Raw genomic sequence first — 57066 nt, 5'->3', positions numbered from 1 at the left:
TTCGGCCAGTCGGGCGGTTTTTTGAGAGCTTCCAAACATGTTGCGCCCCTTAATATCTGATCTTGGGATCGAACCAGGCATAAGCCAGGTCGGTCAAAAGGTTCACAACTACGGTAAGGGTGCCGTACAGGATCGTTACTCCCAATAGCACCGCGTAATCACGCGACAGGGCTGAGCCGACGTAAGCCTGCCCCAATCCGCCGGTGGAAAAATAGATGTCTACAAAGACCGATCCGGTCAGAACGTAAACAAAAACCGGCCCAAGGTATGACACCACAGGCAACAAGGTTGGCTTCAAAGCATGCCGCCAGATTACACTGCGAGTTGGCAGTCCTTTGGCCCGTGCGGTGCGAATGAAGTTCGAATTCAGCACCTCAAGCATTGAACTGCGGGTGATACGGGCAATCGATCCCATGTAGGATGTTGAAAGCGCAATCACCGGCATGATCAGGTATTGCCACTGCCCCCCATTCCAACCTCCGCCCGGTAACAAACCAAGCCACAGGGTAAACGTCAGGATGAGGATTGGCCCCATAATGAAATTTGGCAACGCCTGCGCGGCGATACCCAGCCCCACAGCAACGTAGTCGATCCATGTATTGTGGCGAATGGCTGCGGCAATCCCTAAGGAAATCCCAACAACGGAAGCTGCGAGAAACGATAGAGCACCATAAGTGAGCGAGATCGGAAAGCCCTGCGCAATGATGTCATTTACATCGCGATCTTTGAACTTGAAGGACGGGCCAAAATCAAAGTGAAAGATAATGTTGAAGAGATAATCATACAGCTGCTTCCACAACGGTTGATCTAAACCATATCGTGCTTCGATATTGGCAAGCACCTGTGGTGGCAGCGGACGCTCTGAGGTGAACGGACCACCCGGCGCAAAGTGCATCAAAAAGAAAGATGCTATGATTAAAACAAGTATAGTCGGGATGGCGACAAGGAGACGCCGGATAATATAGGCGATCATTCGAGACCTCAGTCAGAACGGAAGCCCCGCCCCCAAGATCAGGGGCAGGGCGGCGTTAGAAGATCACGCGATCATTCTGCAATTTTGTAGAGGTTCTTTGAGTACCAGTTCTGCTCGACGTTATCGACTGGCCAGTTTCCGACATCGCTGTCCATCATATAAACGCCTGCATAGTGATAGATCGGAATAATCGGCGATTCTTGCGCAAGAATCTGTTCGACTTCAGTATAGATCTTGGTGGTATCACTTGCGATCTTGGCCGATGCCAACAGTTCATCAACGCGGGTGTTTTGGAATTTACCATCATTGTATCCGGAGTCGGATTGCAGCAGATCAAGGAAGGTCGATGCCTCATTATAGTCGCCACACCAAGCCCCACGCGCCAGATCAAAATCTTGATTACCACGTGTTTCTAGGAAGACCTTCCACTCCAAGTTACCAAGGTCGGTTTGTACCCCTAACTTCTGTTTCCACATCTGCCCCAACGCAACAGCGATCTTCTTGTGCGATTCAGATGTGTTGTAGATCATGTTGAAAGTCAGTGGGTTATCCGGGCCATACCCAGCCTCGGCCAAGAGTTCCTTAGCCAGAGAGTCCCGCTCCGCCTGCGTCATGGCGGACATTTCGACCTCCGGCACGGTAAAACCAGCTGTGGCCTCTGGGGCAAAGGTATAGGCCTCAGGCTGTCCACCAGCGAGGATTTTTTCGGTTATGATCTTGCGATCAACAGCCAGGGAAAGCGCTTGGCGAACGCGTGGGTCCTTGAATGCCTCTGGACCGTCTTCGGACAGGTTGAACGTGTAATAGTAGTTGCACAGGCGTGGAAAGCTGATGGCTTCAGCCGGGTGTTCCTTTTGCAATCTCGGGAATTGTCCAGCAGGCACTTCAGTCCGGTCAAGCTCGCCCGCTAAATAGCGTGTCAGAGCAACATTTTCGTCGTTGATGACCAGCGCTACAACCTTGTCCACAATGGTATTTTCATTGTCCCAATACATCGTGTTCCGTTCACGTACTGACCGTTCCTGAGGCAGATGCTCGGTCAAAACGTAAGCACCGTTCGAGACAATGTTTTCAGGCTTCGTCCAGGCATCGCCATGAGCCTCGATCACCTTTTGAGGGGCCGGGAACGTTGTGGCGTGTGTGGTCATCTGGGCAAAATATGGGAGAGGTGCGGACAGGCGTACTTCAAGTGTATGATCATCAATTGCTTTGACGCCCAGCTCATCCACTGCCGTTTCCCCAGCTATGATCGCACCCGCATTCTCGATCGACATTAACTGGACGAACCAAGCATAAGGCGACGACAATTCAGGATCGACGGCGCGTTTCCAAGCGAAAACAAAATCACTGGCAATTACCGGGTCACCATTGGACCACTTGGCCGTATCTCTCAGTGTAAAGGTATAGACATCTTTGGTGTCATTTGTGGTGAACCCTGTGGCCACACCCGGCACCAGATTTCCGTCTCGATCCTGGTTCATCAGGCCCTCAAACAGGTCCCGTACAATTTCTGCACCAGAAACATCTTCGACCACTTGCGGATCAACCGAGCTGTGTTCGTCCAGAATGCGATAAGTAAAAGTTTGATCATCAGCCAATGCCTCACCCGTCGTTGGGTGAACACCTGCTGCAAATGCAGCCCCGGTGATGAAGGTACTTGATAGAAAGCCGGCAATTAAAAGGCGTGTTTGCTTATTCATAATTGTACTCCCTGATGTAAGAAGTGTCGTGCAACCTCTGAAAATGGGTCGCATTACGCACCACTATCCGAGCTTAGACTCATATTGCAGCCAATATCCACAACTATCAAACAACCACAGTTTGAATGGTTTATTCAGGAACCATAGGCGGCACTGTTTGGCAGCGCATGTAGAGCATCTACAAAAAGGGAGAACAGAATTTTTGATGGTCAAATGAGAAAGGCTCAGGCGTTTCCGCCTAAGCCATTGAAAAGTGGTGAACCGTGTTGAGTTCAAGCCAACTACCAATTGATTAAAAACTGCACCCGCTCGAAACGCTAACTCCTACAACAGCGTGGTTCTTTCTCTTCGTCATTCGGGATCAACTCTTTCACAAGTCGATCCACTTCAGCCACTAAACTAAAGCCTCGCGACCATCTCCACTTGAGCGAGTGGCCGTTGCGGGATCAATAATAACAGCCATCGCGACACAAATAGGACCGGTATCTTGCTATTCTCAGCGACGGCCAGAGCAGTAATTTATGCAACCCTCAAGACGCTTTCGATTACATGATGCGTCTGTTCATCGGTTTGGGCAGGGCACATAGGAAGACTGATTACTTCACCTGCAAACTGTTCTGCCAAGGGAAAACTACCGCGTAAGAGACCCAAATCTGCGTATGCTTTCTGGAGGTGGGGCGGTATCGGATAGTGAATAACTGTACCAACCCCGCTATCTGCCAGACGCTTCTGGAACGAAGCCCGGTCATGATGACGAAGCACATAAAGGTGCCAGACGGGGTCCGCCCAACTTGGTACAAAAGGAATACACAGGCCAGCCGCGGAAAAAGCGTCTGAATATCGCTTTGCAATGTGCTGACGCCGAGAGATCATTGTATCCAGTGCCGTCAACTTGACCTGAAGAACGGCGGCCTGGATCGGGTCGAGACGGCTGTTCAATCCCTGCACGTCATTCTCGTATTTGACGATCGAACCATAGTTGCGCAGGAGAAGCGTTCGATCGGCTATTTCGGAATCATCTGTGGTTAGCGCCCCACCATCCCCCAAAGCGCCAAGGTTCTTTGATGGGTAAAAACTCCAAGCCGCTGTCCCCGAGCTCCCAATCCTACGAGATTTGTAACGCGCACCGTGGGCCTGAGCTGCATCTTCCAGCACAAACAAGTCATGTTCTTGTGCGATAGCATTCAACGTATCCATATCTGCCGGTTGGCCATAAAGATGCACTGGTATTATAGCTTTGGTCCGATTTGTTATCGCAGTGCGTACCGCTTCGGGGTCTATGTTATATGTCGATACCAACGGCTCCACAGGTACAGGGGTAGCACCGCATTGGCTGACCGCCAGCCATGTTGCTATATAGGTATTGCTCGGCACTATGACTTCGTCACCAGGGCCAATGCCCTTGGACATCAGTCCCAATCGAAGTGCGTCCAAACCATTCGCGACACCAGCACAATGCGGGCTGCCGACATAGGCTGCAAAAGCCTCCTCGAACGCTTCCAGCTCAGGGCCCAACACGTAGGACCCCGCCCGAGCCACTCGCAACAGCGCCTTTTCGATCTGATCTTGCTGTTCGGCATGGGCAGCAAGCAGGTTTAGAAATGGAACCTTCAAGATGCACCCACCGCCTTGAGGAAATCGCTCTTTTCCCGGATGTAATCCTGCTCATCGTATTTTGCAGATGCCATAACCATACACACCGACCCTGAGGAAAAATTATCGAGATACCGCCACATCATCGGGCAGACATAAACTCCGAAATAAGACCTGTTCAGATGAAAACGGCGTGAATTAAATCCATCGTCGAGTACGAGATCAAAACTGCCAGACATGCATATTACAAACTGGTGCAGCGCCTTGTGGCCATGCTCGCCACGATCAGCTCCTCCGGGCACATCATAGAGATAGTAAACGCGTTTTATATCAAACGGAATATGATTGCCGCCTTCTACGAAAGTCAAATTTCCTCGCGCATCAGCGATCTTGGGCAATTCAATAATCCGACAGTCGTTCAGGGGCATTATGTGGTTCTCGCTTTTATCTTTTCCCTGAGTACAGCGCGAGAACCTTAGCGGCAAACAGTTTCATATTTAGGGCCGCATCACCGGCAAAAATGTGAAACAACATGAGCGTCATTGCCCAAGGACTGTTGATACTGGGATACCGACAAGGGATACTCAGTTCAATTGCCCTATAGCGCGGTGCAGGTGGTAGGAAAACGTGACTAAAGAATTAAAAATGCGGCGATTTCAGGCAGAAGACACCGAAGCTTGGAATGCCTTTGTTGACGGGTCAGGCAATGGAACCTTTCTGCATGACCGAAGATTCATGGAGTATCATTCGGATCGTTTCGACGATTACTCCATGATCATTGAAGCAGGTGACAAGATTTGTGCCGTGTTACCAGCAAACCGCGTTGAAGACACGCTCTACTCACATGGCGGCCTGACCTATGGCGGGCTACTTTTTGGAGAAGCCATGTCCGCCGAATTGATGGTCGAAACTGTTTCAGCTTTGATAAACACTCTACGCGCAGACGGCTTCAAACATCTCCATTACAAATCGATCCCTCATATTTTCCACCAATACCCGGCAGAGCAGGACATCTACGCTCTTGTGCAACACGGCGCACGGATGGTCAGGTGCGATCTGTCGTCAGCCATTGCAATTGGCCGATCTCCAAAATTCTCAAAATCCAAACGCCAAGGGGTCACACGGGCCCGCAAAACTGGTCTGCAAGTTGAGGAAAGCACCGACTTCGGCGCGTTTTGGCGTATTCTCTCGGAACGGCTAATTGAGGCACATGGCGCAGCTCCTACGCATAGTTTAGAGGAAATTGAACAGCTTCACGGCCATTTTCCCGACCAAATCCGTCTATTTGTTGCCCTGGACGGTGAACATATTAAGGGTGGAGTTGTCGTTTTTGACTGCGGCCCAGTGGTGCATGTCCAATACATGGCCACCACCGAAGATGGACGGCGTGTTGCTGCACTCGACTTGATTATCTCGCACCTTCTGGAGACCGTTTGTGCTGATAAATCGTGGTTCAACTTTGGCATATCCACGACAGATGGCGGTCGGGTTTTAAACTCAGGACTAGCGAGACAAAAGGAAATGTTCGGTGCCCGCAGTGTACTTTTCTACCAGTACGAATTGGACCTGTCGTAATGCATTCGCAATCCTTCACGTCCTTGAAAACCTTCTCAAACATATTGCGCTCCGCAGCCTTACAAAGCAACAACCTGAATGATGGCTTAGCACTGTTAAGGCTCTATGCTCGTTTGCATTGGGACAATATTTCCGGGCATTTTGGGGACGATCCCCTTGAAGTTGCTTTCTTTGAAAGATGGCGAGATCGACCTCTGAAATCATCACAGCCAAGTTTACCAAAAACCAACTTCCTGCACATTGCCACACAGACTTATGAGCAGGGTGGACACTCTCGCTTGTTGTGGAGATTGATCGAGGGCCTTTCAAAACATGGGACTCAGGCTCTCTTGGTTACCGACCCTCGCAGAAGCAACCATATTGTCGATTTCGGAGGGACTGTTACTAGGCTGAAAGGAAAACCTGCTGTCCGTGCAGCCGCAATTGTCGCTGCAGGGCAAAAGGCAGATACTATTCTGCTGCATATTCACCCTGACGACAGTGCAGCAGCATTTGCCGCCCGTATCCTTAGATCTCAGGGTAAGAAAATTCTGTTCGTCAATCATGCGGATCACGTCTTTAGCTTGGGGTCGGGCGCCGCTGACGTTGTGCTTGAAATCTGCATGACTGGCTGGAAGACCACTCTTGGACGCCGTACTGCGCAGGCGCAAAGCTTCATGGGCATTCCGATAATCGACGAGAACTATCAGGTACCAGACCATTCCGCATCTCGCCATGGCCCAATAGTATCCATGGGAGGTGGTGGAAAGTTTTCTCCAACCCCAGGTCTTAGCTTTCCCGATTTCCTTAAGACGCTTTTGCCACAGATCAAAAATGATGTAGTTCTGATCGGACCATCCCCAAAAGATGCCTGGTGGAGCGAAGTCACTGGCGCATTTCCGGGCCGAATCCAACTATGCGGCCCCCTCCCACCAAAGCAAGTAGAAGACATATTGAAAACGGCTTCTTGTTATGTAGATAGCTTTCCGCTTGATGGAGGTACGGCCTATCCGCAAGCTGCGGCATTGGGTGTTCCCTGCTTTGCGCCAAATGCAGGAAACGCCGCTGGGGTCAGCCCAACTGACGCGTTGAGATTCGAGACCATCAATGAGATGCAAAATGCTCTTGTGTCCTATATTAATGGTGGTGCCTATCCGTTCGATCTCAAAACGATCCAGAAAAGGCTCCTCATGGACTTTTCTGGCACTGCAGTGACCGACCGAGTCATGAGTGCCGCGCGCGGATGTCCTATTCCTGCTATCGAGTATTTACCGCCACTTGGCCAAAGAGATTCTGATTACAACGCGCGCAGATGGGCCGAGCAAAACAGGGTCCAGGTACCCAAGCGCATCTGGCGAGATATCTCGGCCCCCATTCGGTTGAGTCTATACTTTGCAATTCGGGAGGCTGACCTGCCGACGTCGATAAAAAGCGAGATCAACAAAATGCTGGCGACCCAATGGATTTAGGTCAACGAAAGTGAATTGGTCAACGATATCCCCAAAAGTGGCATAGATGGCTGCTACAGAAGGGTTTGATTTCTGCAAAACAGGTCATGGACCATGCCACTTCGCAACACCCACGCCAGTGCGCCCCATGTCGTTTCCATTGTAAAAAAGGTAGCGCGCTCCAGTTTGCGTTTCGATGTGCGCTGGATAGCAAGTCATGTCACTATCCCAGCTTCCGTCATCCCCACGCGGTAACTCTACGGCATCGGTCCGGGCAAAAGTGACCCCATCAGCAGACGTGAACCGAAAGCTTTCATACTGTTTGGCTAATGTGTCCGACGTCACTCGCAGTTCCCAAGTTCCGTCTGCCAATTGGTTGGCGCGCGGACGACCTATGCGGTATTCTGCCTGATTAGGAGTGACAATTTGCTTGGCAGAGGCATCGTCAAACTTAAGCCCATCAGTGCTGGTCAGTGTCCAGCAATCATACTTCGGATATTGTCTTCCCTCAAGCTCTTGCCACCCGCTACCGCGAGCAATCCACGCGCGATACCCATCGCCCGGCATCCGTGAAATGGAGTGAAGCGCGCCAATTATTGTACCTTCGGGGCAACGATCCAATATTGGGGTTTGCTGGTAACGTCTAAAAGTGTCGCCCCGGTCATGACTAATTGCGACCCCCGTAAAAGCAAGAAACTTGGCCTTCTCAACCAATTGAAAGCCTACATAATATAGCCGGAGTTCGTCTTTCGATACCTCCAGAACATCGCCCATGATCACGCCATTGTCGTCAAACATGCCAGGCGCGCCGACATCCAGAACTGGTTCGGAAGATATTGCCTTGATGTGCTTGGGGTCTGCCGCGTCCACATCCACCCAGCCAATCCGGCTGACGCCCTGTTCATCTCGCGAGCCGCCAAACAATCGAATCGTGTTACCGTCCCGGAGCCAGGGAGTAGGCGTCATGAAGGAATGCCGCGCCCAGGAAGAAGTCCCGTCAGGACAGTAAACCAGTCCTTGCTTGCGCCACGTCATGCCGACGGCTTCAGTTTAAAATAACGATAGGAAGAGACCCGCGATGGCGTAGCGGGATTGCCATTCAATATCAATCCAGGTTCTTCGAAGGATTTGTTGACGGCAGCAGCCATGCCAACAAAGCTGTCAGCTCCGATCGTCACATTATCCGCAAACGTGCAGTTCACGCCCAAAAAGCTGCGTTCACCGATCCTGCAATAGCCAGAAATCACCGCATGGGATGAAACGAAACAGTTATCGCCGATCTCCGTCTGATGTCCGATATGATTTCCTGACCAGAGAACACACCCATCTCCAATTTTAACACCGTGCTGCACTACATTATTTTCGAAAATGAAAACATTTGAACCCAACTTCGCTGTGCGCCACACCATTGCGCGCGGGCTTATGAAGTTCGCCAACGTGTAACCCTTGTCCCGGGTCGATTTAATTAGGCGTTCTCTTACTCTGTTAAGTTGCGTCGAGGTAATTGCTACATGCGCTTCAGTCGTAGCTGGATCAAAGTGTCTTTCGGCATCCTCGAAGACAACGACTGGGAGCCCGAACTTCTCAGTTTCATCGAAATATTCTTTTTCTACAGCAAATCCCACGACGGTGTACGAGCTATCTACAGTAAAATACTCATAAGCAATATCAGCAAACTCACCTGCTCCGACTATCAGTAATTTCTGCGACATTTAGTGGGCTACCCGTCTTTGATGAACGTTCGAATCTTTCGGAAAACAGTCAATTTGACTATGCTAACGCCATATCAAAGAATTGCCCCCTAGTCTCGTGCCATTCTACGTTAGAAGTCGATGGTAACTAAAGAAACGTTCTTCGTAGTCGACCAATATAGTGCCACCAATCGCCCCAACTCATATGCGCCGCATACTTTTGGCGGACATAGCGCAACTCCCGACGAACAAGCGCTCGACTGACGCTTGCGCTGACTTGGCCAGAGTGCTGTCTGTTCACGACCAAAGGCTCAAGCAACACCTTTGGTAGCCCAAAACAGAGCGAACACTGCTTGTAATAATCTACATCCATCAGCCAAATCAGCACCTCATCGAATTTGGGCGCATGCGCGCGACGCAAGGCGAGCACCGAGGGGCTGCTTATTGTATTCTTTCCAAATTGGATACGGCTGTGAAAATGCGGAACAAATGGACGGATCAAAGTTTGACCATCGCGGGTGTGCTCCGATCCCGTCACGATCCAATGAACCTCCGGGTCGTCAAAGGCTCCAGCGATCTTCGTAAGCGCATCATTTCCGTTCAAGAAATCATCTTGAAATAGGACTTTAATGATTTCGCCCTGTGCGGCTTCAATCGCTGCATTGGTATTGGCAGACCCTTGTCGTTTCAGGTGCCTTGTATCCAGATGTCGAACAGACATATTTTCATAGCTCAGACAGAGCTCAGCTATACTATTGTCATCCGACTGATCAGCAACAACCACTTCGAAATCACGGAACTCCTGCTGCCCCAGGATATCCAATGACGTTTTCAAATACTGCGCACCCATCCCACCCATGGAGTATGCAGGAATGCACACGCTGAGACGTAAAAAACTATCCATTTAGACTTTCTCGCTGTTTGCGTCCCGAAAGCACAAGAACCTTGTGGTGCAGTCCGCATTTAACAAAATTGAATTGGGATCCTCAAGAAGCCTCTTCGCATGATCTATCAAGCTATCGGAACATTAGAGTTCTTTGCAAAAGTGACGGGCTACATAGCACTGGAACTCAATCCCAACATTCATAACATGAAATATTTTCGAGACGAATTGACTGGGGGCCTATGAACATTTGCTCAACGCCCCATATTGACCTTATCCGAAAGCACCCCTGCCATCCTATGTATCGCCTGCCGACACCATGGGTTTAGCTCTTGTGATACTTCCCACAAGCAACGTTCCGGTATTCCTGAGTGCGTCCAGATCTAGCGATATTCGTATAGAGGAAAAGTGGTGAGCCGTGTTGGGTTCGAACCAACGACCTACTGATTAAAAGTCAGTTGCTCTACCAACTGAGCTAACGGCCCACTTTTTTCGAAACGATCAGATCGTTGCTGTGTCGCTCTTTAAGCTGAATGATCGAAGAAGATCAAGAACTTAATTTGCTTCGCGACCGTTTGAACTTGTCATTCTCACCGTCCCGATAGGCGCTCTCTCTAGGGCCAGCTTGGCAGACGGTCAAGAGCTTTTTTCAACTTTCTTAACCCAAGGGTGGATTCATTCTTTGGGCAGGGTTATATGGCCGACATGAACACCAAAACCTCCTCCGGATTGCCGTTTATGAAGATGCATGGGCTGGGCAACGACTTCGTCGTTGTTGATGCGCGCGTCCATCCTGTCGAAATTTCTCCTGCGTTGGCACGGGGAATCGCCCATCGCCAGTTTGGGATGGGCTTTGATCAGCTGGCAGTGATTGAAAATGGGGCTGCTGACGCGCATCTTACTTTTTACAATGCCGACGGATCGACTTCTGCGGCCTGCGGCAATGCCACTCGCTGCATAGCCCGGTGGCTAATGGATGAATGTGACAAGGCCGAATTACACTTGACCACAGATCGAGGTGATCTGTTCGCGCGCGATGCAGGCCACGGGCTAACTTCGGTTAATATGGGGCATCCGCAGTTGCTGTGGAATGAAGTCCCGCTGGCCGAAGAGATGGACACATTGGAACTACCAATCGAGGGTGCTCCGACGGCAACCGGCATGGGTAATCCGCACTGCACCTTTTTTGTCGAGGATGCCGAGCAGGTCCGGTTAGAGGAATTTGGTGGCCGTTTGGAACATCACCCTTTGTATCCGGAACGCACCAATGTGCAGGTGGCTCAACTGATCGCCCCCAACCACTTACGTATGCGGGTCTGGGAGCGGGGCGTAGGCATTACGCTGGCCTCCGGCTCGTCCTCCTGTGCAACTGCCGTTGCTGCGGCCCGACGTGGACTAACCAGTCGCAAAGTGCAGATTGATCTGGATGGCGGCACCCTGTGGATCGACTGGCGCGAGGATGGTGTCTGGATGACCGGCAACACAATGCATGTGGCTAACGGTGTTTTCACCTCTGAATTTCTGGCTAGCCTGACATGAGCGTTCCCAAATTCACCACTCTCGGCTGCCGATTGAATGCTTATGAAACCGAGGCCATGAAAGAGCTGTCGCAACAGGCAGGGCTGGAAAACGCTGTGGTCGTCAACACATGCGCGGTCACGGCCGAGGCCGTGCGCAAGGCCCGGCAGGAGATTCGCAAACTGCGTCGCGAAAACCCAGACGCCCGGTTGATCGTTACCGGCTGCGCGGCACAGACCGAACCTGAGACCTTTACCAAAATGGATGAGGTTGACGCGGTTATCGGCAACACCGAGAAGATGCAGCCCGAAACCTGGACCGGCATGGCAGCGGATTTTATCGGCGAAAGCGAAGCAGTGCAGGTCGACGACATCATGTCAGTCACGGAAACCGCTGGCCATCTGATTGACGGCTTTGGCACCCGCAGCCGCGCCTATGTTCAGGTTCAAAATGGCTGCGACCATCGTTGTACATTTTGCATCATCCCCTATGGCCGTGGTAATTCACGTTCAGTACCAGCCGGAGTGGTAGTGGATCAAATCAAACGATTGGTCGATCGCGGCTATAACGAGGTGGTGCTGACCGGGGTTGATCTGACCTCCTGGGGGGCTGACCTGCCTGCGGCGCCCAAGCTGGGTGATCTGGTGATGCGGATCCTGAGGTTGGTGCCCGACCTGCCCCGTTTGCGGATCTCTTCCATCGATTCGATCGAGGTGGACGAGAACCTGATGATGGCCATCGCCACCGAACCGCGCCTGATGCCACATCTACACCTGTCGCTGCAGCATGGCGATGATCTGATCCTGAAACGGATGAAGCGCCGCCACCTGCGCGACGATGCCATCCGGTTCGCCGAAGAGGCCCAGAAACTGCGCCCCGACATGACCTTTGGTGCCGATATCATTGCCGGCTTTCCAACAGAGACCGAAGCGCATTTTGAAAACTCGCTGAAACTGATCACCGAATGCGACCTAACTTGGCTGCATGTGTTCCCCTATTCCAAACGGACCGGCACGCCGGCGGCCAAGATCCCCAGCCAGATCAATGGCAACGTCATCAAGGATCGCGCCGCCCGTCTGCGTACTGCGGGCGACGCACAGGTCCAGCGTCACTTGCAAGCACAGTTAAACAAAACCCATCACATCCTGATGGAAAACCCACATATGGGCCGCACCGAGCAGTTTACCGAAGTGACGTTTGCCACCCCCCAAGCCGAAGGGCAGATTGTCTCGGCGTTGATCACTGGGATTGACGGCAACCAGCTGACGGCCTGAGCAAATCTAAGTGGTTTCTTTTTGCTAAAAAATACTCCGGGGGAAGCGCACAGCGCTGGGGGCTGGCCCCCGTTGTACTGCACCACAAAGAAAAACCCCCGCGCAGATGCACGGGGGTTTTTGATTTTCTATCCAACCAGCGTTTAGCTGTCTTTGCGGCCCTTGACCGGCGCCCAGATGCGCTTGTTGGTCAGGTACAGCAGAACCGACAGGATGGTCAGGATCAGCACACCAACAAAACCAGCCTGCTGGCGCGCCATCATCTTGGGCTCAGCCGTCCACATCAGGAAGGCCGCAACGTCCTGAGACATAGCGCGTACGTCGTTAGCATGACCGTCACTGAACTCAACGAGTTCGTCCGACAGTGGTGGTGCCATCGAAATCCAGCCACCAGGGAAAGCGGTGTTTTCATACAGGGTAGTCCCTGCTTCCTCTTTCTCTTCACCAGTATAGCCGTCTAGCAATGATGCAATGTACTCAGCACCGCCCATGCCCTTGAACAACTGGTTCATACCCGATCCATAAGGACCGTGGAAACCTGCTCGCGCTTTGGCCATCAGGCTCAAATCAGGTGCACCAGCATTCGTATTCGCTGGGAAATTGTCCACCGGAGTTGCCGGACGATCTTCATCTTCTACGGAATCATAAACCGAGAAGTATTCAGCTGCGTAGGCGCGCACCTGATCTTCTGGCATGTGTGGTCCGCCCTCATCCGACAATGTGCGGATAGGGACAAACTTCAGCCCGTGACAGGCTGCACAAACCTCAGTGTAGATCTGCAAGCCGCGTTGCAGCTGGTTTTGGTCGTAGGTGCCAAACGGACCTTCGAACGAGAACGCAAAATCCTCGATGTGCTGGTCGCCGCCCCCTGCTGCCATTGCGGCAACAGGAGTCAGAGCAAGAGCGGCACCGATTACAAGTTTCTTCAACATAGTTTCCGGTCCCTTTTCTTATTCGGCAGCTTTGGCGTCAGACGCCTTGCCATAATGCGCATCAAAATCTTCTTCGATGGTCGCAGGAATGGCAGTTGGTTTTTCGATGACACCCAACAGCGGCAGGATCACCAGGAAGTACCCAAACCAGTAAGCAGAAGCGATCAGTGAGAAGCTCGCATAAGGTTCTTCAGCAGGCATCGCACCCAGCCACATCAGGGCAAAGAAATCGACGATCAGCAGGTAGAACCACCATTTGAACATCGGACGGTAAGTGCCCGAACGTACGCGGGATGTGTCCAGCCAAGGCACCAGAGCCATCACAGCGATCGCACCAAACATCGCCATCACACCAAAGAACTTGGCATCGATGATGCCACCAGTGATGAACGAGGTGAACTGAACAACCCAAACTTCGGCGGTGAAAGCCCGCAGGATCGCATAGAACGGCAGGAAGTACCATTCAGGAACGATGTGTGCAGGTGTCACCAGCGGATTTGCTTCGATGTAGTTATCAGGGTGACCAAGGTAGTTTGGCATAAAGCCAACAATCGCCCAGAACACGACCAACACAACAACCAGCGCAAACACGTCTTTGATGACGAAATAGGGCCAGAATGGCAGCGTGTCTTTCTTGGCTTCTTCTTTCGACCCTTTGCGAACATCAACACCAGTTGGGTTGTTGTTGCCAGTGGTGTGGAAGGCCCAGATGTGCACGATAACCAATGCAGCAATGATGAATGGCAGCAGATAGTGCAGCGAGAAGAAGCGGTTCAGTGTGGCGTTGCCAACTGCAGGTCCGCCCAGCAGCCAAGTCTGCAGCGCTTCACCGATAAAGGGAATCGCGCCAAACAGGCCGGTGATCACGGTTGCACCCCAGAACGACATCTGACCCCAAGGCAAGACATAGCCCATAAAGCCGGCACCCATCATCATCAGGAAGATCAGCATACCGACGATCCAGGTGATTTCACGAGGGGCCTTATACGAGCCATAGAACAACCCGCGGAAGATGTGGATATAGACAGCGACAAAGAACAACGAGGCGCCATTCATGTGCACGTAACGCAGCATATAGCCGCCGTTCACGTCACGCATGATGTGTTCAACACTGGCAAAGGCCAGGTCAACATGCGGTGTGTAGTGCATCGCCAGAACGATACCTGTGATAATTTGCAGTACCAGGCAGAACGCCAGTACAATGCCCCAGATCCACCACCAGTTGAGGTTCTTAGGAGTGGGGATCATGATTGTGTCATACAGCAACCCAACAATTGGCAGGCGGCTGTGCAGCCACTTTTCACCACCAGTTTTGGGTTCGTAATGATCGTGCGGAATTCCGGACATAAATGGTTTCCTTATCCCAGTTTGATCGTTGTTTCGTCGAGGAACACGGCCACAGGAACCGGAAGGTTCTCGGGCGCGGGACCTTTACGGATGCGGCCAGCGGTGTCGTAGTGCGACCCGTGGCAAGGACAGAACCAGCCATTGAAATCGCCAGCACCATCACCGAGAGGCACACAGCCAAGGTGCGTACACACACCCATCATGACCAGCCATTCACCGGCATCATCCATTGTGCGGTTTTCATCGGACGCATCCAAGCCAGGCTTGTTGGCGTTCCGGTCCAGCTGATCCGGCAAATCGCTCAGCTCAACAGCACGGGCTTCGTCGATTTCACTCTGGCTGCGGCGACGGATGAACACTGGTTTACCCAGGAACATCACACGCAGCTGCGTACCAACTTCGACACCGCTGATGTCGACGATGATAGACGACAGGGCCTGAACGTCGGCCGAGGGATTCATTTGATTTACCAGCGGCCAAACGGCCGCCCCTGTAGCGACGACCCCAGCGCCACCGGTGGCGTAATAGAGGAAGTCTCTCCGGGTGCCTTCGTTGTCTTCTGCGTGGGACACGAGGTTTTCTCCAATTCCAGCGCCCGTTTCGGGCAAACATGCGCATGCACCGCGAAAATTCGTGGTGGCTCAGGCGGGTATGTACCGATGAGAATGGCTTACGTCCAGCTATCATAGACGCGCAAAAGGCCGCATAGACATGTTTCTGACAGGCAGCGGTCGCAAAGCTACATAGATATTGGGTGCGCGGCCCGTCATTCAAGGCTCTGCGCTATCCGGCTGGAGGTTGCGTTGCCAACATGCTGGGACGTGATTCGAACCCTTTGAACCAATCCGCCAGTGCCTCATTGCCTTGGCGCCAATTGCTGTCAGGGTGTCGAAAATCAACATAGCCCAACGCACAACCAACCGCGATGTGGCCTATATCGAACGGCCCCTTTAGGTGGCTCATCCAGCGCGCATTCAACGCGGCGCAGCCACCGACCACCTTACCCAACTGCGCTGTTTCCCAATCGTCCCATTGTTTTTCTTCGGGACGCATCCGTCGCTCATAGGTGGCAGAAACAGCTGCATCCATAATTCCGTCTGCGGTCGCTTCAAGCACCCTGCTATCCCAACCACCCGCATACAAACCGCTTTTTGCACGGTCATCCAGATAGGCGCAAATCACCCGACTGTCATATAATGTGGGTCCGTCATCTCGTTGCAGCGCGGGAATTTTCCCAAGTGGATTGGCAGATTTCACCTCATCCGCTGTTGCCAGCGGTGTGGTGGCCACCGATTGGATGTCCACATCATCGAGCTGGTCTGTTTCATGCAGCAGCACCATAACTTTGCGGACGAATGGTGATGTTGGGGCGTAAATAAGCTTCATATCGTTCTCCTCTTTGCCCGCACAGTAGGTAACTGGCAGGCAAAGGGAAGATGATTTGAGCTGACTAAAGCTCGACGCGTACGTCGTGCATCCATAACTTGGCAGGCCGAGACAACATAAACACAACCACATCAGCCAAATCTTCGGGTTCGGTAAAAATATGGTTGGGAACATCTTCACCAGCTTTGGCAAACATCCCTGTATTGGTGCCGCTCTGATACAACCCGGCAACCCGGACACCACTTTCGGCTTCATCTTCCTTCAGCACGTCAGTAAAGCCACGCACACCATATTTGGTAGCTGAATAAACCGACTGTCCCGCCTGTGCGACGACGCCAGATTTGGATGCTACGTTGAGAATTGCGGCTTCGTCTCGAGCCCGTAATGAGGGTAGAACATGCCTGGTTAGCTGCATCAAAGCGATCAGATTGGTCTGAACTGTCGTCACCAACATGTCGGCATCAATGGAATCCAGTGGCCCTGCCTTATGCCATACTCCTGCGTTATTGATCAAAATATCAACGCCGCCAAAATCGCTTTCGATGAGATGCGCAGTGTGTGCGAGCGCATGAGCATCCATAAAATCCACAGAATATGCGCGTGCCTCTGCTGCGCCTAAATCTAGCGATTCCGCAACGACCTGATCCAGCCGGGCGCTATTGCGTCCAAGAATGGCAATTCTACAACCTTCGGAAGCCAGTTTTAGACAGATATGCCTGCCAATGCCGTCGCTACCACCGGTTACAACGACCACTTTATCCCTAAGTTTCATACTGTTGTTTCCTTGTTATTCGCAAAAGCTGTAGCGACGTCGTCAGGTGACGCTAGTTCTGCGCCATTCAGCCCTGCATCAACACGGCCAACGTCTCTAATTCGGAGCCAAGCCCATCCTTGATGTGCTCCGCTACAGCCTCACGCGCATCAATCGACTTATTCTGACTTAATTTCCAAGTGCCATCCACATCTCTGATTCGCATCCGCGCTGGTACAATCATCCTCATGATCCGCTCTAATGTTTCGGGAGCCATCTTAGTTGTAGACCAAGGCGGTTTTGGCAGCAGGTGGGCCTCGTAAAATGCGGATTGTCGATCCAACAGGTCGCGCAGTTCATCCGCCGGACGCAACTCCAGATCCCCTGTCAAATGCACAGCTACATAATTCCAGGTCGGCACCTGATCCTCAACCCCATACCAATCGGGTGAGACATAGCCATCAGGCCCACTTACGGCGATTCGTGCTGGGCAGGCGTTTTTCAACATCTTTACGATGGGGTTTGAACGCACCAAGTGTAGTTCTGCCCATTGACCATCTTGTGACAGCAAGAATGGTACATGGCTGATCAACGGAGCACCATCGCACGAAATCGCCAAAACGCCAAAACCACGGGAACGCGCAAAATTCAAATTCTGCTCAGTTTCAGCATCGTGAAACATCGGGTTGGGATGCATTGATCTCTCCTTTTGCGCCCACTCTTGAAAACCTCCTGACCAATGGCAAGCGACAATCAACACCCATTCCGCAGGATCCGGGTCGAACCGCTCAAGCTCCAACTGATAGTAAGCTCCTGTCTCAACAGGATCATGTTCATGTCCCAAACACTCGTTACCCTTGCTGTTTTTTTGTTTCCGTTGGCTTACAGCCCCGGCCCTGGCAACATGTTCTTTGCTGCCAATGGCGCTCGGTTTGGGTTGTTGGCAACCTTGCGTGCAAATTTTGGATACCATCTAGCAACATGGCTGGTGACCGCGGCCATTGGTCTGGGCTTTGTCACCACACTTGACCTCTTTCCACAGATTTTCATCGCTCTAAAATGGGTGGGATCAGCGTATGTATTTTGGTTGGCTTGGAAACTGCTCCGATCAGGTATGCTACAAGGAGATGAGACTGCCCGACCGGCTTCATTTATTGATGGGGTGGTGTTGCTGCTGTTAAACCCTAAGGCCTATGTCATCATTGCACTGATGTTTTCACAGTTCCTGACGTCGTCCAACGATAACCGTTTGATACTGACCTTGGTAATCACCACTGTCTTCACCCTGAATAACTTTATCGCATTTACGGTCTGGACCCTGATCGGAGACCAAATTGCCAGCCATTTCCGATCGCCAGACAGCGCCCGAAGGCTGAATATGCTGTTTGGCGGCATGTTGGCGCTTGTTGCGATGTGGATGCTTATTTCCTAATGCCCCCCTTGCAAACCACACCTGCCCTTGCCAAATTGCGCTTGTTCTCAGGGCGGGGTGAAATTCCCCACCGGCGGTAAGCAGGTTCATCCTGTAAGCCCGCGAGCGGCCCTATCGTTAGGGGTGTCAGCAGATCTGGTGTGATTCCAGAGCCGACGGTCATAGTCCGGATGGAAGAGAACGTGCGAAAGGGAGCGCCATTGGTGCGCCCTATCGTTCGTTATCGCCTTGGGTGACGTGTCTGTACCAAAGGAGATAACCATGACACACACCCGATATGCCTTTATCAAGGCACAATGGCACGCCGATATTGTCGATCGCGCACTCGAAGGTTTCTTGCAGCTGATCCCAGCCGAACAGGTTGATGTCTATGACGTGCCCGGCGCGTTTGAGATGCCACTGCTGGCCAAGGATCTGGCCGCAACAGGTGAGTACGCAGCTGTGGCCTGTGCCGCCTTTGTCGTTGATGGCGGGATTTACCGGCATGATTTTGTAGCTCAGGCCGTGGTTGACGGGTTGATGCGGGCCGGAATGGATACCGGAGTACCAGTGCTGTCAGTGTCCCTGACACCGCACCAGTATCAGGAAACTGACCATCACAACGCCATCTACCGCGAGCATTTTGTCGAAAAAGGGCGCGAAGCAGCCAATGCCGCGCTGATGATCGGCAAGACACGCAATGCAGTGGCAAAAGCCGCTTAATTTCGCTCGTCGCGCCAGCGGCGAGCACGCGTCCGCCCGCCCCACGGCGGGCGCGTTCCGCACCCACCCGGGCGAACGCTCACCGCGAGCAACTTTTGCCGATTCAGCTTCAACCCCTGCTACCCTAGATATGCCTTCAACGCTGGTGGCGGGTTATCAAGCAGGGCCGCAGTTTCCATTGGGGGATGTGCCTGACTATCGGCCACCAACACAACCTGATCTGCAATCCGGCGGGCATCATTGGGGTCATGGCTAACCATCAACAGGGTTGCACCACTTTCGGCAACCAGTTCGGCCACCAGATCCAGCATTTCCGCCTTAAGCGCCGGCCCCAGCGCGGCAAAGGGTTCATCTAGCAGCAACAGATCGCGCCCCTGCACCAACACCCGTGCCAGCGCCACCCGGCTTTGTTGTCCGCCAGACAGAGCGGCGGGTTTGCGATCTTCCATATCGTCGAGCCCAACACGTGCTAGTGCCGCCTGCACCTTTGCTTGCTGCGCGCTATCCAAACGCAGATTGGGGTGAATGCCCAACCCGACATTCTGCGCCACGGTCAGATGCGGGAACAGGTTGCCGTCTTGAAACAGCATCGCAATGGGTCGTTTGCCTGGCTCGACCTTTGTCAAATCGTCGCCATTCCAACGAACCGTACCTTTGGAGAGCGATCGAAACCCGGCTAAGGCCTCGATCAGGGTGGACTTCCCTGCCCCCGATGGCCCGATAACGGCAATCCGGCTACCTGGAACAATCTCCAGGTCTGCGTGCAAAGAAAACCCGCCGTTTTCAATCAGACAATCCTCAAGCCTCAGCATGCCAGCGGCCTCCGCGATCCAAAATCCAAAACGCCGACATCGACAGAGCCAGCAAAAGCAGCGCGGCCCCAGCTGCAGACTCCATCCGGTAGGCCCCCATCAGGCGATAAACCTGCAACGGCAAGGTGGCAAATTCGGGATCGGCAAACAGGGCCACTACGCCCAAATCCCCCATCGACAGCGCCGCCGCCAGCCCTGCGGAAAAGCCAATCTGCGCCCGCATCCGGGGCAACAACACCCGCCGCACAAAGGGCCAACCTCTCACATCCAGCGACATCGACAGACGGCCATAGCGGCCCACCACAGATTTGGCGCGGGGCACTAGTATTCGCAGAGCAAAAGGCAGTGCCATCACCGCATTGACCAGCGCCGTCACTGGCAGTGCCAGGGCAAAGGGATCGGCGATGGGGTAGATCACGATGAACAACCCGGTGCCGATCACCAGCGGCGAGGCGGCAAGGCCCAGAATACCGGCAACCTCGATCATGGTACCGCGCCCCAGTGCCACTGCTGTCGCCATCGGCACGGCCAGAATCAGCATCAACACTGTGCTGAGCGTGGCCACCAAAATCGAGTTGAGCGCCGCCACCCAAACCGATGCCTTGAGGCCAACCAGACCGGGCACGCCGGACAGAGCAATGGCCGCCAGTGGCAAAAGCAAAAAGGCGGCTGCTAGAATAATCCAGAAGCCATCCATGATCCGCGAGGTGGTCGAATTGCCATCCCAGCGCTGCAGAGGGCGGTCCAACCCGGTTCCGAACCCCTCACCCACCGCAACCTTGGCGGCAACCAGAGCCGCCGCGCCCGTCAGGACCAATTGCAACCCCGACAACATCGCCGCGCGACCAAGGTCAAAGTCAAAACGAAATGCCTGATAAATCGCCAACTCGATGGTGGTGGCACGGGGACCGCCGCCCAAGGTCAGCGCCACAGCAAAGCTGGACAGGCAAATGGCAAAGACCACCGCCAAGGCGCCGGGCACAACGCGGCGCAGCATCGGATACTCTAGCAACTGTCGCATAGCCCGCGCATCGGCGCCCAATTGCGCCGCCAACCGGAAGCGTTCGGCAGGAGTTTCCTGCCAGCCCTGCAAGATCAGCCGCGTTGCCAGGGGTAAGTTAAAAAACACATGCGCTAATACCACACCATGCAATCCATAGATCTGCACCGGTTCCAGCCCAACCAGGGCCAAGCCATCACTAATCCACCCTGCCCGGCCAAAGACCTGCAGCAGTCCCAGAATCGCAACAATAACGGGTAGAATAAAGGGCGCGCCCAGCAGGGCGATCAGCAGCCGACGGCCAATGAACCGCCGTCGCGCCAAGGCACGTGCCACCGGAACAGCCAGCGCCACACTCAGCCCGGCAGACAGGCAAGCCTGTATCAGGGTAAACCGCAGTGCCGCCCAGTCACTGGCGCCAAGCCCCCGGCCAGGTTCAGCACGCAGGACAACAGCGGCAAGCGTGCCAAAGATCAGCGCCGCCACAACAAGGGCAGCGCCGATCCCAGCTCGAGCGCTTACTGGCTGAGCGCAGTCAGCCATTCGTCCAGAGCTGCATCGCGAACAGCTGCTGCCTCATCTTCGGTCAGCAACAGGGATTTGCCCGGCTCGACCAGAGTTTCAAACCCAGCTGGCAGACCGTCAGCAGGTGTTACAGCAGGGTACATCCAGTTGGTGGTTGGAATGATCGACTGGAACGCATCCGACACCATGAAGGCCAGGAACTGATCGGCCAACTCGGGCTGGTCACTAGCGGCCAGTTTACCGGCAACTTCGACCTGCATGTAGTGACCTTCGTCGAACAAGGCTGCTGCTTTCGAAGAATCTTCTTCGGCAATCAGGTGGTAGGCTGGCGAAGTCGTATAAGACAGCACCATGTCAGCCTCACCTTCGAGGAACATGCCGTAAGCCTCAGACCAGCCCTTGGTCACTGTGACAACGTTGTCGGCCAGATCAGCCCAGATTGCCGGGGCTTCGTCGCCATATGCCGCCTTGACCCACATCAGCAGGCCCAAACCGGGGGTGGACGAGCGAGGATCCTGGATCACGATCTTCTTGTCGCTGGCGGCCAGCTCTTTGAAGTTGGCTGGAGCCGCTGCATCGGCATTGTGCACAAACGAGAAATAGCCCCAGTCGTAAGGCGCAAAGGTTGCGTCTGTCCAAGTCACAGGCAACGCGTAGTCGGCAGTGACCGAATGATCGGCAAACAGACCGGTAGCCTTGGCGGCGGCGGTCAGGTTGGTGTCCAGACCCAACACAACATCCGCGTCCGAGCGTTCGCCTTCCAGCTTGATGCGTGCCAGCAATGCGGCACCGTCACCTGCGCCGATCAGTTTCAGGTCACAACCGCAGATCTCTTCAAAGGCTTTCTCCACTGCCGGGCCGGGGCCCCAGTCGGAAACAAAACTGTCATAGGTATAAACGGTCAGTTCAGGTGCGTCGGCATAAGCCGCCGTCGTGCTCAACAGTCCCGCTGCAATCACAAGATACTTCATGGCATCCTCCATTGCGGCGACGGGCAAGGGGGATGTTGTCCCAGACCTTCCCTCCGCCGGTGTTAGCCGGTTCAGGTTCAACGGGTCCGCCAATGATGGCATCTCAGCGCAGTGTCCCACGCACCCCGAGGTGAGCCGATACCTATGCCCGCGCCCAGCCAAAGACAAGTCACATCCCGGATCAGGCGCTACGACTTTGGAAAACTGGAATGATCCGCCCTTCATCTAGCCATAAATATCCCGGGGGAGCCGTCAACGACGGCGGGGGCAGAGCCCCACCCCCCCAGATGTGCAAAACCCCTTGAGAGCCAGCCGCCACACCGCTAAGCACATCCGGCAAAGGAGCTCGCCCCATGTCAATGAATAGCTTTGGTCATCTTTTCCGTGTCACCACCTGGGGCGAGAGCCATGGGCCTGCGCTGGGCGCAACCGTGGATGGCTGCCCACCCAATGTTCCGTTGGATGAGGCGATGTTGCAGCAGTGGCTGGACAAACGTCGCCCGGGTCAGAACAAAAACATGACCCAGCGCAACGAACCGGATGCGGTGAAAATCCTGTCGGGGGTGTTCGAGGGCCAAACCACCGGCACGCCGATCCAGCTGATGATCGAAAACACCGACCAGCGCTCCAAGGACTATGGCGATATCGCCCAAACCTTCCGCCCCGGTCACGCCGACATCACCTACTACCAAAAATATGGCAACCGCGACTATCGTGGGGGCGGCCGGTCCTCGGCCCGCGAAACCGCTGCCCGTGTGGCGGCGGGAGGTGTTGCTCGTGAGGCCATCAAGATGCTGGCCCCCGATCTGGAGATCAAAGGTTACATGGTCGCCATGGGCGAGCTGGACATTGACCGCTCCAAGTTCGACTGGGACGCCATCGACCAGAATGATTTCTGGATCCCCGATGCAGATGCCGTTCAGCGGTGGGAAGACTATCTGCAGGGCCTACGCAAAGAGCATGACTCGGTTGGTGCCGTGGTTGAGGTTGTGGCGCGTGGCGTGCCCGCAGGCATCGGCGCGCCTATTTATGCCAAGTTAGACACTGAATTGGCTTCGGCGATGATGTCGATCAACGCCGTCAAAGGTGTTGAAATCGGCGAAGGCATGAATGCTGCGCGACTCAAAGGCTCAGAAAACGCCGACGAGATTTTCCGTGGAAATGATGGCGCACCAGTTTATTCGTCCAACCACGCTGGCGGTATTCTGGGTGGGATTTCCAGTGGCCAGGACGTGGTGGTGCGCTTTGCGGTGAAACCAACTTCATCCATCCTGACCCCACGTGCCTCTATACGCAAGGATGGCTCTCCGGCCGAGGTAATCACCAAGGGCCGTCATGACCCCTGTGTTGGCATCCGCGCCGTACCAGTGGGTGAGGCAATGATGGCCTGTGTGATCCTGGACCAATTGCTGCTGCATCGCGGACAAATTGGTGAAAATCAGGGCAAAGTTGGCTGAGCTAAGGCTCTAATAAGGGGATTTCGACTGTTTAGCCGTGATCCCCGGCACATTGGCTGTGGTCGCCCAGCGCCGTCAGCACTTTGCAACACCCCCCGTTGCCGCCATCACACAGATGGCTGATCCGTTCCAGCTCTCTTGCCAGCTGTTCTAACTTGGCGATCCGTTCGCGGACGTTTTCTAACTGGCTACGTGCGATCTGATCAGCCTCGACACAGTCATCCCCCAGTTGCCCGTCCAGCCCCATTAGGGCGCGGATGTCGTCCAAGCTGAACCCCAAATCACGCGCATGCTTGATAAAGCCCAGCGCGTCCATGCCCGCCTGATCAAAGCGCCGCTGGTTACCCGCATTGCGCCCCGGCTCGTCCAGCAGGCCTATCTCTTCGTAGTATCGGATGGTCGGAACCTTGACCCCGGTGGCCTTGGACATTGCGCCGATGGTGTACATCAAAATACCTCTTGAAGCTCTAGTGGCTAGAGCAACTACATTGACCTCGAATCAGAACGAAGGACAAGAGACAATGGCAGGATGCTGCAACCACAACGCCCAGTTTGACGGGGTGTCGGCAGACTACAAACGGCGACTTTGGCTAGTGATCGCCATCAACGCCGGCATGTTTGGCGTGGAAATGAGTGCTGGGCAAATGTCCGGCAGTCAGGCCCTTAAGGCAGATGCGCTGGATTTTCTTGGTGATGCACTCACTTATGGCATTTCTCTGGCGGTGATCGGCGCCACCTTACGCACCCGCTCATTGGCGGCGCTGGGTAAAGGCATCAGCCTATTGCTGATGGGGCTCTGGGTGTTTGGGTCAACCGTATACTCAGTGTTTTACATCGGTGTCCCGCAGGCACAGATCATGGGATCGATCGGTTTTATGGCGTTGGCTGCCAATTTGGCCTCAGTTGCGATCTTGGCCCGCTACAAAGACGGCGACGCCAATGTGCGATCAGTTTGGTTGTGTTCTCGTAACGATGCCATTGGCAACGTCGCTGTGATGATCGCGGCTCTTGGGGTTTGGGGCACTGCCTCGGGCTGGCCGGATCTGATCGTTGCCGGGATCATGGCGGGCTTGTTCCTCAGCTCTGCCTTCCAGATCCTTGGCCAAGCAATAAAGGAATGGCGCTCGGAAGAGGCTCATTTGGAAGCCCATCAGCACTAAAACGCCCCGTGTTGCTTAGTCAAACAACCCTGCGTGATCTTCGCGCAGGGTTTTCTTTTGCGCTATACCTATAATTTTCTCACCCCAGGCAGGTAACGTGCCAAGCCGATGGTATCACTGCTACCAGCAAAATTCACTCTGCCCCCCCCTGCAACGGTCAGCACAGCTGATGAATTAGGGGACTGGCGTAGTTCATCACAGCGCACCTTTATGTACCAGCACCAGCACGGCGTCCAAATCAACCCATTGATCTTTGCCTCGTCGGAGCGCAGGGTCGCCGCCATGGTAAAATCGTTAACATCGCATCGACCGTTGCTCGCGGTTGGACTAAAAGTCACAGCAATTGGGCTGTTCACCACCATGGCGGCGATCATCAAAGCCACTGCTGACCATGTCCCTGCCGGCGAAGCGGTGTTCTTTCGCTCCCTGTTTGCAGTCCCGATAATAGTGATTTGGCTGATGATGCGCGGCGAACTACGCCACGGTTTGATCGCTAAAAACCCAATGGGCCATGTTTGGCGAGGGGTGCTTGGGACATCTGCGATGGGTTTGACCTTTACAGGCCTGGGTATGTTACCCCTGCCCGAGGTCACTGCCATCGGATTTGCGACACCAATTTTCACTCTGATTCTAGCGGCTATCTTTCTCGGAGAGACTATACGCCTGATCCGTATCAGTGCCGTTGTCGTTGGTTTGGCTGGGGTGATGATAATGATCTGGCCCCGATTAAGTGGTGGAGCAGATATCGGTGACGCCGCCACACTTGGTGCCATTTTGATCCTGATTGCCACCATTGCGCGCGCCATGGTGCAGATCCACATCCGGCAACTGGTTCAAACCGAACACACGGCTGCCATCGTTTTTTATTTTTCGATCACTGCCACAGGCTTGTCGCTTCTGACCCTTCCTTTTGGCTGGCAGGTGCCAAGCTGGGATATTCTTTTGATGCTGATCGCCAGCGGATTTATCGGTGGGGTGGCGCAGATTATGGTGACATCATCCTACCGCTTTGCCGCCGCATCAATGCTGGCGCCTTATGATTACGCCTCGATGTTGTTTGCTATCGTCATAGGCTATGTCTGGTTCGCCGAGCTGCCCACGCTGGTGATGCTGGCTGGCGCAACATTAGTCATCGCTGGCAATGCAGTGGTGATCTGGCGCGAGAGCCGCCTAGGAGTGGCGCGCGGCAAAGCCCGCCCGATGATCGACCCCAAGGGCGGTTAGCAGGCTCTAATAAGGGGTTTTAGGTCGGAACAGCACCCAATACGACGCTGCTCCTTTTTGGATTACACTGATCGGGTTAGCCCGCCGTCAATACGAATATTCTGGCCTGTGGTATAGGCCGCACCATCAGAGGCCAGATAGGCAATCAGAGCCGAGATTTCGCGTGCAGTACCATACCGCCCCATTGGAATGCGGGCCTTGCGATCCTCAGTTTCAGGAAGGCTGTCGATAAAACCGGGTAGCACATTGTTCATTCGCACGCCTTGAGCGGCGAACTTATCTGCAAACAATTTTGTAAAGCTGGCGAGTCCAGCCCGGAATACACCCGATGTCGGGAACAGCGGGTCAGGCTCAAACACCGCAAACGTCGATATGTTTATGATCGAACCACTGCCCTGCGCTGCCATGATTGGAGCCACCAAACGGCTGGGGCGGACTACGTTCAGCAAGTAGTAATCCATGCCCAAATGCCAGTCGTCGTCACTGATATCCATGATATCCCCCTTGGGTCCGTGGCCCGCAGAATTGATCAACACATCAATCCGCCCCCAACGGTGCATCGCTAGGTCCACCAGGGCCTGAAGATCGGCTGTTTCAAGGTTTGATCCGGTGACGCCTACGCCGCCAAGCTCGTTCGCCAGCGACTCCCCTTTGCCAGAGGCAGAGAGAATCGCCACCTGATACCCATTTGCTGCCAAATGCCGTGCTGCATCGGCGCCCATACCGCTGCCACCAGCCGTAATCAGTGCTACTTTGGTCATATCTTGCTCCTATCTGTTATAAGTAAGATGGGGCCAATCAGCGCACTTGACCAATCATCTCTCATCGCGCAAGCCTGTAGGAAAACTATTGGCTCAATTCAAATGCGACCTCCTAACTTAAACTCTCTGCGGATGTTTGATGCCGCCGCCCGGCATCTGAATTTTCGCTTGGCCGCGGAAGAACTGAATTTGACACAGGGCGCAGTGGCGCAACAGGTACGTCGGTTGGAAACGGAGCTTGGGCACAAGCTGTTCTTGCGGCAGGCGCGTGGATTATCACTAACCGATACTGGCCGCAGATATCATAACCCAGTGCGCCAAGCGCTGGCGCTGATTGAGGACGCAACCAATAGCCTTGTCCCTGCCGAGCAAAAGGTAACACTGTCTGTGCCGCCATCTTTTGCCGCCAAATGGCTGGTTCCACGTTTGCCCGACTTTGAGGCAACGCATCCGGGCATTGAACTGCGAATTCTGGCCGAGGAGGCTCTGAGTGATTTCAAGCATGACGGCATTGATCTGGCGATCCGGTTGGGTCCGCGCCCCAGTGATCTGGATCTGCAATCTGAATGCTTGTCGCCCCTGGATATGGTTGCCGTTACAAGCAAAAATGTGGCTCTAACGTTGAAAGATACGCCCACGTTGGAAAGTCTAACCAAGCACACGCTCATCCAGGATGGGCACCATTACTGGGATCAATTGTTACGAAACGCCGGGCTAACTACGCAAAAACGCTTATTACAGTTCAACCAAACTGCACTTGCGATGGATGCTGCGATGAACGGTCTGGGGATCGCACTGGTACCACAGATTTTTCTGGGCAATCCCTCGCTGCAACAAGTCTGGCTTACCCCTGCCATAAAAGACGCTGGTTTTTATGTTGTCTGGCCTCGCAGAAAAGCACCAAACCCAGCACGGAAAACTGTCGTGAACTGGCTACTGTCACAAAGAGGCGATGTATATTAACGGAAAACAAAACGGGCGCCTTGTTGGCGCCCGTCGTGAAACTTGATTTTACAAAGTATTAGGCCCGTACCAGCGCCTCATAGGCTTCTGCAATCTCGCGGGTCATTTCTCCAACCTCAAACGTATAGTCGCCTATCTGCCCTACCGGGGTTACTTCGGCAGCAGTTCCGGTCAACCAGCACTGTTCAAATCCAGCCATTTCTTCGGGCATGATATGACGTTCGTGCACAGTGATGCCACGCTCCTTGAGCATTCCAACCACAGTCTGGCGGGTGATACCGTTCAAAAAACAATCCGGCAGCGGTGTGTGTACTTCACCGTCTTTCACGAAGAAAATATTTGCGCCGGTCGCTTCGGCCACGTAGCCGCGGTAATCCATGAACAACGCATCAGAGCAGCCTTTGGCCTCGGCCTTGTGCTTGGAGATCGTACAAATCATGTAAAGGCCAGCGGCCTTGGCATGCACAGGGATGGTTGCAGGACTGGGCCGTTGGTACTCTGCGATGTCCAACTTGGCGCCTTGCATTTTAGCGTCGCCATAATAGGCACCCCAACCCCAAACCGCGATTGCCATACGCACCGGGTTCTTGGCCGAAGCGACCCCCATGTCCTCGCCCGAGCCACGCCATACCAATGCGCGAACGTATGCGTCCTGCAGCCCACTGGCTTTTAGCGCCTCTTCCTTGGCTGCTTCGATATCGTCTACCGAATATTGCATCGGCATATCCAACGCTTCAGCCGACTTGATCAGGCGCTCCGAGTGTAGGCGGCTTTTGAAAATCTTGCCGTTATAGGCGCGCTCACCCTCAAAAACTGAAGAGGCATAGTGCATGGCATGAGACAGCACATGCACCTGTGCATCGCGCCAATCAACCATTTCGCCATCCATCCAGATAACACCATCCCGATCATCATATCCCGACATGCTGTTTCCTCCTAAGCATCGTCATCTTTTCGTTTGTTGCGTCAATTAGGGCCGAAAAGGACATATTATTGCGCCAAAACTGAGATTCGATACCTCTTCGCTCTTGGAATGTCAATAACGCTGACTTAAACTGGGCACGATTGAAAGATGGGGGCGCGTTATGTCGGATGGACGTTCAAGTCAGAGTTTTGGCGGTGAAAGCCTGCTATTCCTCACTGACGAACAACTCAGGCAGGGGATTGAGGCAATGTTCTTTGCCTATCGCGGCTTTACGGCTGACCCTGACCGCATCCTGACGGAAATGGCCTACGGTCGCGCCCATCACCGCGCCATCCACTTCATCAATCGCGCTCCCGGAACCACCGTGAATAACCTTCTCACCATTCTAGGCGTGACGAAGCAGTCTTTGAATCGGGTGCTCCGTACATTGATCGGTGATGGCCTGGTCGAGAGCCGCGTCGGCACTATCGACAAGCGCGAGCGGCATCTGTTCCTGACGGACGCAGGCCACGCACTGGAGGCGACCCTATCTGATGCCCAGCGCGCACGGATGCGAGCCGCATTCAAGGATGCGGGACCCGAAGCGGTGCACGGCTTCAAAAGAGTGTTGGAGGCCATGATGGATTCGGACATGCGGCGCGCCTATGCCAAAATGCGGGACGCAGGCTCATGAGTGGTTTTGACGCCCATCTGTTGATTGTAGATGACGATGAGCGGATCCGTGACCTGCTTAAGAAGTTTCTAGTTCGGGCCGGTTTTCTGGTGACTTCTGCCCGGGATGCTGCCCACGCCCGTAGGGTACTGGACGGTTTAGAATTTGATCTGATCGTGATGGATGTCATGATGCCGGGCGAAGACGGGATATCGCTGACCACCAGCCTACGCGAGACTCTCAGCACTCCAATCATGCTGTTAACGGCCCGTGGTGAAACCGAACACCGCATTACAGGGCTAGAGGCTGGGGCTGATGACTATCTGGCCAAGCCATTTGAACCCAAGGAACTGTTACTCCGAATCAACGCAATTCTGCGCCGTATGCCAGAAACTTCAGCGCAGGAGGCAGCGCCCAAAGTCCTGCATTTGGGACCGATCCGGTATGATATCGACCGTGGTGAAATGTGGCAGGGCGACCAGCTTATTCGGCTAACCGGCACCGAAAGTCAGCTGATGAAAATCTTTTCAACCTGCCCAGGCGAAGCCGTCAGCCGTGCCAAACTGGTCGAAGATCTGGGTCGTGACAGGGGTCAAGCACAGGAACGCGCGGTGGATGTTCAGATCACCCGACTGCGTCGCAAAATCGAACCAAACCCAAAGCAACCACAATACCTGCAAACGGTACGCGGCGCCGGATATATGCTTGCCCCTGACTGATTTCAGCCAATACGCGATTTTCGGACCACACCCCTACCATATTGTTTAAAATCAGAAAAACTTACTTCGTTGCTTCGCCCAACACGCGCAAAGGCCAGCTATACCTCGCTGAACCCTTGGGTTGAAAAGGCAATATATTTAAAGAAGAGCACAGCCACGGTGCACGCTAGCTGGTGACAATTCCAGACCTACTGTCCCAGGTCCACTGAAACGCTCCAGTTGCCCGACAGCTCCATTGCGGGCATCCAGAAGAAAGACAAACACCAACTTGCCGCCGCCCCGTTAGGCATCCTAATGTCATGGCCAAACATCCTTTGAGATATTGCCATGACCACTGCCTTGATCACCCATGCCGATTGCCTGTCCCATGTGGCACCCGCGGGCCATCCCGAATCCGTGGCCAGATTGGAGCATGTGCTCCATGCACTGGAACCCCTGGATCTAATGCGCGTCACTGCGCCAATGGCCGCCGATGATGATATTCTACGTATCCACCCGGCCTCTTACCTTGCGAATCTACGCGCAGCACTTCCCTCTCAAGGCCTGGCCAACATTGATGGTGACACCTTTTTGTCCCCCGGATCACTAGATGCCGCATTTCGTGCTGCCGGGGCCGCAGTGCGCGGTGTGGATATGGTGTTGGCTGGCGAAGTTCAAAACGCGTTTGCTGCTATCCGCCCGCCTGGCCACCACGCCGAAACCGACACATCTATGGGTTTTTGCCTGTTTGGAAATGCAGCTTTGGCCGCAAAGCATGCGTTGGATCACCACGGCCTGAAACGCGTGGCGGTGGTGGATTTTGACGTCCACCATGGCAATGGAACTCAAGACTTGTTGTGGGATGAGCGCCGGGTACTGGTGATTACTTCGCAACAAATGCCACTCTGGCCGGGTTCAGGTCGAGCGGATGAAGACGGTGCCTATGGAAATGTTCTCAACATCCCTCTGCCACCTGATAGCGATGGCAGTGAAATGCGTGCCCAATATCAAGCACAAGTCTTTCCCCGCCTCCGCGACTTTAAACCTGAGTTGTTGGTGATTTCAGCTGGATTTGACGCTCATCGCGACGACCCACTGGCAAATCTCAACTGGTCCACCCAGGATTTTGCCTGGCTCACCGCTGAACTCTGCGAAATTGCGCAAGACCTGTGCGATGGCCGTATCGTCTCGACTTTGGAAGGTGGGTATGATCTGAACGCGCTGAGCACCGCCTGCGCGGCACATGTGACAGAAATGATAAAGGCATCGGCATGACCCAGACACCCGTCGAAGAGATGAGTTTTGAATTGGCGATGAAGGAGTTGGAAACCGTAGTTGGCCAGTTGGAACGCGGCGACGTGGCTCTGGACGATTCGATCGCACTCTATGAACGGGGTGCAGCATTGAAAAAGCGATGTGAAGATGAGTTGAAGCGCGCCGAGGAAAAGGTCGCTGCAATCACATTGGACGCCAATGGCAATGCCACTGGCACAAAGCCACTGGACGCAGGCTGAGCCTATGTCCGCGTCCACAGTTGTGCGGCAAGAAACGCCGACACCAAAGTTTACACACGCCTTAAGCCGCACACAGCAGCTGGTCTCCGCCCGTATGGAAGACGCTTTGATCGGCGACGACACTTTGCTAGCGGCGATGCGTTATGCCATCACCGGAGGCAAAATGCTGCGGGGTTTTCTGGTATTGGAAAGCGCCCGGTTGCATGAGGTCAGCGATGAAGTGGCGCTGGACGCTGCTCTGGCGATCGAATGTATGCACGCCTATTCGCTTGTACATGACGATCTGCCCTGCATGGACGACGACGACTTGCGTCGAGGTCTACCAACCCTACACCGCAAATGGGATGAAGCTATGGCGGTGCTGGCTGGAGATGCCTTGCAAACGCTAAGTTTCGAACTGCTTGCTAACCCAAAATTTGGGGCTAATGCTCTAACACTGATCCGCATGCTGGCCCAGGCTTCCGGCAAAGATGGTATGGTCTCGGGGCAGATGCTCGATATCGCCGCGGAAACTAGCCCTCAACCACTGACGCTGGAACAGATCATCCTTCTGCAAAGACGTAAGACAGGCTGCCTAATTTCCTGGTCAGCCACCTCTGGCGCAGTGATTGCGAACGCGGACACTGCGCCACTGCGGCACTATGCCGAAGCTCTTGGCCTTGCTTTTCAAATTACTGACGACATTTTGGACGTTGAGGGCGATGCTGAAAAAGTTGGCAAGCGTGTACGTAAAGATGCCGAGGCTGGTAAGGCGACATTTGTGTCTGTTTTAGGGTTAGATGCAGCCAAGGCGCGCGCCCAGCAATTGTGTAATCAGGCCTGCGCTGCCTTAGATGTTTACGGTGATCGTGGCGAAACCTTGCGCGAAGCCGCCCGTTTCGTTATTTCGCGCGACAGCTAATTGCCGCCAGAGGAGGCGCCGCATGCCCGAACAAACCACTAACCGACCCAAGACGCCTTTGCTGGATCAGATCAACCGTCCCGCAGATCTGAAGTCGCTAAGTGACTCGCAACTGGCACAAGTGGCCAATGAATTGCGTTCGGAAACCATTTCGGCGGTCTCCACCACGGGTGGGCATTTGGGTGCTGGCTTAGGCGTTGTTGAACTAACGGTGGCTCTGCACGCTGTGTTTGACACCCCGCGTGACAAATTGGTCTGGGACGTTTCGCATCAATGTTATCCGCACAAGATCCTGACTGAACGTCGCGATCGCATCCGTTCTCTGCGTATGAAAGACGGATTATCCGGTTTCACCAAACGCAGTGAATCGCCTTACGATCCATTTGGCGCAGCGCATAGTTCCACCTCGATCAGTGCTGCACTTGGCTTTTCTGTCGCTCGCGATTTGGGCGGTGTTGTGCCCGAGGGTCTAGGCGACGGTATAGCTGTAATCGGCGACGGGTCGATGTCAGCAGGCATGGCGTTTGAAGCGATGAACAATGCAGGCCATCTGGGCAAACGCCTGTTTGTCATCCTTAACGACAATGAGATGAGCATTGCACCTCCGGTTGGGGCGCTGTCATCCTACCTTTCGCGGCTATATGCTGAGGAACCGTTTCAGGAATTAAAGGCCGCCGCTAAGGGTGCAGTATCCCTACTGCCGGAACCATTTCGCGAGGGCGCCAAGCGTGCCAAAGATATGCTGAAAGGCATGACTGTTGGCGGCACCTTGTTTGAATCGCTTGGTTTTTCCTACATTGGCCCCATTGATGGTCATGATCTAAGCCAACTACTACCGGTTTTACGTACAGTCAAAACGCGCGCCACCGGCCCAGTTTTGATCCATGTATTGACCAAAAAAGGTAAAGGCTATGCCCCGGCCGAAGCCGCCCGTGACAAAGGCCATGCCACCGCCAAATTCGACGTAGTAACGGGTGTGCAGAAAAAGACTCCATCAAACGCTCCGTCTTATACCGGGGTATTTGGTGACGAACTGGTCAAACTGGCCGCCAAAGACGACAAAATCTGCGCCGTGACCGCAGCAATGCCAGATGGCACCGGGCTGAACCTGTTTGCCGAACGCTACCCCTCGCGCTGTTTTGACGTAGGCATTGCCGAACAACATGGCGTAACCTTCTCAGCCGCTTTGGCCGCAGGTGGCATGAAGCCCTTCTGCGCGATGTATTCTACGTTTTTGCAGCGCGGGTACGATCAGGTTGTACATGATGTGGCCATTCAGCGCTTGCCGGTGCGATTTGCCATCGACCGCGCCGGTTTGGTCGGCGCCGATGGGGCCACCCATGCCGGCAGTTTTGACATTGGGTTCATGACCAACCTGCCGAGTATGGTTGTAATGGCCGCCGCGGATGAGGCTGAGCTGGTACATATGGTTGCCACCGCTGCTGCACATAACGATGGACCAATTGCTTTCCGTTACCCTAGGGGGGAGGGCGAAGGCGTTGAGATGCCAGATGAGCCGCAAGTACTGGAGATCGGCAAAGGCCGGATGATCCAATCTGGCTCCCGCGTGGCACTATTGTCGTTCGGCACCCGGCTGGGTGAGGTCCGCAAAGCCGCCGAAGCGCTATCGGCCAAAGGGATCACTCCAACGATTGCCGACGCGAGATTTGCCAAACCGCTGGACCGCGAAATGATCCTGGATCTGGCCGCTAATCATGAGGCACTGATCACCATCGAAGAAGGTGCCGTGGGTGGCTTTGGCTCGCATGTATCGCAGTTGCTTGCCGATGAAGGCGTGTTTGATCGCGGGCTAAAGTATCGCTCGATGGTGCTGCCCGACATCTTTATCGATCAGGCAAGCCCGGCGGATATGTATAAGGTGGCCGGAATGGATGCGGCCCAGATCGAAGCCAAGGTTCTGGATGTGCTGGGCGTGGCAACGATTGGCGAGAAACGTGCGTAAAACGGTTTTCCTATTTAAAGAAGCTGATGATAAAAAAGAACACACCTGCAAGAACGACTTCAATCTAGGTCGAATAAGTATCGGCCTTGCGTTGTGCGTGAAAATTTTCACGCAATAAAACTATGCAGTTGGCAATCGTTTCGTCGCCCAGCACATAAACCGGAAGCTTGTCAGGAGCTGTCAAAGCCAGCCGTCTCAGCTGGTTTTTCTCATCCTTATCCCGGGCAAATCCAGGGAGAGTTCTCTCATACCATTTCCGGTGCTTGCGTATGGCAACCAGCGCTTCAGGAAAACGCTTCTTCATTCGCTTATGAAGTTGATCAAGCGTGGGATCCGTATCGTTAGACATAGATCCTTCCTTTCACCCCGCCACAGATCACAATGCAGGAGGCTCTGCCGGGGGCACAAATTTCTCCATATCCTCAGCCTTGAACACGGCCTGTAACCCGGTGCGATAGTCGGGGTACCGTAGCTTTACTCCCAACTCATCCTTGATCAGCGCATTCCCAACCCGCTTATTCTCACTATAGAAACTGCGAGCCATTGGGGTCATTGCGGCCTCTTCAAACGGCACCTCGGGCGGCATGGCCAAGCCCAGCAGTTCGGCCGTATAGCTAAGCACGTCCTGGGGTGGCACTGGGACATCGTCACAGACATTGTAGACTGCGCCGGGATTGGGCTGGGCGATCGACGCTGCCAACACCTGAGCAATGTCATCAACATGAATGCGCGAGAACACCTGACCCGGCTTGATGATCAACCGCGCTTTACCAGACATCAATTTGGCAAACGGCCCGCGACCCGGTCCGTAGATGCCTGCCAGCCGAAAAATATGCAGCGGCAGACCGGCGATGGATTGCCACTGGGCCTCGGCCTGCGCACGCCATTTTCCCCGGTCAGCAGATGGAGTGATCGGCGTGGTTTCGTCCACCCAACCACCGTCATGATCGCCGTAGACAACGGTTGTTGATAGATAGCCCACCCACTCCAACGTCGTGGCGGCCGCAATTTTGTCTCGCAATGCGGCCAGGATCGGATCACCCTTAGAAGTGGGCGCAATCGAGGACAGCACATGGGTGACACCTTGTAGCGACACATCATCGCCCGGCCAGGTCATCATTTCTACGCCATCTTCAGCGATCAACTCACGTGATGTTCCTATCACCCGCCAACCATCAGCAAGCAGTAAGCGTGCCAATGCACGGGCCGAATATCCATATCCAAGGCAGAGCAGTGTTTTTTTCATGCTGCATAAATGCGCCGCGCGCGCCTGGTGCGCAAGGGGGTCGCGGACACTGACATCTTCTTGTCATCAAAGAGAGTGTATTCGGGAACTCAGAACAATACGGGGGCTTGCGCTCGGCGCGACAATCATAACAATTGGCACATGACAGACATAGTTTTTCCAAGTTGGCCCGACGTCGCCCCCAAACTCATTTCAGTTGCCGCCGGACGCGCGTTTGCAGATACGGTTATACGCCAAGGTAAATGGGTAAATGTTCATACCCGCGAAGTTCTCCCCGATCATGACATTGCCATCGTAGCCGGGCGTATCGCCTATGTTGGTCCCGATGCCTCCTATTGCACTGGACCGGACACCCAGGTGGTCGAGGCCAATGGCCGCTTTATGATCCCTGGCTTGTGCGACGCCCATATGCACATTGAGTCCGGCATGCTGACCCCAGCCGAATTTGCCCGCGCCGTTATCCCGCATGGCACCACGTCGATGTTCACCGACCCACATGAGATTGCCAATGTGCTGGGTTTGGACGGCGTGAAGTACATGCATGACGAAGCGCTGATGCAGCCCGTCAACATTTTCACCCAAATGCCATCCTGTGCACCTTCGGCCCCGGGACTTGAAACCACAGGGTATGAAATTTCACCCGAGGACGTGGCTGAAGCAATGTCGTGGCCCGGCATCGTGGGCTTGGGCGAAATGATGAATTTCCCCGGTGTGGCAAACGCCGACCCCAAAATGTTAGCCGAAATTGCAGCGACGCAACGGGCCGGGAAAACCGTAGGCGGCCATTATGCTTCGCCCGATTTGGGGCCGAACTTCGCCGCCTATGTGGCGGGCGGGCCGGCAGACGACCACGAAGGCACCTGCGAGGCAGATGCGATCGCTCGGGTCCGCCAAGGTATGCGGTCGATGATGCGACTAGGTTCCGCCTGGTACGACATTGAAAGTCAGATCACCGCGGTGACAGAAAAGGGATTGGATCCACGCAGTTTCATCCTATGCACTGACGATTGTCATTCTGGAACACTGGTCAACGATGGCCATATGAATCGGGTGGTACGTCATGCCATTGCTTGCGGTTGCGATCCAATCGTTGCCTTACAGATGGCAACCATCAACACCGCCACACATTTTGGGCTGGAGCGCGACATTGGTTCGATCACACCAGGCCGTCGGGCGGACATCATCCTGACTTCAGATCTGACAGAACTGCCCATCGAGACCGTAATCGCTCGAGGCCGAATTGTAGCGGAATCAGGCTCTATCAAGGTGGATTGCCCACATTATGATTGGCCTGATAGCGCCCGCGGCACCATACATCTGGGCCATGAACTCGGCGCTAAGGATTTTGAGATCACAGCTCCCGAAGGCGCTAACGGTGTTACGGTCAATGTTATTGGCATGGTTGAAAACCAGGCTCCAACCAAGGCGCTCATGGCGGATCTACCCGTTCTAGATGGGTTAGTCGAAGGTGAAGGCGACACCATGCAAATCGCCCTAGTTGAACGTCACCGCGCGACTGGTGGCGTCACCAATGCCTTTGTTTCAGGTTTTGGCTATCAAGGGAAAATGGCGATGGCATCATCCGTCGCGCATGACAGTCACCACATGATTGTGGTCGGCACTGACCGCGAGCAAATGGCGATGGCTGCCAACCGTCTGGCCGAAGTTGGCGGCGGCGTTACGCTGTTCCGTGATGGTGAAGAACTCGCGCTGATAGAATTACCCATCGCCGGATTGATGTCGGATAAACCAGCGACCGAGGTGGCCGCCAAAGCTCAGGCCTTGGGTGAGGCAATGCAGGCCTGTGGGTGTTCTCTGAACAACGCCTACATGCAGCACTCACTATTGGCATTAGTGGTCATTCCTGAATTGCGAATATCCGATCTTGGCCTCGTCGACGTGCGTACTTTCCAGAAAATTCCAGTTATTGAGTCCGTCACATGATTTCCATTTCACTTCCTCAACACCCAAAACCCGAAAACTTCACCGATGCAACCGCAGCTGTCCAGCGGCTGCAACTGCTGTACCAACAGGCCACAGACTTTCTATGTGAGGGCTTTACAAAGGCCATGGCGGATGGCGCGCCAGATGATCAGCGTATCCGTGCCTTCTATCCGGAAATTCGCGTCGCTACCTCCAGTTTTGCCCAAGTTGATAGCCGCCTAAGTTTTGGTCATGTTGCTGCTCCAGGTGAATACGCCACGACCGTCACCCGCCCAGATCTGTTCGAAAACTATCTGACGCAGCAGATTGCTCTGTTGATCCGCAATTATGGCCAGCCAATCACCATTGGCGTGTCTGACACACCAATCCCGGTTCATTTTGCGGTTGCAGCGCAGCCTGGTCTGACAATCCCACAAGAAGGCGCTGCTGGCTTTACCCTGCGCGACGTCTTTGATGTGCCGGATCTGGCGACCACCAACGACGATATTGTAAATGGTACTTATACCCCTGCGAATGGCACAGGCCCATTAGCCCTGTTCACTGCACAGCGTGTTGATTATTCGCTGGCACGATTGGCACATTATACTGCCACCGACCCAGACCACTTTCAGAACCATGTATTGTTTACCAACTACCAGTTCTACGTCGCAGAATTCGAGGCCTATGCCCGAGCGCAATTGGCGGACCCGGAATCTGGCTACACCAGTTTTGTCAGCACTGGAAACCAAGAGATTACCTCGGCTGATGCTGAAATTCCCAAAACGGCCAAGCAACCGCAAATGCCCACCTATCACCTAAAGCGAAAAGATGGCAGCGGCGTAACACTGGTCAACATCGGCGTCGGCCCCTCAAACGCCAAAACGGCGACCGACCATATTGCTGTACTACGCCCGCATGCATGGCTGATGGTTGGCCACTGTGCCGGGTTGCGCAACACTCAGGCGCTTGGCGATTTCGTATTGGCCCATGCCTATCTCCGTGAAGATCACGTGTTGGATGACGACCTGCCTGTCTGGACCCCAATTCCTGCCCTTGCAGAAATCCAAATTGCACTTGAGCAAGCGGTAGAAGAAGTAACCGAACTGGAAGGTTATGACCTGAAGCGCATCATGCGAACCGGCACCGTTGCCACCATCGACAATCGCAACTGGGAGCTGCGCGATCAGTCTGGCCCAGTACAGCGGCTGAGTCAGTCGCGTGCGGTTGCGCTGGATATGGAGAGCGCGACGATTGCCGCGAATGGGTATCGCTTTCGCGTTCCATACGGCACGTTACTATGTGTTTCTGACAAACCACTGCATGGTGAACTCAAGCTTCCAGGCATGGCCTCAGACTTCTATCGCACCCAAGTTTCGCGTCACCTGATGATCGGTATACGCGCAATGGAACGCTTACGCGGAATGCCTTTAGAGCGGCTGCATAGCCGGAAATTGCGCTCGTTCGACGAAACCGCCTTTTTGTAAGGAAGATTTCTGCGGTTTTCAGCCAAAAATGGCTCGTTTTACCCTTATTTCGTTACACTATTCGTTGTGTTAGCCCACAACATAACGCTAAGATTACGCAATGAGGCCCCATAAGTCGGGCAGACGTAAGGAGACAAAGAATGTCCAAACCAATGACAAAGACCCAACTCGTAGCCGCTCTGGCCGAAGATATGGGTGCTGACAAAAAAGCTGCAGGCGCTGCTCTGGAAGCCGTTTGTGCACTGATCACCCGTGAAGTATCCGGTGGCGGCGCTGTGACTCTGCCCGGCGTTGGCAAAATCTATTGCCGCGAGCGCCCAGAGCGCGAAGTGCGCAACCCTGCCACAGGTGAAAAGTTCATGAAAGAAGCCGACAAGGTGGTCAAAATGACTATCGCCAAGGCGCTGAAAGACAGCGTTAACGGCTAAGCTTGAAATTACTTCGAGTTTCAGAAAGGGTCGCCCCAGAGGCGGCCCTTTTTTGTGCCGCTCCGATAAAGGATAAAGCCGCATGGATGGCGTAAACTTATTGTTGATCATGGCAGCTGGACTGCTGGCGTGTCTCAGCCCCGGCCCAGCAACGCTGACCATTGCCGGAACCGCGATGCAACGCGGGCGTAAGGCTGGGTTGATTGTAGCCGCAGGCGTCTCTACTGGTTCGCTGATCTGGTCAGTAGCCGCGGCCTTTGGTCTGGGGGCAATCATGCTTGCCAATGCCTGGATGTTTGAAGCGGTCCGGTATTTCGGCGCTGCTTATCTGATGTATCTGGCGATACGTTCAGCACGCTCTGCCCTCACCCCTGGCACTCCTAAATTGCACAGTTCAGCGGCTAAATCATTGAAGTCGATCTATGCCAAGGGGCTCGCCCTTCATCTGACCAACCCCAAGGCTGTTCTGTTCTTTGGCTCGCTCTACGCGATCGCGATTCCACCCGGCACCGAGCCGTCAGTTTTGTTGACAGTGATCACGGTCATCGCAGTTCAAAGCTCTCTGATTTTCCACGGCTATGCCTTGCTGTTCTCAAGCGCCGCCGCCGTACGTATCTACCAACGATTGCGCCGCACGTTCGAAACCCTGTTTGCCGCTGCGTTTGCCACAGCTAGCTGGCAAATCTTTACCGCACGGCTGGGTTGATCACATGGATGCACGCGCAATTGCCATGGGGCTTGCATTTGCCCTGATGTGGTCATCCGCCTTTACCTCAGCCAGAATTATCGTCACCGATGCCTCACCACTGTTTTCACTGGCTATGAGGTTCCTGGTTTCCGGCTTGCTTGGTGTCGCCATTGCCAAGGTGATGGGTCAAACTTGGCACCTTAGCCGTGGTCAATGGCGCGCCACAATGATCTTTGGAATCTGCCAGAATGCGCTTTACCTGGGCCTCAATTTTGTGGCCATGCAGACCATAGAAGCCTCGCTCGCCGCTATTATTGCCGCCACCATGCCACTGCTGGTGGCGCTGGCTTCTTGGCTGATATTCGGCGAGCGGCTAAAACCACTAGGCATCATCGGGTTAATCGCAGGGGTTTTGGGTGTAGCCCTGATCATGGGTACCCGTGTCAGTGCCGGCGTTGATCTGTTTGGGATGGCACTTTGCGGTGTAGGAGTCTTAGCATTGACCCTGGCAACACTATCACTACGCGGAGCAACATCGGGTGGCAATTTCATGATGGTAGTCGGGCTTCAAATGCTAATCGGCTCCGCCTTGTTGTTTGTTGCTGCACCGCTGTTCGAAGACATCTACATCACGCCAACCCTGCCATTGGCGCTGGCCTTTGTTTATACAACATTGGTCCCCGGCCTGATTGCCACCTTTATTTGGGTTCTGTTGTTGAACCGCATTGGGCCCTTGCGTGCTGCTACGTTCCATTTCCTTAATCCAGTCTTTGGCGTCACCATCGCCTATTTCTTACTAGGAGAACGGCTCGGTGGTCTGGACCTAGTCGGTGTGCTGATTGTTACAGCTGGTATTCTTGCTGTACAACTGTCACGCCAACCCGTCGCAACGGCAAAAGCAGCAGCCGAGTGACTTTTCAAATCATCGGACATCGCTACAACTATTCTGAATACTATCAAACCCAGGCAGAAGGGGATGAAAATGAACGCCAATTTAGATCAGGTGCTACAGGCCATCGACACGGCCAATGCAGCGGACCCAAATCTGGAAGATGGTCAGCCAACAGAACTGCTGTACGGGCAACGTATGAGTGATGAACTGACACGGCTGTTTCCAGACGCAAGCGATCTGCTGCAAATTGCTGCCCGTGGCCAACATGTGGAACGATGGAAGCTAAAGCGAAAATCATATCCCGAGGGTCGTGTAGGATATCTGACCTGGCGCAAGGATCAGGGCCGTCATCACGCCGACGTGGTTACTGCCATGATGCAAGATGCAGGCTTTGACGCCTCAGATGTCGAGGTCACTGGCCAGATGCTGCGCAAGGAAGGTTTGAAACGGAATGCAAACGTGCAGGCCTTGGAAGACGTGATCTGTTTTGTCTTCATCAAATGGTATTTCGCCCCCTTTGCCGCCAAACACTCGCCCGAAAGAATTCAGGACATCGTGGAAAAGACCGCGCGCAAAATGTCTTCCGAAGGCCGCGCGCGCGTGCTGCAGGAGTTCGATCTGCCCGAAAACCTAGCGACGGCTTTTTCATCGTAACCACTGACGCCTATCGTTGATGGTGTCCTCAGATCGGATGCCAATCTACTACGTCGATAGGTATCAGACCGCTCTAACTAGCATGAAAGCGAAACTCTTCTCCAAAGAAAGCCGTGAATGTTTCCGTTTGTAGAGATGTGTCAACATCATTAGCAGAATCCACCCAAACCGTGAAAATGACCTTCCCCACCTGGATCAGTTTTAAGAGTTCTGACTTTGCATTCACATTTGGCCCGTGGGTAGTCATATTAGAAGTCTCGACTAGAATTCTGCCTACAGCTGGTAGATAGGCAAATGCGAAAATGCACTGTTCATCGGGATATTCAATATAGAAAAGCGGAGCCCGCAAACGGGTCACGAGCTCTTCCATCGTCGCATATATCACTCCCGCCTCAACCCCTTTAGCACTTGGCCAAATACTTCCTTTTAGTTCGACATCCAAAATAGGTACTGACAACAATCTGGCCCCTAAAATTCAATTGACCATCCAAATGGCCAGTTATCTCTTTCATCAATATTGCACAGTTTCGCGAGTGATCTGAAATATTGCTTTGCATTTGCCACCTTCCAACCCATCTACTGCTCAACGCGAACAACCGGAGCACCACATGACAAAATACAGCAAAAACCCGGACGTGATTGCCGCCCTGTCGCAAGAAGAATTTCACGTAACCCAACAGTCGGGTACCGAACGCCCCGGCACCGGAAAATTGTTGGGCAACAAGGAACCCGGCCTCTATGTCGACATCGTCTCGGGCGAACCGCTGTTCGCCTCAGCGGATAAGTATGAATCTGGTTGCGGTTGGCCAAGCTTCACCAAACCAATTGAGCCAACCAATGTGCAGGAGCTGCAAGACCGTGGCTTGGGTATGATCCGTACAGAGGTCCGCTCGACCCATGGTGACAGCCATCTTGGCCACGTCTTTCCCGATGGACCAACCGACCGCGGTGGCTTGCGCTACTGCATCAACTCCGCCTCTCTGCGCTTTGTCCATCGAAACGACATGGAGGCCGAGGGCTATGCCGAATATCTTGATCAAGTAGAGGATGTAACATGAGCACCACTGAACGCGCAGTTCTGGCTGGAGGATGTTTCTGGGGCATGCAGGATCTGATCCGTAAGCGCCCCGGTGTGATCAGCACACGGGTAGGCTATACCGGCGGCGACGTGCAAAATGCCACCTATCGTAATCATGGAACACATGCTGAAGGAATCGAAATCATTTTTGACCCGGCAGTGACATCATTTCGTCAGATGCTGGAGTTTTTCTTTCAAATCCATGATCCAACAACAGCCAACCGCCAAGGCAATGATATTGGGATGAGCTATCGCTCTGCCATTTACTTCGTCAACGAAGATCAAAAGGCAGTCGCAGAGGACACCATCGCCGATGTTAACGCTTCAGGGCTCTGGCCTGGCAAAGTGGCAACCGAAGTGGAACCAGTGAGCGACTTTTGGCAAGCCGAGGCCGAACACCAAGACTATCTGGAAAACCGCCCAGACGGCTACACCTGTCATTTTGCCCGACCAGATTGGGTCCTGCCCAAACGCGCAAAAGCGTCCTGATACAGGGTCGCCAACCGGCTCAGCCTGTTGGCGACAACCGCAAGGCCGCCCATCGCGCAGCATCTGCAACAGCCTCATCCGGATCATCAATCAGCGACTGCGCAACACCGCGCAACTGGCCATCTCCCGAATTGCCAATCGCATACAGCACATTGCGCACAAACCGATCGCGCCCTATCCGTTTGATTGGTGACCCTGAAAACATTGCCCGAAATGCAGGATCATCCAAAACAGCCAGCTCAGCCAGTTTGGGCGCCTTCAGCTCTTCACGTGCGGCGTAACGCATGTCGCTAGCTGAAACCGCAAATTTGTTCCATGGACAGGCCGCCAGACAGTCGTCACAGCCATAAATTCGATTGCCTAGTTTTTCCCGCAGATCTTCTGCAACCGCACCTTTGTATTCGATTGTCAGATATGAAATGCAACGCCGCCCATCCAAGCGATATGGCGCGACAAAAGCATCAGTAGGACAGGCATCCAGGCAAGCACGACATGACCCGCAACGATCTGGCTCAGCTGCATCTACCGGGAGTTCCAAAGTGGTAAAAACAGACCCTATAAAGGCCCAATTCCCCCAATCCCGGCTCACAAGATTGCTGTGCTTGCCCTGCCAACCCAGCCCTGCGGCCTGCCCTAACGCCTTTTCCGGTACCGGCGCAGTGTCGACGAAGACCTTAACCCCGACCTCCTCATCCTTAGAGGCTTCAATTAGCCAACGGGCCAACCGCTTCAGCCGCTTTTTCACCAGGTCGTGATAGTCCTTATTCTGGGCATAAACAGAAATTGCACCTCGGTCCTGATGCTTTAAAATTTCTGTTGGATCATGTTCAGGTGCGTAGCTTTCGGCCAACATGATGACCGATCGCGCTTCAGGCCACAGCAGCGCTGGATCGCCACGCCAGTGGGTGCGCTCTGCCATCCAGCCCATCTGCCCGTGATACTCTGCCTCAATGAAGGCCGCCAGTCTCCCTGGCACCAAGGGTACATCCCATGGGCGACAAATGCGACAAGAGACAAAGCCCTCATCTAACGCCCGCGCCACCAAGTCCTTTTTTAAAGCTGATCCCATGTTCATCTAGCCCTAAATATCCTTGGGGGGAGCCGTCAGGCGATGGGGCAGACAGCCCCAAATCAACACCCAATTATCAGAAATCCAAGTCAGCGTAATGCGGTGGAGGCCGAAATCCTGACACCTGGTCCGCAAGAATTGATCTGAACGCGGGCCGGGATTTGATTTTTGCGTACCAGTCTTTGACCACAGCCGAGCGATTCCAATCCACATCCGAGATATAATCTAGCGATGACAAATGTGCAGCGGCGGCGAAATCCGCCAAAGTCATCACATCACCAGCCAACCAGCGGCGTTGATCCAACAACCAGGCCATATAGTCCAAATGGTACTTAATCGCTTTGGCACCGTCCTTGACGTTACGACTATCAGGATACCCCTGCCCCGTAATCTTCTTGTTGACCCGTTCGTACAGCAGCTTTGACGTCACCTCATGATGAAATTTGTCATCGAACCAAGACACGAGCCGACGGACTTCGTAACGGGCCTCTGGGTCTTTGGGCATGAGCGAGGGCTCGGGCCGGGTTTCTTCCAAGTATTCGCAAATTGCGGCGCTTTCGGCCATCGTTTTACCATCCAACCGGATAACCGGCACCTTAGCCGCTGGGTTACGACGCAGAAAATCCGGGTCTGCTTCCCAATATCGTTCTTCGACCAATTCCACTTCGATCTTTTTCTCCGCCAGGGAAAGGCGGACTTTGCGGCAGAATGGGGAAAGCGGTACGTGATGCAGGCGGGCCATTGGGTTCAATTACGTCCAGAAACAGAGGAGAGTTGCCCACCAGCAATGCCCCGCAGCGCCAAAGAATTCAATCCTCGAAACACTTAGAACGGCCATCTGCGCGGATGGTGGCCGCACCGTCGGCGATTTGAACCGCCCGGCTTTGTACTGCGGCACTGGGATCTGAGGCCGACCTGCTTTTGGGGGCAGGCAGAAGTGCCGCCAACAAAGCTGCCTGACGTGAGTTCAGTTGATCCGGACCCACACTAAAGTAGTGCCGCGACGCTGCCTCAACACCAAAAATGCCTTCACCCATTTCAGCGACGTTCAAGTAAACTTCCAAAATACGCCGCTTGCTCCACACCGCTTCAACCGCAGGGGTAATCAGGGTTTCCAGCGCTTTTCGCAACCAGCTGCGCTCTTGCCAAAGAAACACATTCTTAACAACCTGTTGTGAAATGGTTGAGCCGCCACGTTGACTGCCCTCATCCAGCGCTGCGCGCACGGCCCGGATGTCAATTCCCCAGTGTTGGCAAAATCTTGCGTCTTCAGCGGCTACTGCAGATCGCGCCATAACCGGAGCAATATCTTCCAGTGGCACCCATTCTTGATCAACATCGCCTAACCGATGCTTCTCTGACCACATGGTATGGGTCGTGGGAGGGTTCACGACTGAGTACAACAGAATCAAAAAGCCAATCAGCCCTACAAATGCCAGCACTGCTCGCAACACCCAGCGCCGTAACCAGCGCCTCGGCTGAGACACTGATTTCTTACCCTTGCTTTTTTTTGTCTTCTTGGTTTTTGCCATATTGCCTCTATAGGCCACTGGTTGGGCCGCTCAAACCCGTAAATCGCCGCAATCCGGCGAAACAAACATGGCCTCCATTCCAACACACCCTAAGTAAACACAATCAGGGAGGGTTTTTTATGTTTTCACGTCAACAGCAACTGTTTGCCATTTCCACCTCTATTTGCTTGCTCCTTTCACCACCCACATTTGCACAGGAGATACCAAAGGAGGGGCTGGTCGACTTTGAAGTGACCGCTATAGGTGAGGCTACGATCCTCGCAGCGGGTCAAGGTACTTTGCAACTGAACTATGTTGTTAATGGTCTGCGGAGTAAGCATGGTGAAGGAGTGAACGGCATTGCCAGCATGCACTGTGTTGGTGCGGCGTCTGTTTTTGACGGAAAATGGGACAACGAAAGCGGATTGTGCAGCACCACTTATCCGGATGGTAGCACTACAATGACGCAATATAGTGGCTCTGGAGCCCTGGGCGGCTTAGCGGAGGGTTCATGGTCATTCATAGGGGGCACTGGTGCTCTCGCCGGTATTACGGGTGGCGGCTCATACACAAGAATATCTGGCCCCAACCCCTCTGAATCCCGCTCTTCGTCCCGTAGTACTGTTACCGGGAACTATAAACTCCCCTGAGGAACAAGAACGCCCCCCGCTGCACAAGCAGCGAGGGGCGTTGACCTAACTTCAGCTTGATTACTCAGCCGGAACCGCTGATTTTTCAACGGACAGCGGATGTGGTAAATGCACCAACATCTCAATTGGACAGACCTGAAGGAAGTTTTTCTTTTCTGTATCCCAATGCTGCAGAATGTCCGCCGCTTTTCGGCTGCCGGTCTCTTCTAGGTGGCGTTCGATCAGACCTATCAGTTGATCTTCCCAATGCGCTACGGTCACTGGATTAGTCACCAGTGTCTCCATGTTCAGCATGGTATCGGCTTTGCCATCTGGGTCGTACAGATAGGCCATACCGCCAGTCATGCCTGCACCAAAGTTAGCACCAATGGATCCTAAAATCACGGCTAAGCCACCTGTCATGTACTCACAACCACAGGCCCCGCACCCCTCAATCACCACCTTGGCGCCCGAATTACGTACAGCAAAGCGTTCACCCGCGCGGCCAGCTGCAAACAGATAGCCATCAGTAGCACCATACAGAACTGTATTCCCAATGATGGTGTTCTCGGACGCCGTCAGCGGGCTGACTTGTGGGGGGCGCACCACAATGGTTCCACCTGACAGGCCTTTACCGACGTAATCATTCGCATCACCAGAGAGTTCCAGCTTCAACCCTGGTGCCGCAAAAGCGCCAAGTGATTGACCCGCCGACCCCTGCAGTTTTACCGTCAGATGATCGGATTGGAACGAATTACGCATACCAAAGTTGCGAACGATGTGACTAGAGGTTCGAGTTCCAACACTACGGTGCGTGTTCTGCACGGCATATGACAACTGCATCTTTTCACCGTCCTGAAGGAAGCGGGCGGCATCACGTACAATCTCGACATCCAACGTATCCGGTACCGGATTACGTTCTTTCTTTCGGTCATAGACAATATCTGCCGATCCATCGACGGTGATCAGCAGCGGGTTGAGATCCAGATCATCCAGATGAGCCGAACCACGGCTGACCTGCGCCAGAAGATCCGCGCGACCGATCACATCATCCATGCTACGGGCGCCGATTGAGGCTAGCAATTCACGCACTTCTTGAGCGTAGAAAGTGATCAGGTTCACCACCTTGTCGGCGTTGCCAGTAAATTTGCCACGCAGAGCTTCGTCCTGAGTACAGACTCCAACTGGGCATGTGTTGCTTTGACATTGACGTACCATGATACAGCCCATGGCGATCAGGGCGGCGGTGCCAATGCCATATTCCTCGGCACCCAGCATTGCGGCCATGACGATATCACGACCAGTCCGCAAACCGCCGTCGGTCCGCAATGTCACCCGCTCACGTAGGTTATTCATGCTCAACACTTGGTGTGCTTCGGTCAGGCCCATTTCCCATGGCAGACCCGCATATTTGATCGAAGTTGCCGGAGATGCACCGGTGCCACCATTGTGACCCGATATCAGAATCACATCCGCCTTGGCCTTAGCCACACCCGCTGCAATGGTGCCGACACCAGACGAGGCCACCAGTTTCACTGTCACCTTACAGCGTGGATTGACCTGTTTTAGGTCATAGATCAGCTGTGCCAGATCCTCAATCGAGTAGATATCGTGGTGCGGCGGCGGCGAGATCAGGGTCACACCTTTGGTCGAGTGACGCAAACGCGCAATCAGGTCGGTGACTTTCATGCCGGGCAGCTGGCCACCCTCACCCGGTTTCGCACCCTGGGCCACTTTGATTTCAAGCTCTTCACACTGGTTCAGGTATTCGGCGGTCACACCAAATCGGCCCGAAGCCACCTGCTTGATCTTTGCGGATGGGTTGTCACCGTTTGGTTCAGGCACAAAGTGCGCCGGATCTTCACCGCCCTCACCCGAATCAGACTTGGCGCCGATACGGTTCATCGCAACGTTCAAGGTTTTGTGTGCCTCAGGGCTCAATGCGCCTAGCGACATACCTGGTGTGACAAAGCGTTTGCGAATCGAAGTGATGCTTTCCACCTCTTCGATCGGCACCGCCTTGCCCAGTGGTTTGAAATCCAGCAGATCACGCAGGTGGATCGGTGGATTGCTCTGCATCTTGGCTGAATACTGCTTCCACAGCTCAAATGATGCACGGTTACAGGCCATCTGCATCATGTGCATTGATGTGGCCTCCCAAGCGTGGGTCTCGCCTGATTTACGTGCCTTGTAAAAACCACCAACGGGCAGCACATCCAGTCCCGCATCCCAAGCTTTAGCGTGTACTCGCTCAGCTTTCGTCTGAATACCAGTGACACCGATACCCGAAATCCGGCTTGTCATGCCGGGGAAGAATTCTGCACACATTGCACGTGACAGACCCACGGCCTCAAAATTCAAACCTCCACGATACGAAGAGATTACCGAAATCCCCATCTTGGCCATGATCTTAAGCAGGCCCTGATCAATCGCATTGCGATAGCGCGTGACGTTTTCAGTCAAGGTACCATCCAGCAGCCCACGCTCAACCCGGTCGGCCAGCGAATCCTCAGCCAGATAAGCGTTTACAACCGTCGCACCACAGCCAATCAGCACTGCAAAATAGTGTGGATCGATACATTCAGCGGAACGGACATTCAGCGAGCAAAAAGTCCGCAGTCCCTTACGTGTCAAATGTGAATGTACGGCAGAGGTCGCCAGAATCATCGGCATCGCAACGCGATCTGCACCAGAATGTTGATCAGTCAGCACCAAGTGGCCAGCACCTGAGCGCACCGCGTCTTCCGCCTCTGAACGAACCCGCGCCAGAGCCGCACTAAGAGCACCTTCACCATGGTTAAATGTGCAATCGATTTCGACCAAAGGTGCGTTGAATTCGCTGGTCAGCTTGTCCCACTGGGCATTCCCGACAAAAGGGCTTTCCAGTACAATGATCTCGGTTTGGCTACTGCTTTCTTCCAACACGTTTTTGAGATTACCAAAGCGGGTTTTCAGGCTCATCACCCGGAACTCGCGAAGCGAGTCTATCGGCGGGTTGGTGACCTGCGAGAAGTTCTGACGGAAGAAGTGGCTCAACGGACGGTACATCTTGGACAGAACCGCAGACGGGGTATCATCCCCCATCGAAGCCAGAGTTTCTTTACCATCCTCAGCCATTGGAGACAGAATTTGCTCAAGTTCTTCAATGCTGTAACCCGCTGCGATCTGCCGCTTACGCAGATCTTCGCCGCTGAACATCGCTTGCTCACTCACATCAGCCAGAGCAGATTCCAGGTTGTTAATCTTGCCAACCCATTCACCAAATGGACGTGCGGCCGCCAGCTGGTTCTTGATTTCAGTGTCGTGGAACAGTTTGCCTGCTTTCATATCCACAGCAATCATCTGCCCCGGACCCAGCGCACCCTTTTCAACCACCGATGCTTCGTCGATTGGCACCATGCCAGCTTCGGATCCTGCAATCAGCAATCCGTCGCCTGTTACGACATACCGCATTGGGCGTAGCCCATTGCGGTCCAGACCTGCGCAGACCCAGCGGCCATCGGTCATCGCCAATGCGGCGGGGCCATCCCAGGGCTCCATCACTGAGTTACAGTAAGAATACATGTCGACCCAAGGCTGTGGTAATTCGACTGCTTGCTTGGACCAGCTCTCCGGAACCAGCATAGTTTTCGCCATTGGCGCCGTACGGCCAGCTCTAACCATCACTTCAAACACACAGTCCAGAGCAGCCGAGTCTGAGGCTCCTCCTGGAATGATGGGTTTAATGTCTTCAGCCATGTCACCAAAGAACGAACTGGCCATTCTGATCTCGTGGCTTTTCATCCAGTTCAGGTTGCCCTTCAGCGTGTTGATTTCGCCATTGTGCGCCAACATGCGGAAGGGCTGGGCCAGCCACCACTGCGGGAAGGTGTTGGTGGAGTAACGCTGGTGATACAGCGCAAAACCGGACTCGAAACGCTCGTCCATCAGATCGGGGTAGAACACCGCAACCTGTTCGGCCAGCATCATGCCTTTGTAGATGATCGAGCGGCAGGACAGTGACGCGATATAGAGTTCAGATACATTTGCAGCAATCGCCGCTTTTTCAATCCGACGACGAATGACATAGAGCTCACGCTCGAATGTTTCCTCATCCACACCTTTTGAGTTACTGATCAGAATTTGTTCAATTTCAGGGCGGGTAACGTTGGCCTTGTCCCCCAGGCAGGTTACATCCACTGGCACATGTCGCCAGCCGTAGATGTAGTATCCCATCCGCAGTACTTCGCTTTCAACGATGGTCCGGCAGGTTTCCTGCGCTCCAAAGTTAGTCCGCGGTAGAAACACCTGACCAACAGCAATCAGCTGATCTTTGCGCGGTTCATGCCCGGTACGTTTGATTTGATCATGGAAAAACGGAACAGGGATTTCAACGTGAATGCCAGCGCCATCACCGGTCTTTCCATCCGCATCTACCGCTCCGCGGTGCCAGATCGCCTTAAGCGCATTGATACCGGCTTCCACCACTTGGCGGCTTTTCTTACCATCGATTGAGACGACCAAACCCACCCCACACGAGGAGTGCTCTTCCGCTTCGGAATAGAGACCGTTCTCGGCCATATATTTGCGTTTGGCTTCTTCGCTGCGCACCCAGTCGGCATCATATTTGGTCATTGGTCGTCTCCTTCGTCGGGTGCAAACAGGGCAATCGTTTCTGCCGTTGTCAGTCGTTTATGGTCTCCGGACAGCGCATAGCCTTCCGGTTTCATGTCACTGAAGAATTCCAGCGCCATGGTGTTATCGGCAGCGTTTTCAAACAGTCCCGCTGCCAAGCTTTTGTGATCGTCATGCACAGTGGCGTACCAAAGCGCCGACCCACAGGTGCCGCAAAAGCCGCGCTCAGCCCAATCGGACGATCGGTATGTTTTGGCCGGGCCAGAAACGGTGATTGAGCCAGGTTCCGTCGGGACAGACATATACATGCTGCTGGTCCAGCGACGGCACATATCACAGTGGCAAGCCCGGATTGCTGGATCAGCACGGGTCGCCGAAATGGTCACGGCGCCACACATGCACTGGCCTTTTATCTCGCTCATCCGGCTTATCCTTTCGCTATGCGGCCATGTCGGCCCCTTGGCTGTTTGTCTTTGCAGTCGGCTTCTATTCCGCTGCAACAACTGCCTCTGCATTTAACTTACGGATGATAGCCTCAGCACAATCACGGCCGTCTTTGATGGCCCAAACCACGAGGCTGGCACCACGCACGATGTCACCTACGGCATAAACACCGTCCAGATCAGTTGCTCCGGTGGTAAAGGCGGCTTTGATTGTGCCCCAGCGGGTTACTGGTAGCTCTGGCTGGTTCCACAGGGTTGGCAAGTCTTCCGGCTCAAAACCCAACGCTTCGATCACCAAATCGGCCTCTTCAACGTAGTCAGCACCTTCGATCACTTCTGGTGCTTGACGACCCGAAGCATCTGGCTGACCCAAACGCATTTTCTGTACCATCACCCCAGAGACTTTTCCGTTGTAATCGGTGAACCCTTTGGGCGCTGACAACCATTCAAAGTTTACGCCTTCTTCTTCGGCGTTCTGTGTCTCGCGTTGCGAACCCGGCATATTAGCACGGTCGCGACGATACAGGCATTTCACCGATGTCGCACCTTGACGAATAGAGGTCCGCACGCAATCCATCGCGGTATCACCGCCACCGATCACAACCACACGCTTACCTTCGGCATTCATCTGCCCGCTGGTGAACGCGGCCACATCGTCACCAAAACTCTTTTTGTTTGAAACCGTCAGGAAATCGATCGCTTTTTCGATCCCTTTAGCTCCACTGCCCGGCCCTGCTAAATCACGTGATTTGTAGACACCAGTCGCGATAATCACCGCGTCGTGTTTGGCGCGGAGGTCATCAAAGGAGATGTCTTCTCCAATAGCACAATTCAGCTCAAACTTGACGCCTCCGTCAGCCAACAAATCATTGCGGCGCTGAACAACATCTTTTTCCAGCTTGAACCCCGGGATGCCATACATCAGCAGCCCGCCTGCCCGGTCAGAGCGGTCATATACGGTGACCTGCACCCCTGCCTGCCGCAGCATGTCAGCAGCTGCCAGACCACCAGGCCCAGCGCCGATAATTCCAACACTTTCGGAGCGCTCGACCGCCGGAGAAGCAGGTTTCACCCAGCCTTTGTCCCATGCCGTATCTGTGATGTATTTTTCGACTGTGCCGATAGTCACAGTGCCATGACCTGACTGCTCAATCACACAGTTGCCTTCGCAAAGGCGGTCTTGTGGACAGATGCGACCGCAAATCTCAGGGAAAGTGTTTGTAGCCTGGCTGACCTGGTACGCCTCTTCCAGACGGCCAGTGGCGGTCAGCTGCAACCAGTCTGGGATATTGTTGTGTAGCGGGCAGTGACTTTGGCAATAGGGTACGCCACATTGACTGCAACGGCTGGACTGCTCTGCTGCCTTGGTCGCGGCATATTCAGCATAGATCTCGTCGAAATCTTCCTTACGCACCTCGGCTGCGCGTTTCTCAGGCATATCGCGTTCGATTTGCACGAATTTGAGCATCGGTTGCTTGGCCACGGGTCAGACTCCCTGATTTGGCTGGCTGCGATTTTGTAGATCAGAGCACGGTGAATAAAAGGTCATTATTGCTGACCTTTATGGTCTGCACTTATGATCCATTACCTGAATTTGAAAGGATGTACAGGGATTTTAGGCTTCTATCCGGACCTAAATCAAGGACTTTCATTTGAAACAAGACACTTATACACATTGGAGCGGCAAGTACTTCTTCAACAAAACAACGAGTATCTGGTTTTAATGCCCATATTTCAATTGGTCCTAGTGGCACTCATTCAAGGTATTACCGAATTTCTACCCGTTTCCTCGTCTGGGCACCTTATATTGCTTCCCGGCCTTACTGGCCTTGAAGACCAGGGGCAGCTAATCGACGTAGCAGCCCACATTGGCACTCTGACCGCAGTGGTGATCTACTTCTGGAGTGACGTGCGCATCGGCTTGCTGGGATTACCACACTTGATGCGTGGACGCGCAGATACACCTGGATCCAAGTTGGCGCTGGGACTGGTGATCGCGACAATTCCGACCGTCATTTTTGGCGCCATACTTCACTTCACTGGGCTGAGCGACGCTCTGCGTTCAATAGCAGTGATTGGCTGGACCATGCTGGGCTTTGGGGTCGTTCTGTATATCGCCGACCAAAAGGGGAGCACATCTAAGGACGCCAGCGATTGGGGGCCAAAAGACGCTCTTCTCATGGGCCTTTGGCAAATGTTGGCATTGATACCCGGCACCTCACGCTCCGGGATAACCATCACCGGCGCAAGACAACTAGGATACAACCGCACCGACGGGGCCCGGATTTCAATGCTGATGTCTATCCCGGTAATTGTCGCTTCCGGCGTCCTGTTGGGGAGCGGAATGGCGATCGAAGCCAATACAGCCGTGATTCGAGACGCGGGAATTGTAGCCCTGCTTTCAATGTTGTCAGCGCTACTTGCGCTCAGCTTGATGATGAGGCTGCTGCGTAGCGTCAGCTTTACCCCCTATGTAATTTACCGAATACTTCTTGGCTTGGTTCTTCTGGTGGTTGCCTACAGCAGCTAACCACCAGATCACCGCAAAGCTACATTACCATCCCGCAGTCAGTCGTTGATGAGGCGCAGGGTGCAAGCCAACTAAATCCAGCATTGCCACAGAAAAATCTGCGATTGATATCCGGGATTGCCCATCCGCCTGTCGGACCACTTCATCTCGTCCAAGCGCATAACGTCCGGTTCGAACCTCAGGTATCAACATTGGTGACGGTCGCAGGCAGATCCAGTTCGCATCCTTTTCAGTTTCCAGCAATGCATCCTGCGCCACACATGCCTCTGCGATCGGACGAACACTTTGCGGTAGAAAACCTGGTGCTGAGACTACAGTGTGATCCGTACCATCCCCAAGCTTCAGCAGCGCTGCACCGCCAGTGATATATACCGGAGTGCCGGTGACCTTCGCCGCAATCAATACCTGCTGTGTTAGAGCAACCAGGAGCTCTTCGCGGCCGCTTGGTGGCCGCAAAGCAGAGATCACTGCATCGTGCGTTTGAAACAACTCTTCTAACCGTTCTGGTTCCGCCAACACATCCAACAACACATGCTCAAGGTTTGGTTTACTTTCATCCGCTCCTGCAAACCCACGCGCACAGCCGGTCACTTGATAACCGCGCAAAAGCGCTTCCCGCACCGCTTCACGCCCTACATCGCCTGTAGCGCCCAAAATAAGTACTTTCATAGCTATTATCCTCTCTCTTATTGCCAAGCTGGCTCAACCTGAGCTCAACTGTCTTGACGTCGAGATATCTTCCAAATATCTTGACGTCAAGATAAAATTTCACACTAAACTCTTTCAAACAAAAAGGGCGCAGAGTCCCCCCTACGCCCAATCGAAATTCAAATTTTTTGTTTTATCAGTCGTGACGCAGATTGCGAGCAGATCCGGTAATCGCATCATACTGACCCGCCGGGCGGAACTTCCATAGATAGTCTGGCAATACCGAACCCAATGTCACCGGTTGCAGATCCAAATCGGCAAACCCCATGGCACCTTCAGCGACCACATTATCGCGCTTCAAACCACGCAACTGGTCGCGGGTCAGCACGCCGTTAGAAATAAGTTGGAAACTGGCAGCCTGCATCATGTCAAAGCCAAAAGCCATCGGCCAAGCAACGAAGCCCGGCAATGAAACCACCAAACGACGACGGTGCACCACTGACAGCATATCTTGCATCAATGCGCTGAAACTCTTCACCTCGGGACCACCCAGTTCGTAGACACCACCTGCTGCTTCGCCCAACAGACCTTTGACTGCTGCTTTAGCTACATCATCTGCAAACACAGGCTGAAACAGCGTCTTACCACTGGCAATCGGCAATACTGGGCCCAGTCGAGTCATGCCCGCAAAGCGGTTAAAGAAGTTGTCTTCGGTACCAAATACAACCGACGGACGTAGCACCATCGCATTTGGCATGTGCTTCAGAACAGCCGCTTCACCTGCTGCTTTGGTTCGACCATATGCGCTAGGCGCATCAGCATCGGCACCGATCGCTGACACATGCACCATATTGGCGACACCTTGTTCCGCAGCGATCCGAGCAATCCTGCCCGCACCTTCTGCATGGACGGCGTCAAACGTATTCTTGCCCAGCTCATTCAGAACACCCACGCAGTTCACCACCGCGTCGGAGCCAGTCATAACCGCCGCAACTGAAGCATCGTCGCGAATATTGCAGAATATTGGCTCGACCTGCCCCGGAACACCGTAAGGCTTTACGTGCATGGCTTCGTTAGGACGGCGAACCGCCACCCGAACGCGCCAACCTTCTTTGGCCATTCGGCGCGCAATGTAACGACCGACAAAACCAGATCCACCATAGATCGTGACCAGTTTGGACATCTTTTGGCTCCTAACTTTAGCTGTTGAACCGATCTACCGCCCCACGCCCCTGCAAACAAGGCGCAAAACACCGTGGATTGATGTCAAACACCCGGTTTTCCTCACACTCTGGATCAGAAGTTGCTCGCCCTGTCGATGATCGACGGAAAAAATGGAAAAATCCATTTGACGCCCCCAGCGACTCGACCTATACGCGCCACACTACATCCGTGCCCAGATGGCGGAATTGGTAGACGCGCTGGCTTCAGGTGCCAGTGACCGCAAGGTCGTGGAGGTTCGAGTCCTCTTCTGGGCACCAAAACACCCCTCATAGTTGCAGCCCTAGAAGTAATTTTAGCGTCGCTTAATCTGTTTGATTTCAAAAAGTTGCTAAACTGGACTGATTTTTACACAAAACTGGCCCGATGTTTCTACATGTGATTACCCCATGCTTCCCCATCGACCTCTGACAGGGAGAAGTTATTAATGTCCGAAAACGTAATATTACTCGCAATTGATGGCAGCACCGGTGCGGAACGAGCGTTAGCTCACACCCGTCGCCGCGCTGAATTGGGTGGCGCCAAAGTGGTTGTTGCCTATGTGATCGAATGGTCCCCCTATTCGTTCAACACACCAGAAGAAAACGCAGAACGCCATTCCCGGCGTGAAAGTGAAATCGCCAAGGCTCATGATTCAGTGATTGGCCCAGCGCTTAGCTACCTGACCGACGGGGGAATCGTCGTTGACAGCATTGTGCGACATGGCAATCCCACGGAAACCTTGATCGCGGTAGCCAAAGAAACAAGTGCCGCTCAGATTGTAATTGGCAGACGAGGACAATCCGGCCTTAAATCACTGATTTTCGGGT

Annotated in this window: 58 protein-coding genes, 2 tRNA genes and 2 riboswitches (2 of these 62 running past the window's edge); of the genes, 28 read left to right on the top strand and 32 right to left on the bottom strand. The window is 53.9% G+C overall.

Going from position 1 to position 57066, the window contains the following annotated elements; all coding sequences use genetic code 11:
- From FEE96_RS09705 to FEE96_RS09685, 5 genes are all read right to left on the bottom strand, one after another.
- A protein-coding gene (locus FEE96_RS09705; protein ID WP_138162835.1) for an ABC transporter permease subunit crosses the window boundary here: on the bottom strand, positions 1-39 show its 5' portion. It extends 891 nt beyond the left edge of the window; only the first 39 of its 930 coding nucleotides appear in the window; its start codon is at positions 37-39; its stop codon lies beyond the left edge, outside the window.
- 10 nt (positions 40-49) lie between these two features.
- The gene (gene oppB / locus FEE96_RS09700) at positions 50-973 is read right to left on the bottom strand and encodes an oligopeptide ABC transporter permease OppB (RefSeq protein WP_138162834.1); all 924 of its coding nucleotides are present in this window, start codon (positions 971-973) and stop codon (positions 50-52) included.
- 71 nt (positions 974-1044) lie between these two features.
- On the bottom strand, positions 1045-2673 hold the full coding sequence (locus tag FEE96_RS09695; RefSeq protein ID WP_138162833.1) for a peptide ABC transporter substrate-binding protein: 1629 nt from the start codon (positions 2671-2673) through the stop codon (positions 1045-1047).
- 519 nt (positions 2674-3192) lie between these two features.
- Positions 3193-4287 carry a DegT/DnrJ/EryC1/StrS family aminotransferase gene (locus FEE96_RS09690; protein ID WP_171021664.1) on the bottom strand — a complete coding sequence of 365 codons (1095 nt, stop codon included), beginning with the start codon at positions 4285-4287 and terminating at the stop codon, positions 3193-3195.
- Complete coding sequence (locus FEE96_RS09685; RefSeq protein WP_138162831.1) at positions 4284-4694, bottom strand: sugar 3,4-ketoisomerase; 411 nt, start codon at positions 4692-4694, stop codon at positions 4284-4286. The genes FEE96_RS09690 and FEE96_RS09685 overlap by 4 nt, the downstream gene beginning before the upstream one ends.
- A gap of 217 nt (positions 4695-4911) precedes the next feature.
- On the opposite strand from FEE96_RS09685, the gene FEE96_RS09680 reads away from it, so the two are divergent.
- Together FEE96_RS09680 and FEE96_RS09675 are read left to right on the top strand one after the other, a co-directional pair.
- Positions 4912-5841, top strand: a complete 930-nt coding sequence (locus FEE96_RS09680) for a GNAT family N-acetyltransferase (protein WP_138162830.1) — start codon at positions 4912-4914, stop codon at positions 5839-5841.
- Positions 5841-7289 carry a hypothetical protein gene (locus tag FEE96_RS09675; RefSeq protein ID WP_138162829.1) on the top strand — a complete coding sequence of 483 codons (1449 nt, stop codon included), beginning with the start codon at positions 5841-5843 and terminating at the stop codon, positions 7287-7289. Before FEE96_RS09680 ends, FEE96_RS09675 begins: the two co-directional genes overlap by 1 nt.
- Before the next feature lie 84 nt (positions 7290-7373).
- On the opposite strand, the gene FEE96_RS09670 is transcribed toward FEE96_RS09675, so the two are convergent.
- The 4 genes from FEE96_RS09670 to FEE96_RS09655 all read right to left on the bottom strand — a co-directional run bounded on the left by FEE96_RS09670 (position 7374) and on the right by FEE96_RS09655 (position 10327).
- Complete coding sequence (locus tag FEE96_RS09670) at positions 7374-8234, bottom strand: hypothetical protein (RefSeq protein WP_246079383.1); 861 nt, start codon at positions 8232-8234, stop codon at positions 7374-7376.
- A gap of 65 nt (positions 8235-8299) precedes the next feature.
- Complete coding sequence (locus tag FEE96_RS09665; RefSeq protein ID WP_138162827.1) at positions 8300-8980, bottom strand: acetyltransferase; 681 nt, start codon at positions 8978-8980, stop codon at positions 8300-8302.
- Between the two features lie 127 nt (positions 8981-9107).
- Positions 9108-9863, bottom strand: a complete 756-nt coding sequence (locus FEE96_RS09660) for a glycosyltransferase family 2 protein (protein ID WP_138162826.1) — start codon at positions 9861-9863, stop codon at positions 9108-9110.
- Positions 9864-10251: 388 nt separating this feature from the next.
- Positions 10252-10327, bottom strand: a tRNA-Lys gene (locus FEE96_RS09655).
- Between the two features lie 220 nt (positions 10328-10547).
- Between FEE96_RS09655 and dapF the strand changes: the two genes are divergently transcribed.
- Both dapF and mtaB read left to right on the top strand, forming a co-directional pair.
- Positions 10548-11381: a diaminopimelate epimerase gene (dapF, locus tag FEE96_RS09650; protein WP_425467306.1), complete on the top strand. Its 834-nt coding sequence runs from the start codon at positions 10548-10550 to the stop codon at positions 11379-11381.
- The gene (gene mtaB, locus FEE96_RS09645) at positions 11378-12634 is read left to right on the top strand and encodes a tRNA (N(6)-L-threonylcarbamoyladenosine(37)-C(2))-methylthiotransferase MtaB (RefSeq protein WP_138162824.1); all 1257 of its coding nucleotides are present in this window, start codon (positions 11378-11380) and stop codon (positions 12632-12634) included. The genes dapF and mtaB overlap by 4 nt, the downstream gene beginning before the upstream one ends.
- Before the next feature lie 143 nt (positions 12635-12777).
- Here the strand turns inward: mtaB and FEE96_RS09640 are convergent, their stop codons facing one another.
- The 6 genes from FEE96_RS09640 to FEE96_RS09615 form a co-directional block, all read right to left on the bottom strand.
- Complete coding sequence (locus FEE96_RS09640; RefSeq protein WP_138162823.1) at positions 12778-13566, bottom strand: cytochrome c1; 789 nt, start codon at positions 13564-13566, stop codon at positions 12778-12780.
- 18 nt (positions 13567-13584) lie between these two features.
- Positions 13585-14913, bottom strand: coding sequence for a cytochrome b (gene petB, locus FEE96_RS09635; protein ID WP_138162822.1), 1329 nt, complete (start codon positions 14911-14913; stop codon positions 13585-13587).
- 11 nt (positions 14914-14924) lie between these two features.
- Entirely contained in the window at positions 14925-15485 is a 561-nt protein-coding gene (gene petA, locus FEE96_RS09630) for a ubiquinol-cytochrome c reductase iron-sulfur subunit (protein ID WP_138162821.1), read from the bottom strand.
- 211 nt (positions 15486-15696) lie between these two features.
- Complete coding sequence (locus tag FEE96_RS09625) at positions 15697-16299, bottom strand: glutathione S-transferase (RefSeq protein ID WP_138162820.1); 603 nt, start codon at positions 16297-16299, stop codon at positions 15697-15699.
- Positions 16300-16363: 64 nt separating this feature from the next.
- Positions 16364-17071, bottom strand: coding sequence for an SDR family NAD(P)-dependent oxidoreductase (locus FEE96_RS09620; RefSeq protein WP_138162819.1), 708 nt, complete (start codon positions 17069-17071; stop codon positions 16364-16366).
- A 67-nt stretch (positions 17072-17138) separates the two neighbouring features.
- On the bottom strand, positions 17139-17747 hold the full coding sequence (locus tag FEE96_RS09615) for an FMN-binding negative transcriptional regulator (protein ID WP_138163017.1): 609 nt from the start codon (positions 17745-17747) through the stop codon (positions 17139-17141).
- A 138-nt stretch (positions 17748-17885) separates the two neighbouring features.
- On the opposite strand from FEE96_RS09615, the gene FEE96_RS09610 reads away from it, so the two are divergent.
- Both FEE96_RS09610 and FEE96_RS09605 read left to right on the top strand, forming a co-directional pair.
- The gene (locus FEE96_RS09610; protein WP_138162818.1) at positions 17886-18482 is read left to right on the top strand and encodes a LysE family translocator; all 597 of its coding nucleotides are present in this window, start codon (positions 17886-17888) and stop codon (positions 18480-18482) included.
- 39 nt (positions 18483-18521) lie between these two features.
- A riboswitch (FMN riboswitch) is annotated at positions 18522-18668 on the top strand.
- A 75-nt stretch (positions 18669-18743) separates the two neighbouring features.
- Positions 18744-19184, top strand: coding sequence for a 6,7-dimethyl-8-ribityllumazine synthase (locus FEE96_RS09605; protein WP_138162817.1), 441 nt, complete (start codon positions 18744-18746; stop codon positions 19182-19184).
- Between the two features lie 119 nt (positions 19185-19303).
- On the opposite strand, the gene FEE96_RS09600 is transcribed toward FEE96_RS09605, so the two are convergent.
- The 3 genes from FEE96_RS09600 to thiB are packed head-to-tail and all read right to left on the bottom strand — an operon-like array spanning position 19304 to position 22492.
- Complete coding sequence (locus FEE96_RS09600; RefSeq protein ID WP_138162816.1) at positions 19304-19996, bottom strand: thiamine ABC transporter ATP-binding protein; 693 nt, start codon at positions 19994-19996, stop codon at positions 19304-19306.
- On the bottom strand, positions 19983-21539 hold the full coding sequence (locus tag FEE96_RS09595; RefSeq protein ID WP_138162815.1) for a thiamine/thiamine pyrophosphate ABC transporter permease ThiP: 1557 nt from the start codon (positions 21537-21539) through the stop codon (positions 19983-19985). Before FEE96_RS09595 ends, FEE96_RS09600 begins: the two co-directional genes overlap by 14 nt.
- Positions 21515-22492, bottom strand: coding sequence for a thiamine ABC transporter substrate binding subunit (gene thiB / locus FEE96_RS09590; protein ID WP_138162814.1), 978 nt, complete (start codon positions 22490-22492; stop codon positions 21515-21517). Before thiB ends, FEE96_RS09595 begins: the two co-directional genes overlap by 25 nt.
- Before the next feature lie 31 nt (positions 22493-22523).
- Positions 22524-22630: riboswitch (TPP riboswitch) on the bottom strand.
- 215 nt (positions 22631-22845) lie between these two features.
- Here thiB and aroC point away from each other — a divergent pair.
- Entirely contained in the window at positions 22846-23949 is a 1104-nt protein-coding gene (gene aroC, locus FEE96_RS09585) for a chorismate synthase (RefSeq protein ID WP_138162813.1), read from the top strand.
- Between the two features lie 31 nt (positions 23950-23980).
- Here aroC and FEE96_RS09580 read toward each other — a convergent pair whose 3' ends face one another.
- Positions 23981-24397, bottom strand: coding sequence for a MerR family transcriptional regulator (locus FEE96_RS09580; protein WP_138162812.1), 417 nt, complete (start codon positions 24395-24397; stop codon positions 23981-23983).
- Between the two features lie 73 nt (positions 24398-24470).
- Between FEE96_RS09580 and FEE96_RS09575 the strand changes: the two genes are divergently transcribed.
- Positions 24471-25109 (top strand): cation efflux transmembrane domain-containing protein, encoded by a 639-nt coding sequence (locus FEE96_RS09575; RefSeq protein ID WP_138162811.1) that lies wholly within the window; start codon positions 24471-24473, stop codon positions 25107-25109.
- A gap of 282 nt (positions 25110-25391) precedes the next feature.
- Positions 25392-26333 carry a DMT family transporter gene (locus FEE96_RS09570; RefSeq protein WP_138162810.1) on the top strand — a complete coding sequence of 314 codons (942 nt, stop codon included), beginning with the start codon at positions 25392-25394 and terminating at the stop codon, positions 26331-26333.
- Between the two features lie 62 nt (positions 26334-26395).
- On the opposite strand, the gene FEE96_RS09565 is transcribed toward FEE96_RS09570, so the two are convergent.
- Positions 26396-27094 carry an SDR family oxidoreductase gene (locus FEE96_RS09565; RefSeq protein WP_138162809.1) on the bottom strand — a complete coding sequence of 233 codons (699 nt, stop codon included), beginning with the start codon at positions 27092-27094 and terminating at the stop codon, positions 26396-26398.
- Between the two features lie 102 nt (positions 27095-27196).
- Between FEE96_RS09565 and FEE96_RS09560 the strand changes: the two genes are divergently transcribed.
- On the top strand, positions 27197-28057 hold the full coding sequence (locus tag FEE96_RS09560) for a LysR substrate-binding domain-containing protein (RefSeq protein WP_212744755.1): 861 nt from the start codon (positions 27197-27199) through the stop codon (positions 28055-28057).
- 58 nt (positions 28058-28115) lie between these two features.
- Here the strand turns inward: FEE96_RS09560 and FEE96_RS09555 are convergent, their stop codons facing one another.
- The gene (locus tag FEE96_RS09555; protein WP_138162808.1) at positions 28116-28982 is read right to left on the bottom strand and encodes a branched-chain amino acid aminotransferase; all 867 of its coding nucleotides are present in this window, start codon (positions 28980-28982) and stop codon (positions 28116-28118) included.
- Between the two features lie 160 nt (positions 28983-29142).
- Here FEE96_RS09555 and FEE96_RS09550 point away from each other — a divergent pair, with 160 nt between their 5' ends.
- The 6 genes from FEE96_RS09550 (at position 29143) to dxs (ending at position 34710) form a co-directional block, all read left to right on the top strand.
- Positions 29143-29655 (top strand): MarR family winged helix-turn-helix transcriptional regulator, encoded by a 513-nt coding sequence (locus tag FEE96_RS09550; RefSeq protein ID WP_138162807.1) that lies wholly within the window; start codon positions 29143-29145, stop codon positions 29653-29655.
- Complete coding sequence (locus tag FEE96_RS09545) at positions 29652-30353, top strand: response regulator (RefSeq protein WP_138162806.1); 702 nt, start codon at positions 29652-29654, stop codon at positions 30351-30353. The genes FEE96_RS09550 and FEE96_RS09545 overlap by 4 nt, the downstream gene beginning before the upstream one ends.
- A 327-nt stretch (positions 30354-30680) precedes the next feature.
- On the top strand, positions 30681-31607 hold the full coding sequence (locus tag FEE96_RS09540) for a histone deacetylase family protein (protein WP_138162805.1): 927 nt from the start codon (positions 30681-30683) through the stop codon (positions 31605-31607).
- Positions 31604-31846, top strand: a complete 243-nt coding sequence (locus tag FEE96_RS09535) for an exodeoxyribonuclease VII small subunit (RefSeq protein WP_138162804.1) — start codon at positions 31604-31606, stop codon at positions 31844-31846. Before FEE96_RS09540 ends, FEE96_RS09535 begins: the two co-directional genes overlap by 4 nt.
- A 4-nt stretch (positions 31847-31850) precedes the next feature.
- Positions 31851-32747, top strand: coding sequence for a polyprenyl synthetase family protein (locus FEE96_RS09530; protein WP_138162803.1), 897 nt, complete (start codon positions 31851-31853; stop codon positions 32745-32747).
- Between the two features lie 22 nt (positions 32748-32769).
- Positions 32770-34710 carry a 1-deoxy-D-xylulose-5-phosphate synthase gene (gene dxs, locus FEE96_RS09525; protein ID WP_138162802.1) on the top strand — a complete coding sequence of 647 codons (1941 nt, stop codon included), beginning with the start codon at positions 32770-32772 and terminating at the stop codon, positions 34708-34710.
- A 64-nt stretch (positions 34711-34774) separates the two neighbouring features.
- Here dxs and FEE96_RS09520 read toward each other — a convergent pair whose 3' ends face one another.
- Together FEE96_RS09520 and FEE96_RS09515 are read right to left on the bottom strand one after the other, a co-directional pair.
- Positions 34775-35059 (bottom strand): hypothetical protein, encoded by a 285-nt coding sequence (locus FEE96_RS09520; protein ID WP_138162801.1) that lies wholly within the window; start codon positions 35057-35059, stop codon positions 34775-34777.
- A 27-nt stretch (positions 35060-35086) separates the two neighbouring features.
- A complete protein-coding gene (locus FEE96_RS09515) occupies positions 35087-35956 on the bottom strand; it encodes an SDR family oxidoreductase (protein ID WP_138162800.1) in 870 nt (289 codons plus the stop codon).
- A 141-nt stretch (positions 35957-36097) separates the two neighbouring features.
- On the opposite strand from FEE96_RS09515, the gene ade reads away from it, so the two are divergent.
- The 6 genes from ade to FEE96_RS09485 all read left to right on the top strand — a co-directional run bounded on the left by ade (position 36098) and on the right by FEE96_RS09485 (position 42025).
- On the top strand, positions 36098-37900 hold the full coding sequence (gene ade, locus FEE96_RS09510) for an adenine deaminase (RefSeq protein WP_138162799.1): 1803 nt from the start codon (positions 36098-36100) through the stop codon (positions 37898-37900).
- On the top strand, positions 37897-39363 hold the full coding sequence (locus FEE96_RS09505; protein ID WP_138162798.1) for an AMP nucleosidase: 1467 nt from the start codon (positions 37897-37899) through the stop codon (positions 39361-39363). Before ade ends, FEE96_RS09505 begins: the two co-directional genes overlap by 4 nt.
- Positions 39364-39503: 140 nt before the next feature.
- Entirely contained in the window at positions 39504-39791 is a 288-nt protein-coding gene (locus FEE96_RS09500) for an HU family DNA-binding protein (RefSeq protein WP_138162797.1), read from the top strand.
- Positions 39792-39873: 82 nt separating this feature from the next.
- Positions 39874-40497 carry a LysE family translocator gene (locus tag FEE96_RS09495; protein ID WP_138162796.1) on the top strand — a complete coding sequence of 208 codons (624 nt, stop codon included), beginning with the start codon at positions 39874-39876 and terminating at the stop codon, positions 40495-40497.
- Between the two features lie 4 nt (positions 40498-40501).
- Positions 40502-41392: a DMT family transporter gene (locus tag FEE96_RS09490; RefSeq protein WP_138162795.1), complete on the top strand. Its 891-nt coding sequence runs from the start codon at positions 40502-40504 to the stop codon at positions 41390-41392.
- A gap of 69 nt (positions 41393-41461) precedes the next feature.
- The gene (locus tag FEE96_RS09485; protein ID WP_138162794.1) at positions 41462-42025 is read left to right on the top strand and encodes a DUF4202 domain-containing protein; all 564 of its coding nucleotides are present in this window, start codon (positions 41462-41464) and stop codon (positions 42023-42025) included.
- A gap of 73 nt (positions 42026-42098) precedes the next feature.
- On the opposite strand, the gene FEE96_RS09480 is transcribed toward FEE96_RS09485, so the two are convergent.
- Positions 42099-42482: a hypothetical protein gene (locus FEE96_RS09480; RefSeq protein WP_138162793.1), complete on the bottom strand. Its 384-nt coding sequence runs from the start codon at positions 42480-42482 to the stop codon at positions 42099-42101.
- Positions 42483-42633: 151 nt separating this feature from the next.
- Here FEE96_RS09480 and msrB point away from each other — a divergent pair, with 151 nt between their 5' ends.
- Together msrB and msrA are read left to right on the top strand one after the other, a co-directional pair.
- Positions 42634-43083, top strand: a complete 450-nt coding sequence (gene msrB / locus FEE96_RS09475) for a peptide-methionine (R)-S-oxide reductase MsrB (RefSeq protein ID WP_138162792.1) — start codon at positions 42634-42636, stop codon at positions 43081-43083.
- Complete coding sequence (gene msrA, locus FEE96_RS09470) at positions 43080-43592, top strand: peptide-methionine (S)-S-oxide reductase MsrA (RefSeq protein ID WP_138162791.1); 513 nt, start codon at positions 43080-43082, stop codon at positions 43590-43592. Before msrB ends, msrA begins: the two co-directional genes overlap by 4 nt.
- 19 nt (positions 43593-43611) lie before the next feature.
- Here msrA and queG read toward each other — a convergent pair whose 3' ends face one another.
- The 3 genes from queG to mtgA all read right to left on the bottom strand — a co-directional run bounded on the left by queG (position 43612) and on the right by mtgA (position 46193).
- Complete coding sequence (gene queG, locus FEE96_RS09465; RefSeq protein ID WP_138162790.1) at positions 43612-44667, bottom strand: tRNA epoxyqueuosine(34) reductase QueG; 1056 nt, start codon at positions 44665-44667, stop codon at positions 43612-43614.
- 70 nt (positions 44668-44737) lie between these two features.
- Positions 44738-45403, bottom strand: a complete 666-nt coding sequence (gene fzlA / locus FEE96_RS09460) for an FtsZ-binding protein FzlA (RefSeq protein WP_138162789.1) — start codon at positions 45401-45403, stop codon at positions 44738-44740.
- 67 nt (positions 45404-45470) lie between these two features.
- The gene (mtgA, locus tag FEE96_RS09455) at positions 45471-46193 is read right to left on the bottom strand and encodes a monofunctional biosynthetic peptidoglycan transglycosylase (RefSeq protein ID WP_138162788.1); all 723 of its coding nucleotides are present in this window, start codon (positions 46191-46193) and stop codon (positions 45471-45473) included.
- Between the two features lie 119 nt (positions 46194-46312).
- On the opposite strand from mtgA, the gene FEE96_RS09450 reads away from it, so the two are divergent.
- On the top strand, positions 46313-46822 hold the full coding sequence (locus FEE96_RS09450; RefSeq protein ID WP_138162787.1) for a hypothetical protein: 510 nt from the start codon (positions 46313-46315) through the stop codon (positions 46820-46822).
- Positions 46823-46882: 60 nt separating this feature from the next.
- On the opposite strand, the gene gltB is transcribed toward FEE96_RS09450, so the two are convergent.
- The 3 genes from gltB to FEE96_RS09435 form a co-directional block, all read right to left on the bottom strand.
- Entirely contained in the window at positions 46883-51415 is a 4533-nt protein-coding gene (gene gltB, locus FEE96_RS09445; RefSeq protein ID WP_138162786.1) for a glutamate synthase large subunit, read from the bottom strand.
- A complete protein-coding gene (locus FEE96_RS09440) occupies positions 51412-51837 on the bottom strand; it encodes a GFA family protein (RefSeq protein WP_138162785.1) in 426 nt (141 codons plus the stop codon). The genes gltB and FEE96_RS09440 overlap by 4 nt, the downstream gene beginning before the upstream one ends.
- Positions 51838-51901: 64 nt before the next feature.
- On the bottom strand, positions 51902-53341 hold the full coding sequence (locus FEE96_RS09435) for an NAD(P)-dependent oxidoreductase (RefSeq protein WP_138162784.1): 1440 nt from the start codon (positions 53339-53341) through the stop codon (positions 51902-51904).
- 240 nt (positions 53342-53581) lie between these two features.
- On the opposite strand from FEE96_RS09435, the gene FEE96_RS09430 reads away from it, so the two are divergent.
- The gene (locus FEE96_RS09430) at positions 53582-54388 is read left to right on the top strand and encodes an undecaprenyl-diphosphate phosphatase (RefSeq protein WP_138162783.1); all 807 of its coding nucleotides are present in this window, start codon (positions 53582-53584) and stop codon (positions 54386-54388) included.
- Positions 54389-54412: 24 nt separating this feature from the next.
- Here FEE96_RS09430 and FEE96_RS09425 read toward each other — a convergent pair whose 3' ends face one another.
- On the bottom strand, positions 54413-55057 hold the full coding sequence (locus FEE96_RS09425) for an NAD(P)-dependent oxidoreductase (protein ID WP_138162782.1): 645 nt from the start codon (positions 55055-55057) through the stop codon (positions 54413-54415).
- A 175-nt stretch (positions 55058-55232) separates the two neighbouring features.
- The gene (locus FEE96_RS09420) at positions 55233-56219 is read right to left on the bottom strand and encodes a complex I NDUFA9 subunit family protein (protein ID WP_138162781.1); all 987 of its coding nucleotides are present in this window, start codon (positions 56217-56219) and stop codon (positions 55233-55235) included.
- 211 nt (positions 56220-56430) lie between these two features.
- Here FEE96_RS09420 and FEE96_RS09415 point away from each other — a divergent pair.
- Together FEE96_RS09415 and FEE96_RS09410 are read left to right on the top strand one after the other, a co-directional pair.
- A tRNA-Leu gene (locus FEE96_RS09415) sits at positions 56431-56517 on the top strand.
- Positions 56518-56684: 167 nt separating this feature from the next.
- Positions 56685-57066, top strand: the 5' portion of a protein-coding gene (locus tag FEE96_RS09410) for a universal stress protein (protein WP_138162780.1). The gene runs 56 nt beyond the window's last position; 382 of the gene's 438 nt are visible here — the first part of the coding sequence; it begins with the start codon at positions 56685-56687; its stop codon lies beyond the right edge, outside the window.

The sequence above is a fragment of the Parasedimentitalea maritima genome (assembly GCF_005771405.1).
In the GTDB taxonomy this organism is placed as follows: domain Bacteria; phylum Pseudomonadota; class Alphaproteobacteria; order Rhodobacterales; family Rhodobacteraceae; genus Parasedimentitalea; species Parasedimentitalea maritima.
The sequence above is the reverse complement of the archived record's forward strand: the minus strand, read 5'-3'. Positions and strand labels throughout refer to the sequence as shown.

Coding starts and splice junctions, on each gene's coding strand:
- FEE96_RS09540 (WP_138162805.1), top strand. CDS start 30,681: ATGACCACTGCCTTGATCACCCATGCCGATTGCCTGTCCCATGTGGCA.
- mtaB (WP_138162824.1), top strand. CDS start 11,378: ATGAGCGTTCCCAAATTCACCACTCTCGGCTGCCGATTGAATGCTTAT.
- FEE96_RS09565 (WP_138162809.1), bottom strand. CDS start 27,094: ATGACCAAAGTAGCACTGATTACGGCTGGTGGCAGCGGTATGGGCGCC.
- FEE96_RS09550 (WP_138162807.1), top strand. CDS start 29,143: ATGTCGGATGGACGTTCAAGTCAGAGTTTTGGCGGTGAAAGCCTGCTA.
- FEE96_RS09640 (WP_138162823.1), bottom strand. CDS start 13,566: ATGTTGAAGAAACTTGTAATCGGTGCCGCTCTTGCTCTGACTCCTGTT.
- FEE96_RS09665 (WP_138162827.1), bottom strand. CDS start 8,980: ATGTCGCAGAAATTACTGATAGTCGGAGCAGGTGAGTTTGCTGATATT.
- FEE96_RS09610 (WP_138162818.1), top strand. CDS start 17,886: ATGTCCCAAACACTCGTTACCCTTGCTGTTTTTTTGTTTCCGTTGGCT.
- FEE96_RS09615 (WP_138163017.1), bottom strand. CDS start 17,747: ATGCATCCCAACCCGATGTTTCACGATGCTGAAACTGAGCAGAATTTG.
- gltB (WP_138162786.1), bottom strand. CDS start 51,415: ATGACCAAATATGATGCCGACTGGGTGCGCAGCGAAGAAGCCAAACGC.
- oppB (WP_138162834.1), bottom strand. CDS start 973: ATGATCGCCTATATTATCCGGCGTCTCCTTGTCGCCATCCCGACTATA.
- FEE96_RS09490 (WP_138162795.1), top strand. CDS start 40,502: ATGGATGCACGCGCAATTGCCATGGGGCTTGCATTTGCCCTGATGTGG.
- FEE96_RS09575 (WP_138162811.1), top strand. CDS start 24,471: ATGGCAGGATGCTGCAACCACAACGCCCAGTTTGACGGGGTGTCGGCA.
- ade (WP_138162799.1), top strand. CDS start 36,098: ATGACAGACATAGTTTTTCCAAGTTGGCCCGACGTCGCCCCCAAACTC.
- FEE96_RS09670 (WP_246079383.1), bottom strand. CDS start 8,234: ATGACGCCTACTCCCTGGCTCCGGGACGGTAACACGATTCGATTGTTT.
- FEE96_RS09685 (WP_138162831.1), bottom strand. CDS start 4,694: ATGCCCCTGAACGACTGTCGGATTATTGAATTGCCCAAGATCGCTGAT.
- FEE96_RS09515 (WP_138162800.1), bottom strand. CDS start 35,956: ATGAAAAAAACACTGCTCTGCCTTGGATATGGATATTCGGCCCGTGCA.
- FEE96_RS09680 (WP_138162830.1), top strand. CDS start 4,912: ATGCGGCGATTTCAGGCAGAAGACACCGAAGCTTGGAATGCCTTTGTT.
- FEE96_RS09495 (WP_138162796.1), top strand. CDS start 39,874: ATGGATGGCGTAAACTTATTGTTGATCATGGCAGCTGGACTGCTGGCG.
- FEE96_RS09535 (WP_138162804.1), top strand. CDS start 31,604: ATGACCCAGACACCCGTCGAAGAGATGAGTTTTGAATTGGCGATGAAG.
- FEE96_RS09605 (WP_138162817.1), top strand. CDS start 18,744: ATGACACACACCCGATATGCCTTTATCAAGGCACAATGGCACGCCGAT.
- FEE96_RS09425 (WP_138162782.1), bottom strand. CDS start 55,057: ATGAAAGTACTTATTTTGGGCGCTACAGGCGATGTAGGGCGTGAAGCG.
- queG (WP_138162790.1), bottom strand. CDS start 44,667: ATGAACATGGGATCAGCTTTAAAAAAGGACTTGGTGGCGCGGGCGTTA.
- FEE96_RS09660 (WP_138162826.1), bottom strand. CDS start 9,863: ATGGATAGTTTTTTACGTCTCAGCGTGTGCATTCCTGCATACTCCATG.
- FEE96_RS09560 (WP_212744755.1), top strand. CDS start 27,197: ATGCGACCTCCTAACTTAAACTCTCTGCGGATGTTTGATGCCGCCGCC.
- FEE96_RS09530 (WP_138162803.1), top strand. CDS start 31,851: ATGTCCGCGTCCACAGTTGTGCGGCAAGAAACGCCGACACCAAAGTTT.
- FEE96_RS09555 (WP_138162808.1), bottom strand. CDS start 28,982: ATGTCGGGATATGATGATCGGGATGGTGTTATCTGGATGGATGGCGAA.
- FEE96_RS09625 (WP_138162820.1), bottom strand. CDS start 16,299: ATGAAGCTTATTTACGCCCCAACATCACCATTCGTCCGCAAAGTTATG.
- FEE96_RS09450 (WP_138162787.1), top strand. CDS start 46,313: ATGTTTTCACGTCAACAGCAACTGTTTGCCATTTCCACCTCTATTTGC.
- FEE96_RS09430 (WP_138162783.1), top strand. CDS start 53,582: ATGCCCATATTTCAATTGGTCCTAGTGGCACTCATTCAAGGTATTACC.
- FEE96_RS09505 (WP_138162798.1), top strand. CDS start 37,897: ATGATTTCCATTTCACTTCCTCAACACCCAAAACCCGAAAACTTCACC.
- FEE96_RS09500 (WP_138162797.1), top strand. CDS start 39,504: ATGTCCAAACCAATGACAAAGACCCAACTCGTAGCCGCTCTGGCCGAA.
- fzlA (WP_138162789.1), bottom strand. CDS start 45,403: ATGGCCCGCCTGCATCACGTACCGCTTTCCCCATTCTGCCGCAAAGTC.
- msrA (WP_138162791.1), top strand. CDS start 43,080: ATGAGCACCACTGAACGCGCAGTTCTGGCTGGAGGATGTTTCTGGGGC.
- mtgA (WP_138162788.1), bottom strand. CDS start 46,193: ATGGCAAAAACCAAGAAGACAAAAAAAAGCAAGGGTAAGAAATCAGTG.
- FEE96_RS09595 (WP_138162815.1), bottom strand. CDS start 21,539: ATGGCTGACTGCGCTCAGCCAGTAAGCGCTCGAGCTGGGATCGGCGCT.
- aroC (WP_138162813.1), top strand. CDS start 22,846: ATGTCAATGAATAGCTTTGGTCATCTTTTCCGTGTCACCACCTGGGGC.
- FEE96_RS09600 (WP_138162816.1), bottom strand. CDS start 19,996: ATGCTGAGGCTTGAGGATTGTCTGATTGAAAACGGCGGGTTTTCTTTG.
- dxs (WP_138162802.1), top strand. CDS start 32,770: ATGCCCGAACAAACCACTAACCGACCCAAGACGCCTTTGCTGGATCAG.
- FEE96_RS09485 (WP_138162794.1), top strand. CDS start 41,462: ATGAACGCCAATTTAGATCAGGTGCTACAGGCCATCGACACGGCCAAT.
- FEE96_RS09695 (WP_138162833.1), bottom strand. CDS start 2,673: ATGAATAAGCAAACACGCCTTTTAATTGCCGGCTTTCTATCAAGTACC.
- dapF (WP_425467306.1), top strand. CDS start 10,548: ATGAACACCAAAACCTCCTCCGGATTGCCGTTTATGAAGATGCATGGG.
- FEE96_RS09580 (WP_138162812.1), bottom strand. CDS start 24,397: ATGTACACCATCGGCGCAATGTCCAAGGCCACCGGGGTCAAGGTTCCG.
- petB (WP_138162822.1), bottom strand. CDS start 14,913: ATGTCCGGAATTCCGCACGATCATTACGAACCCAAAACTGGTGGTGAA.
- FEE96_RS09440 (WP_138162785.1), bottom strand. CDS start 51,837: ATGAGCGAGATAAAAGGCCAGTGCATGTGTGGCGCCGTGACCATTTCG.
- FEE96_RS09620 (WP_138162819.1), bottom strand. CDS start 17,071: ATGAAACTTAGGGATAAAGTGGTCGTTGTAACCGGTGGTAGCGACGGC.
- FEE96_RS09420 (WP_138162781.1), bottom strand. CDS start 56,219: ATGTCCAAACTGGTCACGATCTATGGTGGATCTGGTTTTGTCGGTCGT.
- FEE96_RS09570 (WP_138162810.1), top strand. CDS start 25,392: ATGGTAAAATCGTTAACATCGCATCGACCGTTGCTCGCGGTTGGACTA.
- FEE96_RS09545 (WP_138162806.1), top strand. CDS start 29,652: ATGAGTGGTTTTGACGCCCATCTGTTGATTGTAGATGACGATGAGCGG.
- thiB (WP_138162814.1), bottom strand. CDS start 22,492: ATGAAGTATCTTGTGATTGCAGCGGGACTGTTGAGCACGACGGCGGCT.
- FEE96_RS09675 (WP_138162829.1), top strand. CDS start 5,841: ATGCATTCGCAATCCTTCACGTCCTTGAAAACCTTCTCAAACATATTG.
- msrB (WP_138162792.1), top strand. CDS start 42,634: ATGACAAAATACAGCAAAAACCCGGACGTGATTGCCGCCCTGTCGCAA.
- FEE96_RS09520 (WP_138162801.1), bottom strand. CDS start 35,059: ATGTCTAACGATACGGATCCCACGCTTGATCAACTTCATAAGCGAATG.